The following is a 55,878-nucleotide window of genomic DNA, read 5'->3' on the forward strand; positions in this document are numbered from 1 at the left end:
AACTCGGGTGGGTAAGCCTTGGGCACAACAACATCCTTCCAGCACCGACCTCAGGCCGGTACAGATCAGATGTCAACCGTTCCTGGGGCAGTCCCGGTGATGGCCAGGGAGTGGTGGGGGATCATCGCGCGCATGAACGCGGTGTCATCCACCGTGACCTGACTGCGGTCCAGGAACGCTCCGCCACCCAGAAGCAGAACACTCACCCCTACCACCGCGACGTTGGCCTTGGCGCTCTTGTACATGTTGAGCATCCACGCGAGCATCACCAGGCCCATCGCGCCGCCCATGGTGAGAGCCATGAACACGCGGCTCTGGCTGAAGCGCACGTGGCTCCATTCCCACGAGCTGACGAACATGGTCCAGTACATGACTACCATCGCGGTGAGGATCATCGCTGCGAACCGCAGGTACATCCTCGAACCATGAGACTGGTGCTGCTCGGCGTGCTTGTCAGGTTCTTTCGTCGACACAGGTCGGACTCCTCACTGGGTTCACGGAAACTTCGCTTCCTCGATCGGCCTCGAACCAACCCCATTCCTGTCAGGAGACGGCACTCAGCAACTTGATGCAGGCGGCTTCATCGATCACACCCGAGAAGCGTCCGGTCAGGATTGATGCTGGCCGGATAGGCTTTGAGCATGGCTGTAGTCGCATGGCTCTCCTCTGGAGCGGCGTGTCACTGGCCAGGCGAACCACGCTATAGAGCGCCATGAACGCTCGCACTCGGACGGTCCGGCCAGTCGCCAACGAACGGGATTTGAGATCCCGCTCTTTCGACCCTGGATTGCCCCGCCGAGGACCGCTCCAGGGTCCCTGCCTCGATCGCAGCCCGCCACTCCTGGACATGGGAGTCGTACAACCGCTCCCGCCGCAACACCGCACCTTCGCCTCGACCGGTGCCGCGCCGTACTCCTGGACGATCTGCCGCTTGTACTCCGCGGGGAACGTCCGACGCTTGGCCCGCTCAGCCCGCGGCCCCGCCGCCTCGGCCGTGCCCGCCGATACCACATCCGCCACCGTGATCTTGCCGGCCTTGCTCGTGTTGCTCGTGAATCCGCTCTCCAGGTCTCGCCCCGAGCCTGAACGCTCACCAAACCCGAGGTCTCACAGGAGCTTGGCGGATAGGACCAGGTCAGTTGGTCCGAACCGGTTCGTGTCTGGCGAGATGATAGGCCATCGGGCCTCTGCTGGAGTGCCAGTGTGTGCTCTTCGGCCATGGATCGGTTCGAGGGCCGAACAGCTGGTGGGGGAGTCGTCGTTATGACGTGCCTGTGAGGCGTTCGGTGGTGTCGGCGCGTGTCACGGTCAGTGTTGCGGAGTCGGCCATGGTGCGGCGTGTCCAGCCGGCCTCGCGGATGTCGATGAAGGCGCGGATGCACCCGGCGCAGCCGTCCATGTGGGCTTCCAAGCGGCGTGCACGGCGCGGCTGGAGGCATCTGGCGAGGTAGTCGTGCATGGCCGCGCGGGTAGAGCGGCATCTGGGCTCATTGAAGCCGCGGACGCCGGCGGCAGGGGCTGCGGCGCCGGCCAACTCCAGGTCGGACAGTGCGGAGCCGACCATGGAGCTGTCGGCCGGGGCTTCGGCGTCAAGCACGCAGGTCGGTGATATCCAGATCGTCCGTGACGGTCACGCGAGTTGCCCCCTGTGCACACTGCGTCCGGTCTTGACCGGCTGGGCCCTAGTTTCGTCGTGGATGAGGATTCATCGAAATTTAGGTGTGATATCCCGTTTGTTCCGGGCGCTCACCGACATCGGTTCTCCCTCTGGCGGTGCTCGTCACTGAGGCTCGGCGGCCGTCGCGTTGGGCATGGCTTCCGGGCTTGCCTCGGCCGTGATCCTTTGCGCCAGCCGATGCGCGTCGTAGCGGACGTATCCTAGGAGTGCTGAGCCCCGGCTGCGCTGCCACGGACGGCCGAGCGCGTACAGGCCCGGCACGGGTGTGGCGACGTCGTCCACGAGGAGGGTCCCAGTGATGTCGAGCGCGCCGGGGGTGGTGATCCAGCGGTCGTCGTATCGGTAGCCGGTGGCCCAGACGACGGCAGCTGGTTGGGCGGTGGTGGCGTCGGCGAACGTGATCGTGTCACCGTGGGCAGATGTAGCCCGCGGGCGGAACGTGACCCCGGCTCGGCGCAGCTGGTGGCGGGTGGTGCCGATGACGGGTTCGTTGGCGCGCAGCCGCCGGCCGACGGGTGAGGTGGCGGGTGCGTGGATGGCGCCGGTGACGGTGAGCCACCAGAACAGGTCCCGCCCGGCTGGCCGCTGCGGCAGGGCGCGTAGGCGTGTGCCTTCGGCCAGGTGCACGTCGCGGCCTGTGTGTGCGAGCTCGAGCGCGATCTGGAAGCCGGAGTTGCCGCCCCCGACCACGACCACACGGCCGGGCGGGAGCTGGGCCGGGTTGCGGTAGGCGTCCGTGTGCACCTGCACCACCTCGCTGTCGAGGTCGGTGGCGAACGGTGGGATCCACGGCGTGCCGAATGCTCCGGTGGCCACCACGACCTGCTTGGCGCGGATCATCTCGCCATCGCTCACTCGGACCTCGAATGCGCCACGGGTTCCGTCCAGCGCGATGACGTCGGCGCCGGTGCGCACGGGTAAGCCGAACCGTTCGGCGTAGGCGGCCAGGTAGGTGGCGACGTCGTCCTTGCCCGGATAGGACCACGGCTGACCGGGAAACGTCGCGCCAGGCAGTGCGTCGTACCGGGCCGGGGTGAACAACCGCAGCGAGTCCCAACGCCGGGACCAGCTCGCGCCGACCTGCGCGGCACGGTCCAGGATCAGGACGTCCATACCGGCTCGGGTCAGGTAGTAGCCCAGGGCGAGCCCGGACTGCCCGGCACCGATCACCACCACGTCCCGCTGCTCCCGGTTGCTCATGACGCCAGACAGTACACGGGATCATGTACTGTCTGGGTCGTGGAGAAGACCGGGGAACCGATCAGGCTGCCGATGAGCGAGACGGTGACGCTGACGCACACCGCGGCGCTGGCACGGCTGGGGCACGCGTTGTCGGACGAGACACGGGCGCGGATCATGCTGACCTTGCGGGAGGCACCGGCGTTCCCGTCGGACCTGGCCACCGCGCTGGGCGTCTCGCGGCAGGTGATGTCCAACCAGCTCGCATGCCTGCGCGGTTGCGGGCTGGTGGAGGCGATCCCGGAAGGGCGCCGCACCTGGTACCGCCTCGCGGACCCGCACCTTGCCCCGGCGCTGGACGGCTTGCTCAAGCTCGTCGTGACCGTCGATCCGACCTGCTGCTCGCCCGGAGGATGCACCTGCTCATGACCGCCATCAGACTTGGCCCGCGTCCGCTGAGCTCTGCCCGCCGATCCTTGCTGGAGCGCCGGGTGCGGTGGATCGTTGCCGCAACGATCACCTACAACGTCATCGAGGCGCTCGTCGCCATCACCGCCGGGCGTATCGCGTCCTCGGCGGCGCTGGTCGGCTTCGGCCTGGACTCCATCGTCGAGGTCCTCTCGGCCGCAGCGGTTGCGTGGCAGTTCGCCGCGCCCGACCCGCACCGTCGTGAGCGTGTCGCGATGCGGGTGATCGCATGGTCGTTCTTCGGCCTGGCGCTGTTCGTCACCGTCGACGCCGCCCGCACCCTCCTGGGCGGGACCGAACCGGATCACTCCACGGTCGGGATCGTGCTGGCGGCCGTGAGCCTGGCGGTCATGCCGTTCCTGTCCTGGTTCGAACGCCGCACCGGGCGAGAGCTCGGCTCGGCCTCCGCGGTGGCGGACTCCAAGCAGACGATGCTGTGCACCTACCTCTCCGCGGTGCTCCTGGTCGGGCTGCTCCTCAACTCCGCCCTCGGCTGGACCTGGGCCGACCCCCTGGCAGCCCTCGTCATCGCGGGTGTCGCCGTCAAGGAAGGCATCGAGGCCTGGCGCGGCGATGCCTGCTGCAGCCCCGTCAGCGCCCTGGTCACAACCGACGCCAGCACGACCGAGGCCATCACGCCCGGGGCCGGCGCGTCGGGGGCCGGCGCATCCGAGGGTTGCGCCGATGGATGCTGCACACCGACGAACCGGGACTGACGACGTCGTCGACGGGTTCTCACGAACCGTCGCCAGTGGGCTCTTCCTCGGCCAGCACGTCCTCGACCAGGCTCTCCAGGGTGGATCGCTCGATCTGACCGATGACGCGTGCGGCCACCATCCCGTCCTTGTCGACCACGACGGTGGTCGGGACCGCCTGCAGCGGGACGACGCCGTTCAGCTCGGCCACGACCCGCCCGCTGCGGTCCCCGATGCTGGGGTAGGGGACGGTGAACGTCCGCTCGAAAGCCTGAGCGGTCGGCGCCTCGTCCTCGGTGTTGATCCCCAGGAACCGCACCCCGTCCGGCTCGAGCTGCTCGGCCACGGCCGCTAGGTCCGGTGCCTCCGCGCGGCACGGCGGGCACGCGGCATACCAGGTGTTCAGGACCAGAACCTCGGCATCCCAGTCGTCCGTGTCGATCTCCTGACCGTCGAACGCGGTCCCGGTCACACGTACCGGACCGTCGCGGTCACCCGGGTCCCAGGTTCGTACCGACCCGTCGCCGGACACGAAGCCCTGGTCGGCGACCTGGCCGGCACCCGACGGCGCCGCCGTCGCACACCCGGCAAGCAGCACGGCCAGACCCGCGCAGAACGCGACCATCGCCGGAGCGCGCCGAAGCACCCCCGGTGTCTTCACCCCACGCCACGGGGCTCTCACCATGCTCATAACTGCGCTCCTCCTGGAGGTTCCACCATTTCGGGTATTGCTTGTCACGATCGTCGGTCGCGTTCGGCCAGCTGCTGGAGGTAGGCGTTGTAGGCGTCCAGCTCCGGGTCTTCGTGCAGGGTGCGGTGGTCGGCGGCGGCAGTCTGCCGGGACTCATCCTTGCGCCAGCGCACGAAGATGATCAGCAGCACGATCAGCGCGGGCAGCTCGCCGTAGGACCAGGCCAAGCCTCCGGCGGTGACCTGGTCGGCCATCACGTCGATGCCCCAGGACTGTGGCGGGTGGGTGAAGGCGCTGACCATGGGGGTGGTGGACATCATGACGATGACGCCGAAGAACGCGTGGGTCGGCATCTCGATGAACATGTCGGCCGCCCGGCCCAGGTGCCCCTGAGGGCTGGGCAGCGGATCACGAGACAGCACCGGGACCGTGAACAGGATCCCCGCGATCAGGAACAGCAGCTCCAGGCCCAGATGGCCGGTCCAGGTGCTGAGCAGACGCCCGGCCAGCGAGCTGAAGTACAGCGCGTAGAAGCACAGCAGAAACACCGGGATCATCAGCGCCGGGTGCAGGAGCACCCGCCCGACCCCCGAGCGCAACCCCCACCGGGCAGCGACCAGCACCGCCCTGCCGAGACCGTGGTGGGGCATGGCGCGCAGCAGGAGCGTACCGGGCCGGCCGAGCACGAGCAGGGGCGGGATGGCCATCATCAGGGTGAGCTGCTGGAACATGAACACGGAGAACATCTCCAGCCCGTACCCCTCCACCCCTGCGCCCATGACGACCACCAGCACCGCGCACCCGGTCAGGAACGACAGCGTCGCCCACGGCGACCACCGCCTCCCCGTAGCCCAGACCCGGATCGTCCCGGCCAGGTAGAGAGCAGCCAGGACCAGCCCGATGACCGGGATCACGGGGACCGGCTGGATCGTGGGCGCCAGGTACGTCTCCCAGGACGGCGGAGCGGTCGGGATCCAGACCGGGCCGTCGACGTGGGACGCGATACCAGCCGCAGCCCCGGTCATTGCCCCGGCCGGGGCGCTGGCCGGAATCATTCCGCCGCGTCGGAGCTGCTAGCAGAGTCAGCCGGTTCGGAGTCGTGGTCTCGGCGTCGGGTCGCGTACGTGACCACGACCAGGATCGCGACCGCGATGGCTATACCGCCCGCCACCACCACGACCGGGTCGGAGGTTCCCCCGTCCTCATGCGAGTCCGTCGCGCCCGCCGGCCCCTGCGTCGCGGGGGATGTCGGCTCCTGTAGGTCCTGGGCTGTGGGGGTACTGGAGGACCCTGGGCTGGCGTTCGCCGCTTCCGGGGACGGCGACGCCTCGCTGTTCGACGTGCTGGCCGGTTCGAGGCTGAACTCGAAGGCGCCTTCGATGGGGTGACCGTCGGAGGAGACCACGTGCCAGGCCACCGTGTACGCGCCGGCCGGCCCTTGGCCGGTCACCGGGACCGTGACGGTGGAGGTCGCCTCGTCCACGCTGACCGCACCGGTAGCGACCATCTCGCCGTCGGTGGCGGTGATGACGACCTGTGCCCCGGTGGCCAGCGGCGCCTCGGACAGGGTCAGGACGATCTCTGACGGCAGTGTAGTGATAGTCGTGCCGTCGGCCGGGGTGGAGGACAGCAGCTGGTCGTGCGCTGCCGCGGGTGGCGCGGCGAGCAGGAGCAGTCCGACCGCAAAGAGTGCAGCACCGTAGGTACGGGCGTGATGCCGTGGCCGGGGCCGTGGCCTGGTGGACGCGGGCGGAATGGTCGTGTCGTGGGTGTGCATGGTGTCTTTCGCATGGACGGGGCATGACAGGTCCAGGCCCGATACAGGGCCACCTGTCCGGATCGTGACTGTGGACGCCGGGCCGTCGGTGAGGGGCGCTTGCTCCCTCACCGACGCCGGGTCACCCGACGCGCAGGAAGGTCGGGTTGGACTGCCAGATGCTGGTGTACCGGACGGACTGGCCAGGGACCGGGGCTTCGATCTGCATGCCGTCGCCGGCGTAGATCGCGATGTGCCCGGGCGACCAGATCAGGTCACCCGGCTGTGCTTCGGACCAGGACACCTCGGAACCGGCGTACCGCTGCTCGGACGAGGTGCGCGGCAGAATGATCCCGACCTGCGCGTAGACGTACGACGTAAACCCGGAGCAGTCGAACCCCGCGGGGGTCGAGCCTCCCCAGACGTACGGCACCCCGAGGTACCGCATGCCGATCGACACGACTGCCGAACCCACCTTGGCGGCTTCCTCGGCGGTGACCTGCTCCTGGTACTCCTCGTTCTCCTGGGCCGAGACGACCGAGACCACAGCTGTCTCGACCTTCAGCTGGGCATCCGGAGCGACCGTGACGACGGATGCCTCGGCGACGGCCTGGCGGGCCTGGGTGGTCAGGGCGTTCAGGTCCGTCGCGTTGAGCGTGGCCTGGGCGGGCTTACCAGCCAGTGACGTGTTGACCGACGTGGTGGCGGGCGCGGCCTGGGCCGGTGTGGCGACGAGGGACAGCAGCACGCCGGAACCGGCCGCGGCGACCACAGCCGTGCGGCCGGCGAACGCGGTCACGTGCTCGGTCGTGGCTCGGGCGACGCTAGCCAGGACGGGGCGGCGGACCGCCCGGTGACGACCACGACCAGTGGTGGTCGTGGTCGGGCTGAAGCTGGGCTCCATGAAAGCGGGGACCTTTCTGATCGGAGTAGGACCACACGCGCGACCCTGTGCCGGGTCGGCGCTGAACCGGACGACACCCCAAGCGGGTGGTGTCGACAGGGTGTGGCCGTCTACGTCCGGGAGATCCCCAGTGCGGTCAGTGACGGCGCCGCGACAGCCACGCCTGACCAGGCCGGGAGCGCGTGATATGCCGGGTCGGACGCCGCCCAGAGCACGGCAGGGTCCGGTGCCATGGCCGTCTCGGGCGTCGAGGGAAGGACCGGGTCACACTGCGCCGTTGCCGAGTGATGGTCCGAGCAGCCATGTGAACCATCGCCCAGAGGTGCACGAGCGGCCTCGGCGGCCAACGCTCCAGCAGGTGGCGCCACCTGCCCGGAGCCCTGCATGGCGGCCGCGTGCGAGTGCCCCGCACGCGGTGCCTGCTCGTCCAGGTGGGCGCTGCACAGGAAATGCACGCTGAGGACGGCGAGCACGAGGAGCAGGACCGTCAGGCCGCTCGCCGACTCTCGCCGAGGACCGGCGAGCAGTGAACGGAGGCTACGTGTCGAACTCATGGCGGACCCACAGTAACGGAACGGGCACGGCGACGGGCACCACCGCGCCGGGAGGCGATCTGCCCGCCTCCATCACCAGGGCTGGGTCGCCTGGTGCGAGGCAGCCGCGTCCGCGCCGGATCCCGGGCCTCGTTGGGAGCACAGAGGCTCTGCCCTCTAGGATGCTCTCACTATGGGTGTCCCGGTCCGACGGCGAGCAGATTCGAACGCTGTGCGCTCCAACACTGTGCAACGCGTCCTCGTCATCGCGCTGCTCGCCCTGACCGGCGTACTGGGCGTTGCCGCGTCAGGGCCAGCGACCCCGGCCGCGGCGGTGGCAGCTTTACCTGCTGTCGAACCGGTGACATGGCCCGACGCCGCGACCCACGTCACGACCGACGACGCCGGCTCGCACACCCACGACACGATCAGCCTGCTGTGCTTGTGCGCCATCGTCGCGGTCGCTGCCCTCCTGGTGACCGGGCGAGGTGTACCGCTGCGCCGGCAGAGTCGTCGCCTCAAGATGGCCACGCTGCCGTCCCGGGTGCCGCGTTACTGCTCCCCAGTATCCTTGGCGAGCCCGTTGTCGTGGGGCGTGTGCCAGCGGTAGAAGGTGCGAGCGTTTCGATGATGAAACGCTCCCTCGTCTCGCTGAGCCCGTAGCCGCCACTGCGCTCAGCCGCAGCCAGGCTGCTGACGGCCCGGGTCGGTGCCAGGCCCAGCTCGTGGCCGGCCCCGACGCACTCCCGACCTGCCCCCGACGCGACTCGCGTGCTCTTGGCGCGCCTACCACGCCGGAGCAGCACCAGGTCGGAGCACCACTGATGACTGTGTAACGCCCTGTCCCGCCTCGTGCCGGGCATGGCTGATCCTTTGAAGGGACCCTGGATGGAGATCTCCACCCTGAGCGTGCTCCTTGTCTGGTCGACGGCCACCGCGCTAGTGGTGGCACTCATCGCCTTCGCGATCGACCTCTCACGACAAGCCGAGCATCGCGCAGCACCCGCTCTCACCACCGCGACCGCGATGACGGCGCCCCGGCGCGCAGCAGGCGTCGGCGTGTCCACCACCTGGCTGGCCACGGCATTGCTCCTCGCGGCCATCGTGCTGCGCGGCGTGGCAGCCGGCCGTACCCCATGGTCGAACATGTACGAGTTCACGCTCGTGGGAGCCTGCGCGTCATTGCTCGCGTTCGTCCTGCTCAACCTCCGCCGAGACGTACGTTTCCTGGGCACCTTCGTCACGGGCACCGCGACGCTGTTCCTGGTCCTGGCCGTCAACGCGTTCTACCTACCGGCGACCGGTCTGTTCCCGGCCCTGCAGTCTTACTGGCTGGTTATCCATGTCGGCGTCGCGGTGGGCGCAGCAGGGATCTTCACCGTCAGCTTCCTCATCTCCTCGCTGCAGCTCCTGCGCGACTCCCGCGACGAAGGCGGCGCACTGACAGGGCGGAACGGGTGGCGCTGGCTCGAGAACCTGCCCTCCGCCAACACGCTGGAGGCACTGTCGTTCCGGCTCAACGCCGTCGGGTTCGTAGCCTGGACCTTCACGCTCATCGGCGGAGCGATCTGGGCTGAGAGCGCCTGGGGACGGTACTGGGGGTGGGACCCCAAGGAGGTGTGGACCTTCATCATCTGGGTCGTCTACGCGGCCTATCTCCACGCCCGCACCACCCGCGGCTGGAGCGGCCGCAGAGCCGCCTACTTCGTGCTGGTGGGCTACGCCTGCGTGCTGTTCAACTTCACCGTGGTGAACCTGATCATCAACGGCAAGCACTCATACTCCGGGCTGACCGCCGGATGAGCGTCCACCCCACCCGGTCACGCTCACCGGCGGTACCCACGCCGGCGAACGTGACCGCCGCCAGCATCCGCCACACCATCAGTCCCCCTTTCCCGCTACCCACAGAGGAACCCGTGCCCACCAAGCGTCCCGCAACCAAGAATCCTTCGAACAAGCGCCCGGCACCTAAGGGCCCGGCACCCAAGCGCCCGGCCAAGCAGCGCCTGACCACCCAGCGTCTGCTTCAGCTCGTCCTGCTCGTCGGGGTACTCGCCCTGATAGGGCTCCTGGTCGCGGCCATCCTGTCCTCCCGGCCCGACACGCCGGCCTCCGAGGCGCAGGTCGTACGGGAGAACAGCCACGTCCTGAACGAGGCACCCGACGAGAAGGCGGTCCTGGTGGAATTCCTCGACTTCGAGTGCGAGGTCTGCCGCGCCTACTACCCCACGGTCGAACAGCTGCGCGAGGAGAACGCCGACGAGCTCACGCTCGTGATGCGGTACTTCCCGATCCCCGGGCACACCAACTCCACCACCGCCGCCGTCGCCGTCGAGGCCGCCGCCGGTCAGGGGCAGCTGGAGCCCATGTACCAGCGGATGTACGAGACGCAGGCCGAGTGGGGCGAGTCCCAGGACTCCAAGACGGAGGTGTTCCGTGGCTTCGCGCAGGACCTCGGCCTGGACATGGACGCCTTCGACGCCGCCGTCGCCGACCCCGCCACCACCGAACGAGTCCAGGCCGACTTCGACGAAGGCCAAGCGCTCGGCGTGGAAGGCACCCCGACGTTCTTCCTGGACGGCGAACGGCTCCAGGTCGAGACCCCGGACGACCTCATCGCAGCCGTGCAGGCTGCGATCGAGGAATGAGCCGACGATGAGCATCCCGGAGGTCGTCTTCTCCGGCGGCCTGCTGCTCGCCATTCCGCTAGCGATGCTCGCGGGGCTGGTGTCGTTCGCCTCGCCCTGCATCCTGCCCCTGGTGCCCGGGTACCTCGGGTACGTCGGCGGCATGGGCCAGGACAGCTCCAGGCGACGCCTCCTGGCGGGGGTGGGGCTGTTCATCGCGGGCTTCACGATCGTGTTCGTCGCCTACGGGGCCCTGTTCGGGGCGCTGGGGTCCTGGCTCGTACAGCGCCAGGGGTTCCTCCTGCAGATCCTCGGCGTCGTCGTGTTCCTGATGGGGCTGGTGTTCATCGGCCAGGTCGGACCGCTACAACGCACCGTCCGCCCGTCCTGGAAGCCCCGGGTCGGGCTGGCCGGTGCGCCCGTGCTGGGCATCGTGTTCGGCCTGGGCTGGACGCCCTGCCTGGGCCCGACCCTCGTAGCGATCTCGGCCCTGAGCGTCGATACCGGGACCGCGGCCCGCGGTGCGCTGCTCGCCCTGGCCTACTGCCTCGGCCTGGGTGTGCCCTTCTTGGCACTGGCCTGGGGCTTCGGCTGGGCACGCCGCTCGACCACGTTCCTGCGCACCCACGTCCGCGCGATCAACCTGACCGGCGGGGCCGTGCTGATGCTCATCGGGCTCGCGATGGTCACCGGCCTATGGAGTGGCCTGATGGGCGCGATGCAGGGCTGGGTCGGCGGCTTCGTCACCCCCATCTGAGACCCACCGCGACCAGAGGGACCACGTCCGTCAGGCGTGGCTGGGTGCTTCGTGGTCGCGGTGGGTAGTGGGTTCGATCTGGAAGGTTGAGTGCTCGACGGGGACATCGAAGTGCGTGGCGACGCACTCCTGGAGGCCGTCCAGGATCCGTGGAGCGTGGCCGTCGTTGAAACACGCTTCGTCGACCACCACGTGGGCGCTGAGGACGGGCAGGCCGGTAGCGATGAGCGAGGCGTGCATGTCGTGCACCTCGCGGACGTGGTCGGCCTGGAGCAGGTGGGCCCTGACCTGGTCGAGGTCGAGACCGGGCGGTGTGGTCTCCAGCAGCACGGACGCGGTCTCTCGCAGCAGCTTGACCGCCCGAGGCAGGATCAGGGCGCCGATGAGCAGGCCTGCGATGGCGTCGGCCTGCTGCCAGCCGGTGGTGGCGATCACGACCGCCGCGATGATCACGCCGACCGATCCGAGTGCGTCGTTCAGGACTTCGAGGAACGCGGCCCGCAGGTTGAAGTTGGCCGAGCGCCGGCTGGCCAAGACCAGCATCGAGGCGATGTTGCCGGTCAGGCCGATGACGCCGAAGATGATCAGCTCGGTGGACGGTATCTCTGGCGGGCTGAAGAGCCGTTGCACGCCTTCGACCAGGACGTAGACGCCCACGGCGAGGAGGACTGCGGCCTGGCCGAGCGCGGCGAGGACTTCTGCGCGACGGTAACCCCAGGTGCGGCGTGAGGAGGCCGGGCGCGCAGGGTCAGCGAGGCGGTGAGCAGGGCCAGGAGCAGGCCGGAGGCGTCGGTGAGCATGTGTGCGGTGTCGACCAGCAGGGCCAAGCTGCCCGTCAACAGCGCTCCGACCGCCTGTGCGATCAGGATGGCGGCGGTGATCCCGAACGCGATCGCCAGCCGTCCGCGATGGTCCTCGGCGCCCATGCCACCGTGATCGTGGTTGTGACTCATACGGCACGCTCCTGCGGGCCGAGGTGCGTGCACAACGTCACGGCCGACCCGGTGGCTGCCAGCAGTCCCTCGGTGACGGCGAACAGCGACACCAGCCGCTCGGGATCGACGAGCGAGAACACCGAGGCCCGGCCTTCGGCGCGGGACTCGACCAGTCCGCACTCACGCAGGCACGCGAGGTGGGCGCTGACTGTGCTTTGCGCCAGGCCCAGGTGCTCGGTCAGTTCCCTGACCCGGTGCTCACCGGAGAACAGGTGCTGCACGATGAGCAGCCGGGTCGGCTCGCTCAGCGCCCGGTAGAGCGCGGCGGCCGGCGACACCGCCGCCGCCTCGTCGAGCGGTACTTCGATCTCGGCAGAGGTCTGCACCGCACGTTGCATCGTCATGTGACGATGATAGCGCCCAGGGGCGTGGTGTCCATCGTGGGTGGCGGTGGTCCTTTGTCGCCAGGTGTGGTCCTGTGCCCACAGCGCGCCTGGAAGCGGTGGCTCGGCAGTGCGGGTGCTGTGCGGCAAGCGTCATGAAAGACTTTCGTGGATGTTCGTCCTGATGATGAAGTCGGTGATCGTGAAGGCGGCTGCGCCGTTCGTAGAAGCAGCCGCCGTCCGTCCCGCTGACCGGACACCTCGGGACGCCCCATGACGGCGGCACGGGTACGGCGTATGCCGTTGCTCGGCCGGATGGCCCGGGACCTCGATCAGCACGGGCAGCTGCGGCCGAGTACGGCAACCTCTCTGTGGATCGCCTATCTCACGCATGCCGGACTGACGGTCCGTGCGCTACGTAGCCCTGACCATCGGCTGCCACTGCCGACGTGGCCGGCGCGGGTGGCGGGTGCGGCATCGGTCGGAGTCGGCGTGGCGGCGTGCGTGAGCGCGATGCGTCAGTTCTCCGGACCGTCGCAAGCGACCGGCACTCGCATTCAGCCACTGATCACCTCGGGGATCTACCGGCACTCACGCCATCCGCAGTACCTCGGCTACCTGACCGCTCTGGCCGGTGCCGCCGTGATGCGTCGCAGCGCCACGGCGCTGGCCTGGTCCGCAACTCTCGCCGTGGCATACGCGACATGGGTGCCTGTCGAGGAGCGGCATCTCACGCGCCTGTTCGGACGGCCGTATCTCGACTACGCCGACCGGACCCATCGGTGGTGGGGCCGCGGCACTGCCTGACCTGTCCACAGCGATGCCCCGGGAGCCTGGCTCATGCTCGACGGATTCCTGCTCGTGGTCGCGCTGGCCGCGCTGCCCGCTGCCGGCAACTTCGTCGGCGGCCTGGCCGCCGAGCTGTTCGACGTCTCGGAGCGTGTGCTCAGCCTCGCCCTGCACCTGGCGGCGGGCATCGTGCTGGCGGTCGTGGGGTTGGAGCTCATGCCCGAAGCGCTCACGGGCACGCCCGCGTGGGTACCGGTCGCCGCGTTCGTCGTAGGTAGCGTCGCGTTCATCGGGCTCGAGCAAGCCATCGGCTACGTGAAGACACGTATCAGCCCTGACGATGAGGCCAGCGGGCCGCTGGCGATCTTCGCCGGCGTGTCCATCGACCTGTTCAGCGACGGGGTGATGATCGGGACCGGCACCGTGCTGAACCCCGCTCTCGGTCTGCTGCTGGCGATCGGGCAGGTTCCCGCCGACGTCCCGGAAGGGTTCGCAGCCGTCGCTACCCTGCGCCGCGCGGGCGTCTCCCGCCGCCAACGGATCCTGATGGCGCTGTCCTTCGCGATCCCGGTCCTCGCCGGCGCGGTCATCGGCTACTTCGCTCTGCGCGGGGCGCCTGACATCGTGACGCTCTCCGTGCTGGCTCTGACCGGTGGCGCACTGACCAGCGTCGTGGTGGAGGAGATGATCACCGAGGCGCACAAGGGGGACACCAGCCGGCTTGGCCCGGTCTTTCTGACGGCGGGATTCGCACTCTTCGCGCTCATCTCGGTCTACCTCGGCTAACCACGAGGGTCGGCGATCGCCACGCTCGCGGAGTCAGCCCCGGGGGGCGGGGGGGGCTGGCGTCGGGCAAGCCGCTCCCGTCCATCGGCCGGCTGCCGCACGTGGCCCTGTCGAACAGGCGCGTGACGGATACTCAAAATGCCCTGTACCGAGAAGGGCGCGGCGGCGGTCAGGATTGCTGCCGACGAAGGGCCGAAGGGGTTGGGCATGCCGGTCGGAGGTGCACCGCTGGCCGCGCCGCCCCGGCCGGGGCTGCTCGAGTGGTCAGCATGCACTGTATGGTCAGTGCATGCTGACCATTGCTTCGCGTGTGGACGTGATGAACCGGCTGGGTCGTGCGATGGCCGACCCGACCAGATCCAGGATCCTGCTGACCTTGCTGGGCGGGCCGTCCTACCCAGCGGTCCTGGCCCGGGAGCTGGGGCTGACGCGGTCGAACGTGTCCAACCACCTGACGTGTCTGCGTGACTGCGGGATCGTGGTGGCCGAACCGGAAGGGCGTCAGAACCGGTACGAGATCAGCGAGCCGCGCCTGGCGGCGGTGCTGACCATGCTGATCGACGTGACCCTCGCGGTGGACGAGGACGCCCCCTGCGTAGATGGCGCCTGCCCGAGCCCGGGTTGCGCCGGGGCGTGCGTCCGATGAGTGCGACCATCACCGCCGAGCGCCGCCAGGTCCTGCACCGGCGGGTGCGGTTCATCGTCGGGTTCACCATCACCTACAACGTCATCGAAGCGGCCGTGGCCATCACGGCCGGTGCGCAGGCATCGTCGGCCGCGCTGATCGGCTTCGGCCTCGACTCCATCATCGAGGTCGCCTCCGCTGCCGCTGTCGCGTGGCAATTCACTCGCAAGAACCCCGCGAAGTGGGAGAAGGCGACTGTCCGGGCGATTGCGATCGCGTTCTTCGCCCTGGCCGCTTACGTCACCGTGGACGCGGCCGTGTCCCTGACCGGTGTCGGTCCCGACGTCGACCACAGCCCTCTGGGTATCGGGATCGCGACCCTGAGCCTGCTGGTGATGCCGGCCCTGGCCTGGTACGAGATCCGCACCGGGCGCGAGCTGGGCTCGGCAAGCGTGCAGGCCGACGCCAAGCAGCTGCTGCTGTGCATCTACCTGTCCGGCACCGTCCTGATCGGCCTGCTGGCCAACTCGCTGTTCGGGTGGGCATGGGCCGACTCGGTCGCCGCCCTGGTGGTGGCCTATCTCGCCGTGCGGGAAGGCCTGGAGGCCTGGAGCGGCGAAGTGGAGTCACCGTTCGAGGTCCTCGAAGACCTCGACCAGGACGACAGCGTGCACGAGACACACGAGGACACAGGGCGGAATTGATGGGCCACGGCCACCCCCACAGGTCAGACCAGCACAGCCGTCCCCGCGACCGGCGTTGACCGCGACGCACTGCATCATCCACAGCTGACGGCACGAGAGCCGGGCACCGCTCGCCGGCCAGGGATCTCGGCCAGTGAGGGTCGTGGCCGCTTGACCGCGGTCCTCACTGACCGTTCATCGCACACCGGCACCAGCGCCGGCCCTTCACTGAAAGGCAGTCATGGATCTGATCACCCCGATCCTGCAAGGAATCGGCCTGTTCCTGGCCACCAACATCGACGACATCATCATCCTGTCGCTGTTCTTCGCCCGCGGCGCCGGTATGCGTGGCACCACACGAAAGATCATCGCGGGCCAGTACCTCGGCTTCGGCGCGATCCTCGTTGTCTCTGTCCTCGTCTCCCTGGGCGCAGCCACGTTCCTGCCGCAGGACCTGATCGCCTACTTCGGCCTCATTCCCCTGGCGCTTGGTCTGATCGCAGCCTGGAAGGCCTGGCGTGGGGGCGATGACGATGATGACGAGGAGAAGGTCGCCGGCAAGGCGATCAGTGCGTGGACCGTCGCCGGCGTCACCTTCGCCAACGGCGGGGACAACATCGGCGTCTACGTCCCGGTCTTCGTCACTGTCGGAACCGGGGCGATCATCGCCTACTCGATCGTGTTCCTCCTCCTCATTGCCGTCCTGGTGCTGGCGGCGAAGTTCGTCGCCACCCGCAAGCCGATCGCCCGGATCCTGGAACGCTGGGAACACGTCCTGTTCCCGCTGGTCCTGATCGGCTTGGGCGCGGTCATCCTCATCGAGGGCGGCGCCTTCGGCATCGGATAGCACCTACCTGTCAGCGTTCAACACCGACCGCATCCGCACGCCATCCGCACCGTGACGAAAGGTTGTCAACGGCCGCCGAATTCTGAGGGAGCGGGGTGCGGGAGGACTCGCCGTCCAGGGTGATGGCTTCGGCGTGGTGGACGAGACGATCGATCGTGGCGGCGGCGATGACGTCGTCGCCGAAGATCTCGCCCCCAGCGGCCGAAGTTGAGGTTCGAGGTCACGATCGGCACGGCCGCCCTTGTGCCCTTCGGAACGCCCTATCGGCCGACGTTCGGCGCGCAGGTGGTATTGGTTCAAGTGTGATTTGGGAATGTGGGAGCGGCCGTAGGCTTCACGCGGCATCAACACCCGAGAGCCGCTAACATCACGGTATGATTACGGCCTTTTCACCCGGTGCATCCAGTGAGCGCTCGCTGTTGTTCGACATCGTGTCCACGCACGGAGTGCACGCCAAGGGCATCAAGGCACACTTGGCTCGCAGTTCAGCGGCTCCCGTGGTCGCGCCATTCAACGAACCAGGGCCCGTCCCGTCTAGTCATGACGGGGACGATGATCAGCATCAAGGCTCGGACTGTTCCCGGGTCCGGTCTTTTCGGCGACGCCCGCTCTGACGACCGGGTGATACACCAGTCTCTGCGCGATGAGAGTGGGACCCCACCCCGCCGATTCGGATTCTGCTCCGAAACAGTGGCGCTCACCTACCCCACTCATGCCCGCTGTTCCTCCGCACGATCGGCGGCCATGGCCGAAATTGGTGGGTGCACGGAGAGCTTGTGCTGACATGCGCTGACGCGTCCGCGTCCGTTCAGCGGTCCCTGATCCCTTCACGATGGCGGCGCCGACTCGCTTCTTTGTTCTCCGGAAGCCTGTTGGTGGTGATCGGCATGTGCGCCCTTGTGTACGGGTCTGCTGAAGAGGCGGACCGGTTGACGACTGCCGCCCCGCTACCAGCCGTGTCGGCCGTAGCGCCCCACGGGCACCACTCGCCCCACGCGCTCCACGGGGGCGACGAGTGTGGTGCGGACGTAGTGGTGCGTACGACGGCCCAGGTTGTCGAGCGTCCACCCGCCGAAGCAGGAGCGACGCTCGTGGCTTTCTTCGCGGTCGTGGGCGCGCCGCCTGCGTGCCGTCGGCCGTACCGACGTAGCAGAGTGCGTGCGGGCTGGGCTGTGCTCGTCCGCACATCACGGTGGCGCCTCTAGACCTTTCGATCGCAGTCGTATGTCATGTACGGCTGCCCCGCGACGGTTCCACGAGCCCGGACTGACCTCCGGTCATGTGGCCGTGGCGCGAGATGAACACGTACCACGCATTCATCGATCGAGAGCGAAAGAGATGCATTCACTGATGAACACTGCCGTCACTCGGGACCGTTCCACTTTGTCGGGATTAGTGGGCAATACCCCGCTGCTGCGGGTGTCCCAGCCGCTGACACCCGCAGACCGTGGCTTCTGGGCGAAGCTGGAAGGGTTCAACCCCGGGGGGATCAAGGACAGGCCCGGCCTGCACATGGTGGAGCGGGCCCGCGCGCGCGGCGACCTGTCGCCCGGCGCACGCATCATCGAGTCCACCAGCGGCACCCTCGGCCTGGGCCTTGCCCTGGCCGGAATGGTCTACGGCCATCCGGTCACCCTCGTCACCGACCCGGGCCTGGAGCTACCCATGACCCGGCTGCTGACCGCGTACGGTGCCCAGGTCGACATGGTCTCCGAGCCGCACCCCGCCGGCGGCTGGCAGCAGGCCCGCCGCGAACGCGTCCAGGAGCTTATGGCGCAGCACCCGGGCTCCTGGTGCCCGGACCAGTACAACAACCCGGACAACACCACCGCCTACATCCCGCTCGCTCTGGAGCTCGCCACAGAGCTGCGCCACATCGACGTCCTGGTGTGCAGTGTGGGCACCGGAGGCCACTCCGCCGGCATCTCGAGGGTGCTCAAGCAGCTCTACCCCGACCTCCGGGTTGTCGGGGTCGACACCATTGGCTCCACGATCTTCGGTCAGCCTGCCCGGCCTCGGCTGATGCGGGGTCTGGGGTCGAGCATCTACCCCCGTAACGTGGCGTACGAAAACTTCTCCGAGGTGCACTGGGTCGCCCCGGCGGAGGCGGTGTGGACCTGCCGGCAGCTGGCCAGCTCGCACTACGCCACCGGCGGGTGGAGCGTGGGAGCGGTCGCCCTGGTGGCCGGGTGGCTGGCCCGGACGATGCCGTCCGACACACGGATCGCGGCGATCTTCCCGGACGGCCCGCAGCGCTACCTCGGAACCGTGTTCGACGACGACTACTGCGCCGCCCACGGCCTGCTCGACTCCCCGTCCGCACCCGAGCCTGAGGTGATCAGCCGTGTGGACGAGAAGGAGGCCACCCGCTGGACCCGGTGCGCCACCGTGGTCGACCCACTCACGCTCGCCAAGCCGCCGGGGGAAGCCCGAGCTGTCAGTGACACCGAGCGCGAGGAGCGGACAGGCGAGAACGCTGAACTCGGGCACCTCGAGGCGGCGCAGGTGAGCCGGTGACGAGCACTCTCGCGCAGGTGCGCACGTACGACCGCAGCGTCCAGCTGTTGATGGTGAACCAGTTCACCATCAACCTCGGCTTCTACATGCTGATGCCATATCTGGCCGCCCACCTGTCCGGAACGCTCGCCCTGGCCGGCTGGGTCGTCGGACTCGTCCTGGGCATTCGCAACTTCAGCCAGCAGGGCATGTTCCTCGTCGGCGGCACGCTCGCCGACCGGTTCGGCTACAAACCGATGATCGTGGCGGGTTGCGTGCTGCGCACGGTCGGCTTCGCGACGCTCGGCTTCGCCGACTCGCTGGCCGCGCTCATCGCCGCCTCCGCCGCTACCGGGCTCGCCGGAGCGCTGTTCAACCCGGCCGTCCGGGCATATCTCGCCGCGGATGCGGGAGAGCGCAGGGTCGAGGCGTTCGCGCTGTTCAACGTCTTCTACCAGGCCGGGATCCTGCTCGGTCCGCTAGTGGGCATGGTGTTGACCGGCGTGAGCTTCCGCATCACGTGCCTGGTGTCGGCCGGGATCTTCGCACTGCTCAGCGTCGTACAGATCCGCGCACTGCCCGGGCGGCGAGCTGCGAACACGAAGGAGAAGGAGGAGGAGCGGGGCCAGGAAGGTGTGCTCGTCCAATGGCGCGGCATCCTTGCCAACCGGCCCTTCCTGCTCTTCTCCGGCGCCATGATCGGCTCGTACGTGCTCACCTTCCAGTTCTACCTGTCCCTTCCCCTGGAGGTGCGCCGACTCGGTGGGGACGGACAGTTCAGCACGGCGGCGGTCGCGTTGCTGTTCGTCGTGTCCGGACTGGCCACCATTCTCGGTCAGTCACGGGTGACCGCCTGGTGCAAGGCGCGCTACGAGCCCGGCCAGGTACTGATCCGGGGCCTGATGGCCATGGGCCTGGCGTTCGTGCCGCTGCTGCTGGCCACTGCGGTGCCCGTCCCGACATCCGGCGCAGCGCTGTGGCTGCTTGCAGCAGTGCCGCCCGCGCTCGCCGCGCTGCTGCTGGCCATCGGCACCATGATCGCCTACCCCTTCGAGATGGACACCATCGTCCGGCTCTCCGGTGGCCGGCTAGTGGCTACGCACTACGGCCTGTACAACACCATCTGCGGCATAGGTATCACCCTCGGGAACCTGCTTACAGGAGTGTCCCTGGACGTGGCTCGTGCGGCCGGAGTACCGGCGTTGCCATGGGTAGCGCTGATCGTCCTCGGTCTCGGCTGTGCGGCAGCCATGTGCGGTCTGCACCGCACCGGTCGCCTCGCGACGCCCGTGCGCTCGGCCGATCCGCAGCCAGCGACGGTCTGATCGCGAGCTCGGAGGCACTCGGGGCGGGCGGCACCCAGCCGCCCGCCCACGCCGGCAGCTCCGTTGGAACGAACGGACGACAACCCTGCGGCCCCATCGGTGCCGGTGAGCCTGCGCAGCGAGGCCGGAGTCGGCCTGCTGCTGCGGCAACCCATGGTGTCGACGTCAACATTCGCCCTCGAGCCCCGCCGTGTCCGCGTCATGGTCGCCAAAAACATTCCGCCCGTCATCGCGACCCTGGCGGTGAATGTCATTATGATCGTCATCGGTTACGCGATCGTGCAGATCAGTAGGTTCTCATCAGACCTGCCGGTTTCTCAACGATTTGTCGAGTAGTTGTCATTTCCGACATTACGTTGAGAATCTGCGGCGTGGTGGCTGCCAGCGGGAGTAGTCGGCGGGGCCGGTTCGTCACCATCGGGTGCACCGCCGTGACCGCACAGAGCGACGGGGGACGCAGTTGACCATGTGTATCGCCGCGCGAGGTTGGTACCGCTGATCCGAGACGTTCACACAAGCACCGAGCCGAGCGCCACCCACGACCTTGGCGGGCTGATGATCCTGTCGATGAAACGGCTGACCACGTTGCCGCCGCCGCTGCTACGCACAGTGCTCCACGGAATCGACCGTGACCTGTCGGTCACCGAACGGCTGCGCTATTGCACCCGCATCTTCGCGCCGCGTCCGCCCGACCAGGACCCGACCGCTGTGGCCGACCGGGCCCGAGACGTCCCGCAACGTCTCTGGCCGGACTGGCTCTCGTCCCGTTCCTGCCGACCCACCCGACCCGCGCTCCCGACGTCGCGATCGCGATGCCAAGCGCCCTGCTCATCCCAGGTGTGCTTCAACGGCACATGCAGCACGGTGACTGGGGCCGTGTCCGGGACAGCGTGGCGACCGGACGCAACCCGCGGCGGTAGTGATCACGGGGGGTGTGCTCCGTGATTATTGTGCGACGGCGATCACGGGGAGTCGGGCGGCGCCCGTCGAACGCGGACAGCGAGGAGCGTGAGGCTCAGCAAGGTTCCCCACAACAACAGCTGTTGAATCCATGGGCCGAGCACGGCCCCGGCGGTGAGTCCGTCGCGCAGCTCGATCTCGGCGACCATGAGTCCCGCCTCTTCGCTCGCGAGAGTCTGGACCGTGCTGCCGTCGGGCGTGAAGATCTGGCTGGTGCCCGTGGTGGAGACGTTGACGACGCTGCGCCCGGTCTCGATCGCGCGCATGCGGGCGATGGCGACCTGCTGCAAGTTCTCGTCGGTGCCGCGGAAGTCGGCGTTGTTCGTCTGGAACATGAACACCTGCGCGCCGTCGCGCACGCCTTCCTGGATGACGTCGTCGAAGGCCACGTCGAAGCAGATCGCCAGCCCGACCCTCGCACGGTCCAGGTCGAAGACCGGCGAGTCGGTCCCGGGCGCGTACTCGCGCTGCAGGAGGCCGACGAGACCGGGGGCGATCGCTTCGTACAGGTCTCGGTCGGGCACGTACTCACCGAACGGGACGGGGTGGCGTTTCGCATGCGTGGTCTCGACGCCGTCCTCGGTCCAGAGGAACGAGGTGTTGTAGAAGCGGCCCTCCTTGGCCGACGCCGCGTTGAGGAGCAGCGGGGCACCGTAGGCGACGGCTGCCGCGCTGAGGGCCCGCGCGGTGACGGGTTCGGTGACGGGGTCGCTGTCGACTCCGCCTTCCGGCCACACCACGACGTCCACCTGCTCGTCCTTCAGGGGCGCCGAGGCAGCCAACTGGGAGTCCAGCACCTGGCTCGGTGCGCGCTCGTCCGCGTAGGCGGCGGGCCCGTTGCCCTGCACGGCGCCGACCCGGATCGTGCCGGCGTCGTCGGTCGGGAACTGGGGAACGACGAGCAGGAGCACGGTCAGCAGACCGACGGGGACTGCGCTCGACAGAAGGGCCCGGTGCCGTAAGTGAGTGCTGTAGTCCTCACCCAGCGGCGCCCGCCTGACGTGACTGGTCCACCGGACGGCTTCGACGGCCCCGGCGCACAGGACGACCATCAGGAACCCGAGCCCGGAGACGCCTACCCATGACGCGACGGGGGCGATCGGGCTCTCCGACTGGCTCATCCCTAACCGCCCCCAGGGAAACCCGCCATACGGCCAGGAGCCGAGGATGAGCTCCCGCGCCACCCACGCCCCGGCGACCAGTGCGGGGAGCACCAGCAGCCGCACGGTCCGGGTGTCGCGCCAGCGAGGTAGCCACCGGTAGGCCAGCACGATGAGGGGCGAGAGCGCAGCGACCAGGAGGGTCTCCACGGTCGCCAGCGCCACCCACGGCACCCAGCCGAGGGAGTTGTCGCCGAGGAACTGCGCGGCCCAGGACAGGTGCGGAAAGTAGAACGCCGCGCCGAAAGCCGCACCGACGAGCGCTCCGCCCCACAGGGTCCGTCCGATGAGAGAGACCAGCGCGAGCGGGACGGCGACGAACGCGAGGGGCCACCAGCCGAGCGCGGGGAACGACGCGTCGAGCGCGAACCCGCCGGCCACCGCCAGGGCGAGCGCCGCAGGCAACGGCACGAGACGTTCCGTGTCCCCCGCCCTGCGTGCAGTCCTGCTCGGCCATCGTCGCCGGAAGCCGGAGACACGGGTGAAGTCGGCCGCTGGCTCATGTGCGGTGTCACTCAGGGCGGTGCCGTCGTGGAGGTCGATGAGTGCTCCTGAAGAGTCGGACGTCGTGATGTGTGCGATCCCGTCTCCGGGCAGGCGCCTCACCGGGGGCCGAGCGAGGCTGTCTCCTGTCGCGCTCAACGCGGGCGCTGCACCAGAGGTCCCGATCGCCGCCAGTGTTGCGCGCGATGAGCCTAATGCCGTCGGCAACCGGCAGAGCCCCTCTGCCGCCGGTCCTTTTTTGTGAGATCAACGAAGGACCATGGCACATGGTCGCCAATGGTCGAAAGTCGGGTCGAGGCCAGGACCGGGTCAATTCCTTCGTGCGCGGCTCGCATCTCAGGATCGGCGCGAGGAGACGTTGTGGATCCGGAAGCCGTCGGCGGGCAGGGCAGGGCGGGGAGCCGCTTGTAGTCGATGGGAGCTGGTGGCTGGACCGGTGTGTAGGTCATGTGCCTGACCAGTTGATCGAGTGCCACGCCCATGAGTCGGGTGGCGATCGGCTCGCCGGGCACCGATGATGCGCGGCCAGGTCGCCACCACCCTGCGGCACGAACGCGAACGGGTCGGGATCCTGGCCGAGGAATCGTTCGGGGTCGAAACGCGCCGGGTGTTCCCATGCTCGGGGGTCGTGGTTGGGCAGACTCCCGCTGGGAGCCGGGTTGACGGACGAGGCGTGCTGGCTCTTCGACGCCACCCAACCAGCCTCTTCGGCTCGTCACCGCGACGCAACCGGTCGTCGCGAAGTCAGAGCAAGCGGGGGCTCGATGGCTCCTGAGCGATGCACGAGACCTGCGTAGGCAGGTCGCCGCTAGGTGCGTACGTTCGATCCACCTCCCTTCTCGATAGTTACTGGAGCGAACTCTGGGCAGAAAAGGCGGGGTTTTCCTATGCAAACTCGCCTTTCGTAGCGATAAACGCGCAGGTCAGGTAGCGTCTTTCCGTACCCATCTGTGGGATCGACAGTGACGGAGCCAACTTTGAGACCTGACGTGGGTAGCTGGTGCGGCGCGCAGACGTACGCTCAACTTCCCCGGGATGAACGGGGCTCCGGAGCGGGAAGACATCTTTCGCTTCAAAGACGGGCGGCACACGCTTGAGGTGATGAACGTGAACGCCACAAAGGTGGAGACCGCTACCGGTGTGGACCTCGTCTACTACAGCCACGACTTCCAGTGCTTCGTCCTGGTCCAGTACAACCGCATGAAGAAGCCCTCCATGCCCGGCGAAGGGCGCATCGCGCAGGTGGACACACGATTGCCCGACCAGCTGGAACGGATGGTGCGGTTCGACAGCCTCGGCCAGGGAGCGACCAGCCAACACGATCCTGCCTTGTTCCGGCTCGGACCGGCAGCCACCTTCACGAAGTTTGCTTACCCCGTCGAGTCACCCATGAAAGAGAGCGAGCTGACGCGGGGGATGTACATCCCCTCCGAGCTGCTCAAGCGACTGCACGACGCCGGCCGGCTGAAGGGCACGAACGGTGGACCTGCAGTCACTCACGACAACCTGGGCCGGTGGCTGAGCAACGAGCAGTTCGCTGAACTCGTCAGGAAAGGCTGGGTCGGCAGCAGCGGTATCGCGGTCAAGGATGTCAAGGCGTTCATCGACCACAGCGTTCGCGAAGGCCGGATCCCCGTGGTCGCTGCACACCAGACCGATCGAGGTCGGCAGCCCGTCGACCTCCGCCACCGGCGCTGATCGGTGCTGCGTCCAGCAGGCCACGAAGCGGACCCGCAGGAACGGCCCCGCGAAGAGGCCGCGGTTCGCTCCCTACGCCTCCTCCAAGCCGTGGTCGGCCGTGCCGAGCTCGCGCGGCTGCTCCACGGCTATGTACTCGTCGTCTGCCGGTTCGCAATCGGGCTCAGCAAGAGGCACATCCTGGTCGGTTTCCCAACGCTTGTAGAAATCCTGGGCGCCCTGCTTCGTGATCCGCAGAGCCCGGCCGATCTGCTCCCAGGTGGCACCGTCCTCACGCGCGGCCCGCATGGCTTCCCAGCGGCCGTCGATCAGATCCTGGACGACGGCGGCGTTGGCCCCGAGCGCGTAGAGAGCAGGCACCATGGGCATCTCGTCGAGGCGACGGCGTAGGGCGGCGTCGGCCTCCGGATCCGGAAACCTCGGTCGTTCGAGGGCCCGAGCGTGCATGGCCCGCACTTCGTAGGTCTCCCACACCTCGAGGTACTGGCTGGTGAAGGGCCCGGCGGCACGTAGATACTCCGGCTCTCCGGGAATCTCTCGTGGGTCGACCACGCGAGTGAGCTCTTCGAGCCGGAGTACGTCGAACTGGAGGGGGTCAGGTGCCGTCACGTCATCGTCCGCCATGCGTCAAGTTCACTTGACGTGCGGCGGTTCGTCAAGCCAGCTTGACGAACCGCAGGCAAACAGTGGAGTCAGAGTTTGTCCGCTGTGTGGTCGCTTTGACGCCCGCCTCCCGAAAACCCGGCAGTCTTCGGGCCAGGGTTGGTAATGCCGTCCTTTGGAGAGCGGACTTAATGGCTGAGCTGCAATGCTTCGCCGACGTAGTGCGCGAAACGGTGGCGGGCTATGCGCATCCGCGCCGAGCGCGGTCTTCTCCTCGAGTCGCCGACACGGCGTGGCCACTCAGAATGATCTGGCCGCCAGTGATAGACCTTTAATCATCTTTGCACAGCTTTACCAGTGGCAGAATAGAGGAGAGCGAGTCCCGCGACCCGACCCATGTGTACGTTGCGCGGCGCGGTGTGCCCGAGCTGACCAGCACGGTCCTGACCACCGAGCAGGTGCGCGACCTGGTGGAGCGGATGCTCAAGACCTCCGGCCGCAGGCTCGACCTCTCGAGTCCGTTCGTCGACGCCCGGCTGCCCGGCGGGGAGCGGCTCCACGTCGTCATCCCCGACATAACCAGGGCTCATTTTGCGGTGAACATCCGCAAGCACGTGGTCCGCGCCCACTCGCTGGCCGACATGGTGCGGCTCGGTTCGCTCACCGCCCAGGCAGCGACGTTCCTCGACGCCGCCGTGCGGGCCGGGCTGAACGTCCTGGTGTCGGGGCAGACCCAGGCGGGCAAGACGACGATGCTGAACGCGCTGGCGGGGTCGATCCCCGGGTCCGAGCGGGTCATCTCGGCCGAGGAGGTCTGGGAGCTGCGCCTCCCCGTCCGTGACCACGTGGCACTGCAGACGCGTCCGGCGAGCCTCGAGGGCACGGGGGAGGTACCGCTGCGGCGCCTGGTCAAGGAGGCGCTCCGGATGCGCCCGGACCGGATAGTGATCGGCGAGGTCCGCGAGGCAGAGGCGTTCGACCTGCTCATCGCGCTGAACAGCGGGATCCCCGGGATGTGCACGCTGCACGCCAACACGGCACGGGAGGCGGTGGCCAAGATGACCACGCTCCCGCTGCTGGCGGGGGAGAACGTGTCCGACCGGTTCGTGGTCCCTACCGTCGCGTCGGCCGTGGACCTCGTGGTGCACCTCGGCCTGAGCCGGACCGCGGACGGCGTGGTGCGGCGCCAGGTGCGCGAGGTCGTCGCGGTGACCGGCCGCGTCGAGGAGGGCCGCATCGAGACGGCCGGGATCTTCGAGCGGGACGCCGACGGCGACCTGCGGCGGGGCGACGGGATGCCACCCGGTGAGGACCGGTTCGAGCGCGCGGGGTTCGACGTGCGGGCGCTGCTCGCGGACCCACGGATCGTCCCGGTCGGTGCGCGTCCGGTCGCCCGCGCCGCCGTCGGCCCGTGGGCGGGGGCGGGGACCCGGACGGGCGCCGGCCCCTGGACGGCCCGCTGATGGGCGTGGTGGTCGGCCTGCTCCTGGGCGTCGGCGCGTTCTGCGTCTGGTGGTCGTTCTGGGCCCCGACGCCGCGCCCGGCGGGACGCGTGACCTGGCAGATGCGCACCCGCGACCTGCTGACACAGGCCGGTGCGCCCTCCGTCACGCCCGGGATGCTTGTCGGTGCCTGCGCAGCGCTCGGCGTGGTGACCCTGCTGCTCGGGCTCGCGCTGACCCGCTCGCCGGCCATCGCGGCCTGCTTCGCCCTGCTGGCCGTCCCCGGCCCAGTCGTGCTGGTGCGAGCGCGGGCCCGGCGCCGCCGTCGGGCGCTGCGGGACGTGTGGCCGGAGGTGGTGGACCACCTCGCCTCCGGCGTGCGCGCCGGGTTGTCCCTGCCGGAGGCCGTCGCACAGCTCGGCTACCGCGGCCCCGCGGAGCTGCGTGAGCCGTTCAGCCGCTTCGCCCACGACTACCGGGCCGGTGGCCGGTTCGGGCTCGCGCTCGACGCGCTCAAGGAACGCCTGGCCGACCCCGTCGCCGACCGCATCGTCGAGGCCCTGCGGCTCACCCGCGAGGTCGGCGGACAGGACCTGGGCCGCCTGCTGCGCACCCTCAGCGGGTTCCTGCGGGAGGACGCCGCCACGCGCGGCGAGCTGGAGGCACGCCAGAGCTGGACCGTAAACGGCGCCCGCGTAGCCGTGGCCGGGCCCTGGGTGGTGCTCGCGCTGCTCTCCACCCGTCCGGAGACGGCGAGCGCCTACGACTCGCCAGCCGGGATCGCGGTGCTGGTCACCGGTGGGCTCTGTGCGCTGGTCGCCTACCGGATGATGCTCCGGATCGGCCGGCTGCCCGCCGAGCGCAGGGTGCTGCGGTGACGGGTTGGGCGGCGGGGGCGCTCGCCGGCCTCGGCGTCGCGCTGGGCCTCCTGATCGTGCTGGCGCGGCTGCGGGCGCGCGCCGTCACCCTCGACGAGCGGCTCACGCCGTACCTGCGCCCGCGCGACGCGACGTCGACCCTGCTGCGGGAGGCCAGCCGTACGTCGGCGGTGGTCCGACTGCTCGGTCTGCACGACGCCGGCGCGCGCCTCGAGCGGTTCGGTTCTCCCCGCGAGGAGGTGCGGCGCAGGCTCGACCGCGCCGGGTCCGCCGAGTCGGTGGATCATTTCCGGGCCCGGCAGGTCGTATGGACGGTGGCCGGGCTCGCCACGGGCCTCGGCCTCGCGCTGCTGCTCTCGGCGACGCGCGGCGCGGCGGTGATCCCGCTGGTGGTGCTGGTCGCCGTCGCGGGTGGTTGTGGGTACGTGGCCTGTGACCAGGTCCTCACGACGCAGGTGCGGCGGCGCGAGGAGCGGCTGCTCGCCGAGCTGCCGACCATCGCAGAGCTGCTCGCCCTGGCCGTGGCCGCGGGGGAGAGCCCACCGGCGGCCCTCGAACGGGTGGCCTCGACGGCGCGCGGGGAGCTGGCCGGAGAGATCAGACGGATGGTCGCCGAGGTCCGGGCCGGGGCTCCGGTGACCGCTGCCCTCACCGCGCTCGCGGACCGGTCCGGTCTGCCGCCCTTGTCGCGGTTCGCCGAGGGCGTCGTGGTCGCGCTCGAACGAGGCACCCCGTTGGCCGAAGTACTCCGTGCGCAGGCCGACGACGTCCGGGAGGCCGGGCGTCGGTCCCTCCTGGAGGCGGGCGGTCGCAAGGAGATCCTGATGATGGTCCCGGTGGTGTTCCTGGTGCTTCCGGTCACCGTCGTCTTCGCTGTTTTCCCCAGCCTGGCCACCCTGCGGATCGGGCTCTGACATGACTCTGCGAACGGGTCTGCCGACGAAAGGAAGCGCCATGCGCGACAACCACGAGCTCGAGAGCGCCGAGGACGGCGAACGGGGCGACGTGCCCGGCTGGGTCCTGGTGACCTTGATGACGGCGGGCCTCGTGGTCGCGCTCTGGGCCGTGGCGGGACCCTTGCTCGAGAGCGCCTTCCGGCAGGCGATCAGCAGCGTCACGGGCCAGGGGTGAGGTCCGGCGGGCCGGAGCACGGCTCCGCCGCTGCCGAGTTCGTCCTGGTGTCCGTGCTGGTCCTGGCGTTGCTGCTCGGTGTGGTCCAGGTGGCGCTCGCGGTGCACGTACGTTCGCTCGCCACCGACGCGGCGGCCGAGGGCGCACGCGTGGCGGCCCGCGCCGACCGGGGTCCGGCCGACGGCGTCGCGCGCACCCGTGCGCTCCTGACCGACGCCCTGACCGGGGACTACGCCCGGGACATCACGGCGGGCCGCACCACGTTCGACGGCGCCGTGGTGACGGAGGTGACGGTGCGTGCGCCGCTGCCCGTGGTCGGGCTGCTCGGGCCCGGTGGCATGCTGACGGTCCGGGGGCACGCGCTGGAGGAGGAGCCGTGACGGCGGGGGAGTCCGAGCGCGGCTCCGCGATGGTCGAGTTCCTCGGCGTCGCCCTGATCCTGCTCATTCCCCTGGTCTACCTCGTGGTGACGCTGGGCCGGGTCCAGGCGGGCGCGTTCGCCGCCGAGGGCGCTGCCCGGGAGGCCGTCCGCGCGATGGTCACCGCCGAGTCGTCGTCGGCAGGGGCGGTGCGCGCGGAGGCTGCCGTCGGGATCGCCCTGGCCGACCAGGGCTTCGCCCGCGACCGCGGCGTGCTGTCCCTGGAGTGCTCCGCCTCACCGTGCCTGACGCCGGGCGCAACGGTGGGCGCCGTCGTGCTGGTGGAGGTGCCGCTGCCCCTGCTGCCGGACGCCGTGCGCGGCTGGGCGCCGTTGTCCGTGCCGGTCGAGGCGGCTCGCGCCGGGACGGTCGACCGGTACTCCGAGGTGCGGCCCTGAGCACGGCGACGGTCCGCATCTCCTTGGCGGAGGACGCGGACCGCCGTCGTGCCGGGCAGGTCGGTCCGACCGCCTGCCGGTTCAGCCCGTCAGGGGACCGAACAGGTCGCCGTCGGCAGGTTGGTGTTGCCGTTCTTGTAGACCGTGATGCCGAAGTTGTTGCCCGCCCCGTTCGGTGTCGCCGTCAGGGTGCCGCTGGTGCCGGAGACCGTGGCGTTCCATGAGTTCTGCAGGCTCTGCCCGCCCTGCAGCCCGATCGAGACCCGCCACGTCGAGCTCCCGGAGACCGCGAGCGAGACGTTGAACCGGTCGCCCCACTCGTTCGCCCTGCTGACGGTCACGGTGCAGCCGTCACCCGGCTCGGGGTCCGGGTCCGGGTTGCCGCCGCCGCCGGCGTTCAAGGCGTCCAGCGTGTAGTTGTACGCGGCCTTCTTGTTGCCGTTGCCGTCGAAGAGCAGCGGCGTGTCGCCGGCTCGCCACGAGTCGGAGTCCCGCACGCCCCACACGCTGATGCCGGTGCAGCGCTCGACGGCGAGGCAGGCCTGGACGATCCCGCGGTACTGCTCCGCCTGCGACGTGCCCGAGCCCGCGATGTCGAGCTCGGTGATCTGGACGTCGACCCCCAGGGCCGCGAAGTTGCCCAGCGTGGTGTGGTAGTTGCTCGGCACCGGGTTACCGCTGTTGAAGTGTCCCTGGAAGCCCACGCAGTCGATCGGCACCCCGCGGGCCTTGAAGTCGCGGACCATGTTGTACACGGCCTGGGTCTTGGCGTGGTTCCAGTTGTCGGTGTTGTAGTCGTTGTAGCAGAGCTTGGCGTTCGGGTCGGCGGCCCGGGCGGCGCGGAACGCCGCCTCGATCCAGTCGTTGCCGGTGCGCTGCAGGTTCGAGTCACGGCGGGCGCCGGAGGAGCCGTCCGCGAATGCCTCGTTCACCACGTCCCACGAGTGGATCTGGCCGCGGTAGTGGGTGGCGACCTGGGTGACGTGGTTGAGCATCGCGTTGCGCAGGGCGGAGCCGCTCATGTTCTGCATCCAGCCCGGCTGCTGGGAGTGCCAGGCCAGCGTGTGACCGCGGACCTGCTTGCCGTTGCTCTGTGCCCAGTTCACGATCTGGTCGCCGGCGCTGAAGTTGAACTGGTTCTGGTTCGGCTCGGTCGCGTCGAGCTTCATCTCGTTCTCGGCGGTGACCATGTTGAACTCGCGGTTCGCGATGGTCGTGTACTGCGAGTCGGAGAGCCTGTGGCCGGCGATCGCGGTGCCGAAGTACCGGCCCGACTCCGCGGCGGCTGCCTGCAGCGTGCTCCCGGCGGCCTGCGCCGAGGTGGCCGCCACGCCTGCGGTGAGCACCACAGCTGCGACGGTGGCGAGCGAGATGGCTCGCAGCCTGCGCCGGGGGCGCGGTGGGGTGAGCGTTCGGGTCATCGTTGATCCCTTCGTGTGGGACGTGCCGTCCTTGGCCCGTCGAACATGGAAAAGGATTTCGATGTGGCGAACCGCCTGTCAAGAGGTTCTGCTAAACGTTTTCGAAGGTGAAACGTTTAGGTTTTGCCGGGACGTCCGACGGGCCGTCCGGACCGGTCGTGCGCGAAGCCGTCACTGACCACATAATGAGGGCATGATGTGCCCTCCTAGGCCAAACGGCCGCAACGCACGAGCAGGCGGTGTGCTCGCGGCCGGGGACGCTGAGGCCGGCCGCATCATGCTGCTCACCTCAGCCTTCGTCGCGTTCGCCCTGATGCTTGTCGCGGTGGTCGCCTCGACGACCGCGGTGCACCTCGACCGCAAGGCTCTGTACGACGTCGCGGACCTCGCAGCGGCCGACGCAGCGAGCGCGATGTCTCCCGACGCGTTCTACGCCGGTGCCGGTGTGCCCGCCGACGGCGCCCCCCTCACCCTGTCCGACGCCGACGTGCGCGCCGCCGTCGAGCAGTACCTCGCCGAGCATCCGCCGGGGATTCCCGTGGTGGTGGCCGAGGCATCGTCGCCGGACGGGCGGTCGGCCCGGGTGGCACTGGCGGGAGTGTCCCGGCCGCCGCTGCTGCGCTGGTTCACCGACGCGTTCGGCGGTGGGGTCACGGTGTCCGCGTCGTCGACGGCGCGGGCGTGGTGAGACGCTAGATTGAGGCCATGAACGAGCAGGGCGACGAGCAGGGCACGAGCGACCCGGAGGCCGGCACGCGGCTCGAGGCGCACCAGGTCTTCGACCTCGCGCGGCAGGGCGCCGACGTCCTGCTGGATCTCGTCGACGCGGGCCTGCCGGTGGACCTGGCCGACGAGTCCGACAACACGCTCCTGATGCTCGCCGCCTACCACGGGCACGCGGAGCTCACGGCGGGCCTCGCCGAGCGGGGTGCCGACGTGAACCGGCTGAACGGCAAGAACCAGGCGCCGCTCGCCGGGGCCGTCTTCAAGAACGAGACCGACGTGATCCGGGTGCTCGTCGAGCACGGCGCGGACGTCGACGCCGGTACCCCGAGCGCCCGCGCGACGGCGCAGATGTTCGGCCGTGAGCTGCCCGAGCCAGGGGCTCGCTGAGCCACGACCGCGCCACCGGCGGATTTTCCGGCGTCGGACACCACGATGCGCGGGTAACCTTGAACACCGTGGCATCCAACGACTTTCCCGCAGAGATCAAGGCGCTCCGCGCCACCCTCGAGTCCATCGAGGCCGTGAGCGACCCCACCGCGCTCCAGGCGAAGATCGCCGAGCTGTCGGAGCAGGCGTCGGCGCCGAACCTGTGGGACGACCCGGAGGAAGGCCAGCGGGTGTCCTCCGCGCTGTCGGCGGCACAGGCCGAGCTCAGCCGTGTGGAGAAGCTGGCCGCTCGCATCGACGACACCGAGACGCTCGTCGAGCTCGGCGTGGAGATGGACGACGCGGACTCGCTCGCCGAGGCCGAGGAGGAGGTCGTGAAGATCCGCAAGGATCTGGCGGCGCTCGAGGTGCGCACGCTGCTGAACGGTGAGTACGACTCCCGGGAGGCCGTCGTGACGATCCGCGCGGGTGCGGGTGGCGTCGACGCCGCCGACTTCGCGGAGATGCTGATGCGGATGTACCTGCGCTGGGCCGAGCGGCACGGCTATCCCACCAAGGTGGGCGACACCTCGTACGCGGAGGAGGCCGGCCTCAAGTCCGCGACCTTCGAGGTCAACGTGCCGTACGCCTTCGGGAACCTGTCCGTCGAGGCCGGCACCCACCGCCTGGTGCGCATCTCGCCGTTCGACAACCAGGGCCGCAGGCAGACGTCGTTCGCGGCGGTCGAGGTGATCCCGCTCATCGAGCAGACCGACCACATCGACATCCCGGACTCCGAGCTGAAGATCGACGTGTACCGCTCGTCGGGCCCTGGTGGTCAGTCCGTGAACACCACCGACTCCGCGGTGCGCATGACGCACATCCCCACCGGCGTCGTCGTCGCCATGCAGAACGAGAAGTCGCAGATCCAGAACCGCGCAGCCGCCTACCGGGTGCTCCAGTCGCGCCTGCTGCTCCTGCGCAAGGCGGAGGAGGCGGCCACGCGGAAGGAGATGGCCGGCGACATCAAGGCCAGCTGGGGCGACCAGATGCGCTCCTACGTGCTGCAGCCGTACCAGATGGTCAAGGACCTGCGTACTGAGCACGAGTCGGGCAACCCGCAGGCGGTGTTCGACGGCGCCATCGACGACTTCATCGAGGCCGGCATCCGCTGGCGCCGGGGCACCTCGCCGAACTGAGCGATCCGGCCGGCGGCCTCAACCTGGGTGGAATGCCATTTCCGGCCCGGTTTGCCCGGTATTTTGCGCAGGCCATGGGCAACCGGGTGAGTGCCGTCGGCGTGTCTCCCCGACACGCCACCACTTCACCCCCCTAGTCTCGGGCTCGTGATCAGGTTCGAGAACGTGTCGAAGGTCTACGCGCGCGGTGCCCGACCTGCCCTCGACCAGGTCTCCGTGGACGTCGAGCGTGGTGAGTTCGTGTTCCTCGTGGGGGCCTCGGGCTCAGGCAAGTCGACGTTCCTGTCGCTGGTGCTGCGTGAGCAGCGGCCCACGCGCGGCCGCGTCTACGTGGCTGGCAGGGACGTGGCGAACCTCTCCGGGTGGCGGGTGCCGACGCTGCGCCGTCAGCTCGGCGTGGTGTTCCAGGACTTCCGGCTGCTCCAGAACAAGACGGTCCACGAGAACGTGGCGTTCGCCCTGCAGGTGATCGGCAAGCCCCGCCACGTCATCCGGGACACCGTGCCGGAGGTGCTGGACATGGTGGGCCTCGCGGGCAAGGGCAAGCGGATGCCGACGGAGCTGTCGGGCGGTGAGCAGCAGCGCGCCGCGATCGCCCGCGCCATCGTGAACCGGCCGCAGATCCTCCTGGCCGACGAACCGACGGGCAACCTCGACCCCACCACCTCGCTGGGGATCATGCGCCTGCTGGACCGCATCAACCGGACGGGCACCACGGTGGTCATGGCCACGCACGACGACGAGATAGTCAACGAGATGCGGCGCCGTGTGGTCGAGCTGTCCGACGGCGTCGTCATCCGTGACGAGGCCCGCGGCGGCTACGGCGAGCGCGAGGCGATCCTGCCCGACGTCGGCGCGTCGCCGGTGCTCGACGCACCGGGCAGCGGCACCCGCGCGCCGGTCCAGACGGTGCGGGGGGGCTGACCGTGCGCTTCCAGTTCGTGCTGGGCGAGGTCCTCTCAGGCCTGCGCCGGAACACCACGATGGTCGTGGCCGTGGTGCTCGTGACCTTCGTCTCGCTGACGTTCGTCGGTGCCGCCGCGCTCCTCCAGGCCCAGATCGGCAAGCTCAAGGACGACTGGTACGACCTCGTCGAGGTCTCCGTGTTCCTCTGCCCGCGGGGTTCGATGTCGCCGACGTGCGCCACCGGCGAGGCCACCCAGCAGCAGATCGACGCCATCCGGCAGGTCATCGACACCGAGCTGTCCAGCGAGGTCAGCAAGGTCTACGTCGAGACGAAGGCCCAGGCGTTCGACGCCTTCAACGAGCGCTACCCCGACGGCTACCAGGGCACCCAGCTGACGGAGGAGGACATGCAGGCCTCCCTGCGCCTCAAGCTGACCGACGCCGAGCAGTTCGCCGTGGTCAGCGACGTGCTCTCCGGACGCGACGGCGTGGAGGTCGTGGAGGACCAGCGCGCCGTCTTCGAACCCTTGTTCCGCACGCTCAACGTCGCCACCCTCCTCGCGGCAGGGCTGGCAGGCGTCATGCTCCTGGCCGCGGTGCTCCTGATCACCACCACCATCCGGCTGAGTGCTGTCTCTCGGCGCAAGGAGACCGAGATCATGCGCCTGGTGGGCGCGTCCAACCTGTTCATCCAGCTCCCGTTCCTGCTGGAGGGGGCGCTGGCCGCCGTGCTGGGCTCGCTCCTCGCCGGCGGTGGGCTGTGGCTGGCGGTGCGGTTCATGGTCAGCGACTGGCTCGAACGGTCGGTCGACTGGGTGGCCTACGTCTCCGAGGTCGACGTGCTCCGCGTCGCGCCCCTGCTCGTGGTCATGGCCGTCGCACTGGCCGCGCTCTCGTCCTTCTTCACCCTGAACCGGTACACGAGGATCTGATGTTCACTCCCCGAAACCTGCCCTCAAGGGTCCGTGGTCGCGGGCCGCTCGCCGCCGCGCTCACGATCGTCCTCCTGCTGGGCGGCGCGACCGCCGTCCACGCCGACGACCTGGACGATCGCCGCGCCGCCGCGGAGCGCGAGCAGCAGGCCAAGGAGGACGAACGCGAGAGCCTGGAGGCCGAGCTCGAGCACACGGACTCCCAGCTGGCCGATGCGGTGCTCGAGCTGAACCAGGTCGAGGGTCGGCTGCCCGTGGCCGAGGCCGAGCTGGCCGTCGCGGAGGCCGAGCTGGAGCGGGCGGAGCGGGAGGCGGCGATCCTCGCGCAGCGCCTGGCCGACGCCGAGCGCGAAGAGGAAAAGGTCAGCCAGCAGCTCGAGGACGGCTCCGGCAAGGTCGACGATGCGCGCGCCGACATCGCGCAGATGGCGCGCGAGGAGTTCCGGGGCTCGGGCGACAACTCCACGATCGGGCTCTTGACCGGTGCGCAGAGCACCGAGGAGTTCATCGACGGGTACTCGGTGTCGTCGTCGGCCGCGAGGATCCGTGCGCGGACGCTCGCCGAGCTGCAGGACGCCGAGGCGACTGCCCGCAACCTGGAGGCGCGGCTGTCGGCCATCCGCGAGATCGTCACGGAGCTCAAGCGCCTGGCTGACGAGAACGTGCAGTCCAAGGAGCAGGCCAAGCAGGCCGCGGTGGAGCGCAAGGCGGAGATCGAGCGCCTGATCGCGGAGCAGGAGCGGCTCAAGGACCGCATCGAGCAGCGCAAGCACGTAGCGGTGCAGAACATGCAGGACAACGAGCAGGAGCTCAGCTCCATCGAGTCCGATCTGAAGAGCATCATCCGCAAGCAGAAGGAGCGCGACCAGCAGCTGGCCCAGGAGCAGGCGGAGCGCGAGGCACAGGAGAACGCCGCGGGCGGCGGATCGTCCGGCGGCGGCTCGTCGGGCGGAGGCAGTGCCGGTGGTGGCAGCGGGGGTGGTGGCAGCGCGGGGACCGTGTCGTTCCTCGGCTACCCGACGGCGAGCCCGCACATCACCTCCTCGTACGGCATGCGGTTCCACCCCGTGCTGCAGTACTCCCGCCTGCACGCGGGCACCGACTTCCGCGCGTACTGCGGCACGCCGATCCTGGCCGCCGCTGACGGCACCGTCCTCTACGCGCGGACCCTGGCGGGCCTTGGCAACCAGGTGCTGATCAACCACGGCTACTCGTCGGGCGGCAGCAGCGTGATGACGAGTGCGAACCACCTCACCTCGTTCGCCGTCTCGTCGGGCCAGCGGGTCTCACGCGGACAGGTGATCGGATACTCGGGGACCACCGGCACGTCCACGGCCTGCCACCTGCACTTCGAGGTGTACATCAACGGTTCGACCGTTGACCCGATGAGCTGGCTGTAAAAGCCTGGTCCACCGAGGCCGGGTGCGTAAACTGGGACGTCGCGCTGCCCGCACGGGGCACGGCGCACCAGCAGATCCCGGAGGGAGACCATGGCCAAGAAGGACGATCCGCGCAAGATCGTGGCGAACAACAAGAAGGCCCGTCATGACTACGTGATCGAGGACGTCTTCGAGGCCGGGCTCGTGCTCTCGGGCACCGAGGTCAAGGCGCTGCGGATGGGGCGGGCGTCGCTCACCGACGGCTACGCCAACATCGACCGTGGCGAGGCGTGGCTCGAGAACGTACACATTCCCGCGTACTTCCAGGGTACGTGGAACAACCACGCCCCCCGCCGTCGGCGCAAGCTGCTGCTGCACCGCGAGGAGATCCTCCGGCTGGAGTCGAAGTCTCGGGAGAAGGGGCACACCCTGATCCCGCTGTCGCTGTACTTCCTGGACGGTCGGGCCAAGGTCGAGATCGCCCTGGCGCGCGGCAAGAAGGAGTACGACAAGCGGCAGACCCTCCGCGAGCAGCAGGACATGCGCGAAGCGCAGCGCGCGATGCGGCAGAAGGAGATGCGCTGACCGGTCCGGGCCGACGGCGCCCGGCCGGGCCGGTGGAGCCCGGCCGACTGTAACGGAAATAACGTTCCCGTCTGCGGCGTTGTCGCGTAGGCTGGAGATGTTCCGCACGGGCGTAGCCCGGATGGGACGGTTGACAACAACATAGGGGCTGATCGGTTTCGACGGTGGTCGTGCTTCGAGGAGAAGCGGGCCGAGGATGCAGACTTATCTCGTAAACGATGTCTGCAAACACATAGTTGCCGATAACTCGCGCAACGAGTTCGCCCTCGCCGCCTGAGCGAGCCCGAACTCCGTCGGCCTGGGAAATGCTTCCGTCCCAGTAGCCGGCGTCATCTAGGAAGCCACTGCTCGTAGCTCTCGTCATCGGGGCTGCGGGAACACTCAGATGACTGGGCCTGTCCGCGAACGTGTCTGCGCGAGTGCGGGGGCCGAGAAAATCCATAGCAGACTGCGCCCGGAGAAGTACTCGAAAAGCGTCACCGGACCCGGGTTCGATTCCCGGCAGCTCCACCCCTGTGTGCAGGCCCGCCTCTTCGGAGGCGGGCCTGTTGTCGTGTGCGGGCGCCCTGACTTCTCGCGCCTTCCTGGAGCCCCTGTCGCGGCTCTCCGCGGCTTACTTCTTCGACAGGTCCGAGACCGGCACGGCCACCTCTCGTGACCGCAGGACACCCGCGACCACCAGCACGGCCTCCTTGCCCGCCCACCCGGGTCGCACGGTCTTCACGATGCCCTCCGTGCCGCGCTCCGTGCTCGATACCCCGGTGACTCTCACCATGACGCCTGTCGCGATGCCGTCGCCCACAGCCTTCTTCTTTCTGTCGTCAGTTCGGGCCGGGCCGATCAGCTCGCATTTGTCTGATGATCGCTCAACTCGTTGGGGGAGAGAGCCTGTCAGTGGTTTGTTGGCGCGTCAAGATAAATGGCGTGGGTAAAAGTTGGCATTCATCGCTCGTTTACGCCTGTGCATTTTCTTGCCCGCCAGGTGGCATTGATGCAATTCTCTGACTCGCCTGCAATCTGTCGCTATTGTCTTGATTGTCGCGACAGTTGGAACCGCGGGGCTACTCGACGTCGCGCAGCGCCGACTGGACGGCGACCCTGTCGGCGCCGTACCTGTCGTCGGCGTAGCTCTGGATGCTGCCGTCGTCGTAGACGACCGTCACCCAGACGTAGCCGTTCTCGGACCAGCCGCCGAGCCCGCCGAGGTCGGTGAACACCTCGTCCTGAAGCTCCTGTGTCTCGGACTCCGACAGGTCTCGGCCGACCGCCCCGGCGTTGTCCGGATCGAGCCGGGGGTCGTCGGAAGGTGCGGTCGGATCCGTCGGCGCGGAGGTCGCCTCCGTGAGCCGGAAGGTCTCGCCGTCCCAGGTGCCCTCAACCGTGTACTCGCCCCAGATGGTGCCCTGCGCCGAGTCGGCCTCGACCGCGTTCCAGTCCCATCCGGTGATCTCCGGGCCGCCGCACTGGGGCGGGAATGATTCGGCGACCCCGCCCAGGCAGAGCTCGGGCGGGCCGTCGTTCTCCTGGAGGACCGTCGCGACGGCGGTCACCAGGCCCGGAGCCGCCGGGGCGGGCGGCGCGGTCGCCATCGATCCGTCCTTGGGTTCGTGATCGGCCGACGCCGAGCCGGCCGCCTCGGCGCATGCGCAGAGGCCGAGCAGCAGGGCACCGGCCAGCCCGGTGCCGAGGAGCCGGCCTGGTGCTCGTAGCGGTTTCATGCCTGGCATCTGTCATCACGACGACGACGCTTGCATGGTCGCTGAGCTTGCTGTGCGGCGGGCTTGCCTCGGTCGCTGGGGTTGCCGGGGTCGCTGGGGGCGCCGGGGTCGAAGCGCGGCTGACGCCTCGTGGCGGCCGCATGGTGGCGTCCTGCGGTCGGTTCTGCTGTCGGCAGATCGGGTTCGTTCGACGCGCGGTGCGAACAGGTGTGCCATATGGTGGTGGCATGACTTCAGCGATGGGTGCACCTCGGGTGGGCGACCGGCCTCCCGGGTCCGTGCTGCCCACCGCCGACGGGGCGGTCGTGCGTGCGGCGGACGTCCGGGCGCTGCGCGAGCTGCTGGCGGGCATGGTCCTGCCAGGCGGTACCGACACGGACGTGTCGAAGCGGGTGCAGGCGCAGTGGGTGGACCTGCTCGGTGAGCTGGAGGCGGTGAAGAACACCGTGGCCGCGGTCCAGGGCCGACTGGCGGTGGCGTTGGACGAGGCCACCCGGTCCGAGGAGGCCGCGCAGGGCCTCCGGGCCGAGCGGCGAGGCCGTGGGGTGCCGAACCAGGTCGGTGCGGCGATGCAGGTCAGCCCCCACGCGGGCGGGGCGTTCCTGGGTACGGCTCGGGCGTGGGTCACGCAGATGCCGCACACCTTCGACGCCCTACGCACGGGTGTCCTGTCGCAGTGGCGGGCGACGCTCCTGGTGCGCGAGACGTCACATCTGACGGCGGAGCATCGGGCTCGGATCGATGAGGAGCTCTGCGGGCCCGCGAACCTGGCGGTCCTGGCCGGGATGGGTACCAAGCGGCTGGTCGCGCGGATCAAGGAGCTCGCCGGACAGTTCGACGTGCACGCGTGCGTGAAGCGGAACGCGAAGGCCGTCACGGAGCGGCGCGTGTCAGTGCGTCCGGCACCTGATCTGATGGTCTACCTGACCGCGCTGGTCCCGATGGCGCAAGGGGTGCAGGCCTACGCCCAGCTCACCGCGCACGCCAAGGCGACCAAGGCCACGGGGGATGAGCGGGGTGCGGGGCAGATCATGGCCGACACCCTGATCGAGCGGGTCACCGGCCGGGAACCCGGCACGGCCGACGAGGCGCCGGTGACGATCAACCTGTTGGTCTCGGACCAGACGCTGCTCGCCGGTGGTGACGAGCCTGCCGTGGTGCCGGAGGGCATGCCAGGGGGTGCGGGCACGGTCCCGGCCCCGGTGGCACGCAATCTCGTGGCGCACGGGATCGACGCGGACGCCGCCTGGCTCCGTGCGATCTACGTCGACCCGCACGGGCGTTTGCTGGCGACGACGTCAGTGTCACGGTTCCACCCGCAGGGCCTGGCCGTGCTGCTGCGTGCCCGGGAGCAGGGCATCTGTGCGTCGTCGTGGTGTGATGCGCCGGTGCGGCACCTCGACCACATCACGCCGCACGCGCAGGGCGGCGAGACCAGCCTGGCCAATGGTCAGGGCCTGTGTGCGCGGTGCAATCACGCGAAGCAGGCACCCGGCTGGCGGCAGAAGACCACTGAGGTCGACGGCCGGCACGGTGTGGAGACGATCACCCCCACCGGGCACAGCCACGTCTCCGTAGCGCCCGCACCACCCGAACCGGCCCGCGAGACCCCACCGGGGTGGACCCCGGCGGTCGGTATGGGCTCACCCGGCAACGGTCGCCTCCCGCGTAGTCGGTACTCGATCGGGTGCCATACCGGACCCCGCAACACCGCCATCGCCTACCGGCCGCCTGGGCGATGTGGGCCGGCCCGAACCAGGCACCGGCAGCGGTCCCGGGCCGATCTCGCCTGGGCGCATATACCTGAGCCGGCTACCGCCGCGAGCTGACCCTCGCGGCGGCCATCGGCCTGCTCGGACGCCCCCACAGCCACGCCGCTCGACGTCGACGCACGTGCGAGGCACACTGACAACGGCGCGGACACCGGAGTCCGTGAGCCAGAGCGGAAGGGCACCACATGGCCGACTACGCGGACGTCTACCGGCGCAGCCTCGACGACCCCGAGGGGTTCTGGGGTGAGCAAGCCGCTCTCGTCTCCTGGTTCCGCAAGCCCACCCGCGTGCTCGACGGCGACAGTCCGCCCTTCTACCGCTGGTTCCCCGACGGCAGGCTCAACACCTGCTACAACGCGCTGGACCGGCACGTCATCGCCGGTCGCGGGGACCAGGCGGCGCTGATCTACGACAGCCCGGTCACCGGCACCTCCTCGACCATCACGTACGCGACGCTGCTGCAGGACGTCGCCGCGTTCGCCGGCGGCCTGCGCGACCTCGGCGTCGGGCCGGGCGACCGCGTGGTGCTCTACCTGCCGATGGTGCCGGAGGCGGTCGTCGCGATGCTGGCCTGCGCGCGGCTGGGCGCCGTGCACTCGGTGGTGTTCGGCGGGTTCGCCGCGAACGAGGTCGCCCTGCGCATCGACGACGCCCAGCCGAAGGTGGTCGTGTCGGCGTCGTGCGGCGTCGAGCCCACGCGGGTCGTCGAGTACAAGCCGCTGCTCGACAAGGCGCTCGAGCTGGCCGACCACGAGCCGGCGTCGTGCGTGGTGCTGCAGCGGCCGCAGGCCATCGCGACGCTGGTCGAGGGGCGGGACCTGGACTGGGACACCGTCCTGCAGGCCGGGCGGACCAATCCGGCGCCGTGCGCCGAGGTCGCGGCGACCGACCCGCTCTACATCCTGTACACGTCGGGGACCACGGGAAAGCCCAAGGGGATCCTGCGCGACAACGGCGGCCACGCCGTCGCCCTGGCCTGGTCCATGCGCAACGTCTACGACATCGGGCCCGGTCAGGTCTGGTGGACGGCGTCCGACGTCGGCTGGGTGGTCGGCCACTCGTACATCGTCTACGGACCGCTGATCGCCGGCGCCACCTCCGTGCTGTACGAGGGCAAACCGGTGGGTACGCCGGACGCCGGGGCGTTCTGGCGGGTGGTCGCCGAGCACGGCGTCGAGGCCCTGTTCACCGCACCGACCGCGATCCGTGCGATCAAGAAGGAGGACCCGGAGGGGATCCTCCTGGCCGAGCACGACACGTCGTCCCTGCGGCACCTGTTCCTGGCGGGGGAGCGCCTCGACCCCGGCACCTACGAGTGGGCGGGACGAGCGCTCGGGGTGCCCGTGATCGACCACTGGTGGCAGACCGAGACGGGGTGGGCCGTCGTCGCCAACCTGCGTGGGCTGGACCCGATGCCGACCCGGCCGGGCTCGCCGTCGGTTCCCGTGCCCGGCTTCGACGTGCAGGTGCTGCTCCCGGACGGCACGGTCGCCGGTCCGGGACAGGAGGGCAGCCTCGCGATCCGGCTGCCGCTGCCGCCCGGCACCCTGCAGACGCTGTGGCGCGACGACGAGCGGTACGTGTCCTCGTACCTCGCGGCCTACGACGGGTACTACCTCTCCGGCGACGGCGGCTACATCGACGACGACGGGTACGTCTACGTCATGGGTCGCACCGACGACGTCATCAACGTCGCCGGGCACCGCCTGTCCACCGGGGCGATCGAGGGTGTGCTCGCGGCCCACCCCGCCGTGGCGGAGTGCGCGGTGATCGGGGCCGCCGACCCGCTCAAGGGCCAGGTACCGCGCGGGCTCGTGGTGCTCAAGGCCGGCGTCGACCCGAGTGGTGTCGCCGCGGAGCTCGTCGCGGCGGTGCGCGAGAAGATCGGCCCGGTTGCGGCGTTCAAGGACGTCCAGGTCGTCGCCGGCCTGCCGAAGACCCGCTCGGGCAAGATCCTGCGTCGCACCATGCGTCAGCTGGCCGACGGCGAGCACCCGCAGGTGCCGTCCACGATCGAGGACCCGGCGGTGCTGGAGGCCCTGGAGCCCGTGCTGCGACGGGAGTGACATCTGTCATGCGCCGACCGTGTGTTCCTCCGCCGGACCGATGACTCGGTGACACTTACCGGCGCGCGTGCGCCGGCCGAGGGTGGGTCCATGAAGCGAATCCACTTCAGGTCCCCACATCCGATCCCGACCCGCGCGCCGCGGCACGGCGCACCCGACGGCGAGCGGCGCCGCCGTCGGCCACGAGTGCGCGGTCGGGGCGCGGCCCTGCTGGCGGTGCTGGGCCTGGTGGGTGCGCTCGCGGCACCCGCGGCGGCCGACGTCCGGCCGGACGACGCCGGTAGCGAGCCCACCACGCGGGTGGAGTGGGGTCCGTGCCCCGCTGACGTCGCGACGGAGGCCGCACCCTACGTCCTGACCTGTGCCAAGGTGCCCGTGCCGCTGGACTACTCCGACCCCGGCGGCGAGCAGATCGAGCTCCAGATCTCCCGCATGGCCAGCGACAACCCCGCCGAGCGGCGCGGCGTGCTCCTGCTCAACCCGGGCGGCCCGGGCGGTTCCGGGCTCACGCAGTCCTCGCTCCTGATGTCGAGAGGGCTGCCCGACAGCGTGCTGGACGCCTACGACCTGATCGGCATGGACACCCGCGGGGTCGGCCACTCGACCCGGATCGACTGCGGGTTCACCATCGGCGGCGAATACTTCGGCAACGTCCCGCCGTACGCGGTCGACGACGCGGCGGTCGTCCAGCGGGCGAAGGTCGTCGAGGCCGCGGCCGAGCAGTGTGCCGCCAACGACGAGAACGGTCTGCTCCGCCACGTGTCGACGGCGAACATGGCCCGTGACCTGGACAGCGTCCGGGCGGCGCTGGGCGAGGAGAAAGCCAGCTTCCTTGGCTACTCCTACGGTTCCGCGCTGGGCGCCGCGTACGCGTCGATGTTTCCCGAGACGGTCGACCGGGTGGTGCTCGACAGCAACGTGGGCGACACGCACCTCAACCAGGAAGGGCTGCGCAGGTTCGCTCAGGGGGTGGAGCAGACGTTTCCCGACTTCGCGAAGTGGGCGGCCAAGCGGCACACCGCCTACGGGCTGGGCCGGACGCCGGCACAGGTGCGTGCCAACTACTTCGAGACCGCCGAGCGGCTGGACCGCGACCCCGTGCAGGGGGTCGACGGCGGTCTGTTCCGCCAGGTCGTCTTCGGAGGGCTCTACAGCGAGCTGACCTACGGCCGGACGGCGCAGCTCTGGCAGTCGCTGCTGGGCGGCGACGCCGCCGGCGTCCAGCGCCTGCTGGACGACAACCTCCTCGACGGCGTCCTGTCGGACGGTGCCGCGCCGACCGCCGCCGCGCAGGACGGCGCGACGGCCGACGAGGTGTCGCCGCTCTCCAACGCCCTGTCGGTGTTCCTCGCCACGACCTGCAACGACGTCGAGTGGCCCGAGGACGTCGACGCCTACCGCAAGGCCGTGGCGGAGGACCGCAAGAAGTTCCCGATGTTCGGCGCGGCGTCGGCCAACATCCTGCCCTGCGCCTACTGGTCCGAGCCGATCGAGCCGCCCGTGCAGATCACCGACGAGGGGCCGACCAACGTCCTGATCCTGCAGAACCGGCGTGACCCGGTCACCCCGCTGGCCGGTGGCGAGCTGCTGCGGGAGAAGTTCGGTGACCGGTCCCGGCTCGTGACCGTCGACGCCAGCGGCCACGGCGTGTACGCGCTCGGCAACAACGCGTGCGCCCTGAACGTCGGCACGACCTACCTGGTCGAGGGCGAGATGCCGAAGCGCGACGTCTCCTGCCGAGCGGGCTGACGGCACAGGGGCAGCGGGAGCGCGTGGTCCTCGGGGACCGCGCGCTCCCGCCGCGCTAGGGTGTCGCCGTGCAACACCCCGGAGACCTTGGCCTCGTCCCCGAGCCTGCGTCGACGCAGCTGCCGGGCGGCTCGGTGCTGATCGAGGACGGCGCGCGGGTCGGGACCGACCCCGCGCTGCGGCCCGCCGCACGCTGGTGGCGCCGCGTCACGGAGGATGCCTTCGGCCTCGACCTGGTTCCCTCGGCGATCGACCGCGGGTCCGGCCCTTCGACTGGCTCAGGACAGCGTGTCGTCTTCGGCCTCGCCGCCGACCTGCCGGCCGGCGGCTACCGCATCGCGGTGTGCCCGGCGGTGCGAGGGCCTGAGCCCGCCGGTCCGGTGGCCGGCCTGGTGCGGGTCGAGGCAGCGGACCTCGCCGGCGCACATGCCGCCGCCCAGACCCTGCGTCAGCTCGCCGGTCCGGCGGCCTACCGCCGCAGCGGCACCGGCCCGCTCGCGCTGCCGGCAGTGCGCATCGAGGATCACCCCCGCTTCGAGTGGCGGGGCGTGCTGCTCGACGTCGCACGCCATTTCCTGCCGAAGCACGACGTGCTCCGGTTCATCGACCTCGCCGCCGCCCACCGGCTGAACGTGCTGCAGCTGCACCTCACCGACGACCAGGGCTGGCGCATGCAGATCGACCGCTACCCGGAGCTGACCCGGACCGGCGCGTGGCGCCGCGAGTCGACGGTCGGGACCTGGCGTACCGGTTCGCGGGACGGGCGTCCGCACGGCGGTTTCTACACGCAGGACGACCTCCGCGAGATCGTCGCCTTCGCCCGCGACCGGGGCGTCACCGTGGTCCCGGAGATCGACGTCCCCGGCCACGTCGAGGCGGCCGTCGCCGCCTACCCGGAGCTCGGCACGCGCAAGGACCGCAGCGGAGTCCGCACGACGTGGGGCATCAGCCAGGACGTGCTCGACCCGTCGGAGGGGTCGCTCGCGTTCTTCCGGCACGTGCTGGACGAGGTCTTCGACGTCTTCGACACGCCATGGATCGGCCTCGGCGGCGACGAGGTGCCCCCCACCCTGTGGCGCGATGCGCCTCACATCGTCGAGCGCGCCCGGTCGCTGGGCCTGTTCGGCGCCGACCGGTCCACCCCGGACGTCGGCCAGCTGCACGGCTGGTTCGTCGCTCGCCTCGCGGAGCACGTGTCCGACGCCGGCCGCCGTGCCGTGGTCTGGGACGAGGCGATGTCGCCGATGCTGCCGCGCGACGCGATAGTGACGTCCTGGCGCGGCTACGCCCAGGGTGCGGCCGCGCTCGAGTCCGGGTACGACGTTGTCATGGCACCAGAGCAGGTCGTGTACCTCGACCACCGCGCCGGTGAGCATCCGGCGGAACCGATCCCGGTCGGTTTCCTCCGCACGGTAGAGGACGTGTACGGCTTCGAGCCGCTCCCCGCTCCGTTGGCCGAGCGCGTCGGGAACCGGGTCTCCACCGTGCCCGGGCGGCTGCTCGGGGCCCAGGCGCAGGTCTGGACCGAGCACCTCGACAGCGCGCGGCGCGTCGACTACGCGACCTTTCCCCGGCTGGCGGCGTTCGCCGAGGTCGCGTGGTCGCAGCAGGCCGACCGGACGCCGGGGTCCGCCGCGTCGAAGCAGTTCCTGGACCGCCTGGCGCGGCAGCACCTGCCCCGCCTCGACGCGTACGGCGTCGAGTACCGGCCGCTCGCCGGGCCGCACCCGTGGCAGACCCGCCCCGGTATCCAGGGCTACCCCCGCGACCTGGCGGCGGAGACCGCCGTCGGTGGCTGGGCAGGGATCGGCGGCTGGCGCGAGGACGGCGGCGTCGAGAACCGGCCCACCGAGACAGACACCGCCACCGAGACCTCGGAGAGTGACGCATGACCGGGACGATCCTGATCCGCGGCGCCCGGGTGCCGCAGCCCGACGGCACCCTGTCCGAGCCGGTGGACCTGCACGTCGCGCGCGGCAGGGTCGCCGCGATCACCCGGTCGGGTGACCGCCCCGCCGTCGGGCAGGACGTCCTCGAGCCCGACGTCCGGACGCTCGACGCGCAGGGCCGGGTGGCGATGCCAGGGTTCGTGGACGCGCACACGCACGCCGAAGCCGCCGTCTTCGAGCCGGACGTGCAGCTCGCCATGCTGCGCCAGGGCATCACGACCGTCGTGACGGGACAGGACGGCGTCTCCTTCGCCCCCACCGACCGCGCGAGCTACGACTGGGCGAGCACGTACTTCGCCGCGATCGACGGTACGCACCCCACGTTCACGGGCGGCTCCGTCGGCGAGCTGCTCAGCACCTACCACCGCACGGTCCCCGTGAACGTCGCGTACCTCGCCCCGCACGGCACCCTGCGGTACCGCGTCCTCGGGGGCGCGCAGCGTCCGGCGTCGGACGAGGAGCTGGCGGCGATGGTGGGCCTGCTGGAACAGGCCCTGGACGACGGCGCCTGTGGGCTCTCGACCGGTCTCGAGTACGTGCCCGCCGCCTACGCCGACGAGCGGGAGCTCGTGGCGCTCGCGAAGGCCGTGGCTGTGCGCGGCCTGCCCCACGTGAGCCACATGCGTGGCTACGAGGACCGCGGCGTCGAGGCGCTCGACGAGCTGATGCGGGTCGCGCGGGCGTCCGGCGTCGCGACGCACGTCTCCCACCTGCACGGCCCCGCGGACGAGCTGCTGGCCAGCGTCGGAGCGGCGCGCGCCGGGGGGCACGACGTCACCTACGACTCCTACCCGTACCTGCGCGGATGTTCCATCCTGTCGATGGTCACCCTGCCGACGTGGCTGCCGCTGGCCGACGCCGCCGCGACCATCGACGCCCTGCGCGACCCCGCGACGGCCGCCCGCCTGGGCGAGCACTTCGCCGGCCTGACCGAGCTCTGGCCGCGCATCACGTTCGCGTCCGTCCCCGGGATGGAGTGGGCGGAGGGCATGACCCTGCCCGACGTCGCCGCGCGGCTCGGGCGCTCGGCCCCCGACACGGTGGCCGAGGTGCTCACGACGACGGCGCTGCGCGCGAGCTGCGTGTTCGCGCAGCCGCCGACCAACTCACCCGAGTCCGTCCGCGCGCTGGCCGGGTACGAGGCGCACCTGACGGGCTCGGACGCCATCTACGGGGGCGGACGGCCGCACCCGCGCGGCTGGGGCGCCTTCGCCCGGCTGCTCGACGAGCACGTGCGCCACGGTTCATGGACCTGGTGGGACGCGGCCGAGCACCTGTCGGCCCGCGCCGCGCGCCGGTTCGCGCTGGCGGACCGCGGGGAGATCGTGCCGGGTGGCGTCGCGGACATCGCGCTCGTCGACCCCGACCAGGTCCGCGACGATGCGACCTACGAGGAGCCACGCACGCCGGCGTCGGGCATCGAGGACGTGCTCGTCGGCGGGGTGCCGGTGCTGGCGGCCGGAAGGCTCACCGGTGCGACGCCGGGGCGCGGCCTGCGCCCGGCAGCGGCCGGATCCGCCGCCCGGACCGCGGGCTGACGGCGGCACGTGCGCGCAGGGCCGGGGACACGGCAGGATGTGGGTGTGCTGCGCATCGACGACCCCACGTTCACCTGGCCCCTGCTGACCCTCGACGAAGCGGCGCTGGACCACAACATCGCGACAGTGGCGCGCGTGCTCGCCGAGGGCGGGGTGGAGCACGCGCCGCACGTGAAGACCCACATGTCCCGCGAGATCTGGGAGCGGCAGGTCGCCGCGGGGGCGTGGGGCGCCACCGTCGCGACGCCCGCGCAGCTCCGGACGGCGCTCGGCTGGGGCGTCCCGGGTGCCGGACGGCGCGTCTTCCTCGCCAACGAGCTGGTCGACCCGCGCGACGTCGCCTGGCTGCGCGCGGCTCTGACCGACGGCACCGCGGACCGCGCTGCCGACGAGGTCTGGGTCTACGTGGACTCCGCCACGGGCATCGACCTGCTCGCAGCGGGTTTCGCCGGCGCGGCGCCCGAGGACGCCGCGCGCCTCGGCGTGCTCGTGGAGCTCGGCGTGCCCGGGGGCCGGACCGGGGTGCGCACGGTGTCCGACGCGGTGGCCCTCGCCGGCCGGGTGCACGACGCCGGCCTGCGGCTGGTCGGCGTCGCCGGTTACGAAGGGCCGGTGGCGGGTGGCACCAGCGCCGACGAGCTGGCCGCCGTCGGCCGGTGGTGCGACCAGCTGCGCGAGGTGGGGGCCGGGATCGCCGGGCTCGTGGCCGGGCCGGTCGTGCTGAGCGCGGGCGGCAGCGCGTTCGCCGACGTCGTCACCCGGCGTCTGGCCGTGCCGGTCCAGGACGCGGCGGGCGAGACCGTGCCGACCCGGGCGGTCGTGCGGTCCGGCGCGTACGTGACGCACGACCACGGGCACTACCTGCGTACCGACCCGTGGACGCGGCTGGGTGCGCCGGCGCTGCGCCCCGCGATCATGGTCTGGGCCGCCGTGCTGTCCGCGCCGGAGCCCGGCCTCGTCATCTGCGGCATGGGGCGCAGGGACGTGTCGTTCGACATCGACCTGCCGACGCCGCTCGTCGTGCGCTCCGTCGACGCGGCGGGCCGCCTGGGCGCGGCCCGCGAGCTGACCGGCGTGCGCGTGACCGCGCTCAACGACCAGCACGCCTACCTCGCCGTCGAGCCCGTGAGCGACGGTCTGCTGCAGCCGGGTGACGTGATCGGGTTCGGCATCTCGCACCCTTGCACCACCTTCGACAAGTACCGCACCGCCCTGGTGACGCGCGGCGACGAGATCGCCGAGCAGGTCACGCTCGACTTCTGAGCCGGGCCGACCCACCTGACGTACCTGACCCACCGCACGACCCGAGCAAGGAGAACCGCATGACCGCGAAGACCGCCATCTCCACCCCGGACGCCCCGGCACCCGCATTCACGTTCCACCAGGGTGTTCGCAAGGGGCCGTTCGTCCAGGTCTCGGGGCAGGGGCCCACGGACCCGGCGACGGGGGAGTACGTCCACGTCGGCGACGTGGCCGCGCAGACCACGCGCACGCTGGAGAACGTGCGGGCGATCGTCGAGGCCGGCGGCGCGACGTTCGACGACGTCATGATGCTGCGCGTCTACCTCCTCAAGCGCGAGGACTTCGCGCCGATGAACGAGGCCTACGGCGAGTTCGTGACGAAGCACTGCCCGAGCGGCGTGCTGCCGAGCCGGACCACCGTGTTCGTGGGCCTGCCGCGCGAGGAGATGCTGGTCGAGATCGACGCGCTGGCGATCACCGACTGAGCGCGGCCGTACGGCCCGCGGCCCTGACTCGACGTACCAGGTACGCCGAGTCAGGGCCGCAGGCCGTCTCGGCGACCTACTCCGTGGCTGCCGGCTCGGGGGTGACCGCCGCCGGGCCGTCGGACCCGCTCTTGGCGATCTGCCTGCGCACGCCGACCACCACGAGCAGCACCAGCCCGCCCAGCGCGAGCCACGGGATGATCGCCCCGAGCACCAGGACGACCACGTTGAACGTGCTCACCAGGGCGCTCCAGCCCGCGGACAGGCCACCGAGGAAGCCGCCCGGCCGGGCCTGGGCCGCCGGGTTGCCTTCCGCGACGATCTCGACGTGCAGGGTGGACATCGCCACCTCGTCCGAGAGCCGGCTGCGCTCGGAGACCCGGGAGTCCAGCTCGGCCTGGCGCTCGGCGAGCTCAGCCTCGATCTCGATGAGGTCGGCGGTGCGGTCGGCGTCGGCCATGAGCTCGCGCAGCCGGTCGGTCGAGGTGCGCAGGGCCTCGATGCGGGCGTCGAGGTCCTGTGCTGTGCCGGTGACGTCCACCGTCTCGACGTGACGGTCGCGCACCTCGCCGAGCTTGTCGAGCGCGTCCAGCGTGGCCGAGACCCGGTCGGCGGGGATACGGAGGGTCATCGACGCGCTGCCGGGCTCGTCGTCGGTCCCGGCCCGCTCGTCGCGCGCCTCCACCCGGCCACCGGCCTTCTCGACGAGGTCCGCGATCTGCGCCGCCGCCTCGAACGGGTCCTCGACGGCGAGCGTCGCGTCGCCCGTGGTGATGAGCTCCCGGTTGATCGCTTCCTCAGGGGCCTCGGCGAGGCCGACGGCGCCCGCCGCGCCACTGACCGCGTCGGTCGAGCCCGGTGCTACCGCCTCGCTGCGCGCACCGTCGCTGTCGGTGGCCGACTCCGCTCCGCTGCCTGACTCGCTCGCGCCACCCCCGGAACAGGCCGCGAGAGTGACCGCGAGGGTCGCCCCGACGGCCGCTGCCAGGAGATGTCGGGCGAGTCGGCGAGCGGGCATGCCCACGTCCCCCCTGGCTGACCGGTTGCGCTTCATGGGACGAGCGTATGAGGCCGACAGGGCAGGAACCGACCCCACCTGAGAACTGTGATCCCTTTGTGAACTTGTGGGCCCGGTGACCCATTTTTTCATCGGTTTTGCGCTGTTTTTGATCACGCTGCGGTCACGCTGTGCCGATGACGCCGAGGTGCGGCAGTCTCGGATTCGTCAGGTACGTGAAGTAATCCGAAGACGGCGGCAGAGTGCGTTCGAAGCCCGGGAGCAACGTGACCCACGTAACAGTCTTGTTACGGGTCAATCCGGGCGATGGACAAGGACTCTGTTAAGGAGGTCTACTAACAAACATGGCGACGACGACAGAGCGGAACGGCACCGGGCGAGGGCTCGGCGCACGCTTGCGCGCGACGTCCAAGGTGCTCCCCGAGCACGCCAGGGCACACAACCGGTCCCTCGTGCTGCAGCATCTCTTCCACGAGGGACCCACCTCACGGGCCGACCTCGCCCGAGCGACCTCGCTCACCCGCGTCACCATCTCCGACCTGGTCTCGGTGCTCATCACCGAGGGCCTGGTGGAGGAGCTCGGTACGCGGCCCGGCCAGCGCGTCGGCAAGCCGGCGATCCTGGTGGGCCTGCGGACCGACGCCTACCAGATCGTGGCCGTCGACCTCACCGACCACGGCCGCATGCGCGGTGCCGTCCTCAGCCTGACCGGCGAGATCGTGGTGCGCCGTCAGCTCGACATCGACGGACGCACGGGCGACGAGCTGGTCGACCTGCTCACCCGCTTCATCCGTCGGCTCGTGGCCGCGGCGAACCACCCGGTGATCGGCGTCGGCGTCGGCTCGCCCGGCATCGTCGGCCTGGACGGGCGCGTGGTCGAGGCGCCCAACCGCGGGTGGTACGACGTGCCCCTCGCCGAGATCCTGGGCGATCGCATGGGCCTGCCCGTCCACGTGGCGAACGACGCCAACACGGCGGCGCTCGGCGAGTTCACCTACGGCGGCGGCAGCTCCGGCATGCTCGTGGTCACGGTCGGCGCGGGCGTCGGCGCGGGCGTCGTCGTCGACGGCGTGCGGGTGCACGGCCAGGGCGACGCCGCGGGCGAGATCGGCCACGTCACGGTGGTCGATCAGGGCGAGTGCGCCTGCGGCCGGACCGGCTGCCTCGAGACCGTCCTGTCCGTGCCGGCGCTGCGGCGCGCGGTCGCGGACAAGAGCCAAGAAGATTCCGACGCCGCACTGGCGTCGGCAGGCCGGGTGCTGGGTGTGACCCTCGCCCCGGTCGTCAGCGCGCTCAACCTCACGGAGGTGCTGCTGAGCGGTCCGCGTGACCTGCTCGACGGCCCCCTGCGCGAGGCTGCGCTGGACACCATCCGTCAGCGCACGATGCCGGCCATCAACTCGGGCCTGCAGCTGCGGATGGCCGCACTCGACGAGGACGTGGTGCTGGCGGGCGCCGCCGTCCTCGTGCTTTCCGCCCAGCTGGGGGTCTCGTGAGCATCGTTGCGCACGTGTCGGCGGCAGGCGTCACATCGAGCTTCCACTCGAGTCATCAGCACGTACCGCTTTTCATCAGGCACTGCGACGCACAGTCGTATCCCGGGAGGAACACACGTGAACAAGAACCGTCTCGTCGGCGCTGCGGCGTCGGCGATCACCCTGACTCTCGCGCTCAGCGCGTGCGGTAACGCGGGCGGCGCCGCGACCGCCGAGGAGACCGGCCCCGGCGAGGTCCGGGTCTGGCTCGTCGGCACCGACACGCCGCTCGAGGCACGCGACTACCTCAAGAAGACCTTCGAGGAGGAGAACCCCGGCAGCACCCTCGTCATCGAGGAGCAGGCCTGGGACGGCCTGGTCGACAAGTACACGACGGCGCTGGCCGGCTCGGACGCTCCCGACGTGGTCGAGATCGGCAACACCCAGGCCGCCGCGTTCACCTCGGCGGGCTACTTCCGCGAGATCACCGCGGACGAGTTCGAGTCCCTGGGCGGCGACGACCTGCTGCCCGGCTTCGTCGAGGCCGGTGACTGGGAGGGCAAGCACTACGCCCTGCCGTACTACTCGGGCTCGCGCGTCGTCTTCTACTCCGAGCAGGTCCTCGGCGACACCGAGGTGCCGGCCACGCTCGACGAGTACGTCGAGACCGCCGTCGACCTGAAGACCGACAAGCTGTCCGGCGTCTACTGGCCCGGCCAGGACTGGTACAACGCGCTGCCCTTCATCTGGGAGAACGGCGGCTACGTCGCCGAGCAGGCGGAGGACGGCACGTGGGACGCCGGATTCTCCTCCGAGGGTGGCCTCGCCGGCCTCGAGCAGATCCAGACGATCATGACCGAGGGCAACAACGCCCCGGCCGACGCCAACGAGACCGACCTGCAGGTGCCCTTCTGCGAGGGCAAGGTCGCCTTCCTCTCGGCGCCGAGCTGGATCCAGTGGTCCATCAACGCTCCGGAGGAGCCGGAGGACCCGGAGGGCGTGCCTGGCTGCGCCTCGACCTATGGCAAGGACCTCCAGGGCTACGCCCTGCCGGGCAAGGACGGCGGCACCGCGCAGGTGTTCGCCGGCGGCTCGAACATCGCCATCGCGCAGAAGGCGGCCCGTCCGGACCTCGCGATGAGCGCCTACGAGATCCTGCTCAGCGACGAGTACCAGACGATCCTCGCGGGTGCCGGCCTGTTCCCGGCCAAGACCTCGCTCTTCGAGGAGGTCGACCAGTCCACGTCGATCGGCAAGGCAGCCGCTGAGGCAGCCGCCAACGCCAAGCTCACGCCCGCTTCGCCGAAGTGGGCCGACGTCGAGTCGAAGATGATCCTGCAGACGGCCTTCACCAAGATCGCCTCCGGTGAGGACGTCAAGACGATCGCCGAGCAGCTCGACGCCGACATCGAGGAGATCCTCAACAGCTGAGCCTGACGAGGTCAGCAGAACTTCCCGTCCCGCCCGGCGCAGCCCCTTCAAAGCCCGGGCGGGACGGGACACCACTGCGCCCTGACGCCAGCGGCCGCCCTTCCGGCGGAGAGCTGCCGGACGCCCCTGAGGAAGACAGGACATGAGCTCGACACTTCTCGACCCAGTGGCGCCGCCGCGCCAAGAGATCCGGCAGAAGCGCCGGCCGCCCTACCTGCCCTGGCTCCTGCTCTCGGCGACGATGATCATCCTCGGTGTGATGACGGGGTACCCCGTCATCCGGCTGCTCGTCATGTCGTTCCAGGAGTACGAGCGCGCCCAGCTCATGGGCCTGCCCGCCGAGTGGGTCGGCTTCAGCAACTACGCGGCGGTACTGACCGACATCGAGGGCTTCTGGACCGTCCTGGCGCGCAGCTTCGCGCTCATGGTCGTCCTCGTCGTCACCACGATGGTGCTCGGCATGCTGGTGGCGCTGCTCATGATCCGCGTCGGCAAGGGGCTGCGGCTGCTGGTGTCCGTCGGCCTGCTGCTGGCCTGGGCCATGCCGCAGCTCGCGGCCACCACGGTGTGGGGCTGGGTCTTCGACACCCAGTACGGCGTGGTGAACAACCTGCTCACCGCGATCACCGGGGACCGGTGGTTCGGCCACTCCTGGCTGATCAACCCGTGGTCGTTCTACCTGATCCTGACCTTCATCATCGTGTGGGGTGCCGTGCCGTTCGTCGCGTTCACGCTGTACGCGGGCCTCACGCAGATCCCCGGAGAGGTGCTGGAGGCCGCGCAGCTCGACGGCGCCAGCGCGTACCAGCGCTTCCGCCTCATCCAGGTGCCCTACGTGCGCAGCATCATCACGGTGCTCGTGGTGCTGTCGATGATCTGGGACCTGAAGGTCTTCACGCAGGTGTTCGTGCTGCAGGACATCGGTGGCGACCGTGAGCTCACCAACACCATCGGTGTCTACATCTATCAGATGGGGATGGCCCAGGGGCACTACGGGATGGCGAGCGCGATCGGCGTCATCTTCGTGATCATCATGCTGGCCATCTCCTTCCCCTATGTGCGGCGCACGCTGCGGGAGGACGAATCGTGATCAAGATCCGCAAGCGCCTGGCCGACACCGGGTTCGGTGCCCTGGCCGTCGCCGTCTTCGTGTTCGCCGCCTTCCCCGTGTACTGGATGGTCAGCACGTCGTTCCTGCCGAACAACCGGATCCGTGGCGAGAACCTGGCGTTCTTCCCGACTCCGGACCTGTTCACCCTGGACAACTACCGCGCGGCGATGTTCGGCGAGACGCGGGCGCCGTTCCCGCCGGCCGTCCTGAACTCGATCAGCGTCACGTTCCTGACGCTCCTCATCGCGCTCGTCGTGGGTTTCGTGGCGGCGCTGGCCCTCACCAGGTTCCAGTTCAAGGGGCGCCGTACGTTCATCATCCTGATCCTGGTGATCCAGATGATCCCGGCAGAGGCGATGATCATCTCGATGTTCCGGATCATCGACGGCTGGCAGCTGCTCAACTCGATCATCGGCCTGACGCTCGTGTACACGGCCGGCGTGCTGCCGTTCACGGTCTGGATGCTGCGCGGATTCGTCAACGGTGTACCCAAGGAGCTGGAGGAGGCGGCCATGATCGACGGGTGCTCGCGGGCCGGCGCGTTCTGGCGCGTCACGTTCCCGCTGCTGGCCCCCGGCCTGGTGGCCACCGGTGTGTTCGCCTTCATCCAGGCGTGGAACGAGTTCGTCACGGCGCTGGTGATCATGCAGCGGCCCGAGTCGATGACCCTGCCGCTCTGGCTGCGTACGTTCCTCCAGGCGACGCAGGCCACGAACTGGGGCGCGGTGATGGCGGCGTCGGTGCTCATCGCGATCCCCGCGGTGGTCTTCTTCCTGATCGTGCAGGGTCGGATGACCGGTGGTCTGGTGTCCGGCGCGGTGAAGGGCTGATGGACAGCAAGTCCGGTACGGGCACGTCCGACCAGGGCGAACCCAGCAAGCGAGAGGTCGGGATGGGAAAGGTCGGCAAGCGGAAGGGGAGCGCCCGGTCGGAGGCGGGGCGGGAGCCCGCGTACACGGTCGGCCTCGACATCGGCGGGACGAAGATTCTCGGAGCGCTCCTGGACCCGGAGGGCGACGTGGTCGGCACGGTGCGCCGGAGCACGGTCCACGGCGCCGACGGGCTGGTGGCCGGTGCGGTGCAGGCGGTGCGCGACGTCGTCGCGTCGGGCGGGGTGGAGCTCGCGGACCTGGCCGGAGTAGGGCTGGGGATCCCCGGCATCGTCGACCACCGCTCCGGCACGGTGAAGCACGCGGTCAACCTCGGGGTGCACGACGACGAGCTGCCGCTCGCGGAGCTGCTGTCCGCCGAGCTGGGCGGGGTGCCGGTGGTAGTCGAGAACGACCTCAACGTGGCTGCCGTCGGTGCGGCGCACGTGCTGGAGCGCGCGGGCGGGGAACAGGACCACGAGGACCTGGCGTTCCTGGCGCTCGGCACCGGGCTCGCGTCCGGCCTGGTGCTCGACGGGCAGCTGCGCCGTGGCGTGAGCGGTGCCGCGGGCGAGATCGGGCACATCCCCG

The 55,878-nt window shown here is 69.9% G+C and carries 55 protein-coding genes, 1 other RNA gene and 2 pseudogenes (1 of these 58 only partly in view); 41 read left to right on the plus strand and 17 right to left on the minus strand.

All coding sequences use genetic code 11. The features are described from left to right. Positions 1-65 precede the first annotated feature (65 nt). From AB0F40_RS07995 to AB0F40_RS08005, 3 genes are all read right to left on the minus strand, one after another. Positions 66-416: a DUF305 domain-containing protein gene (locus AB0F40_RS07995; protein WP_357465595.1), complete on the minus strand. Its 351-nt coding sequence runs from the start codon at positions 414-416 to the stop codon at positions 66-68. Between the two features lie 845 nt (positions 417-1,261). After that, a complete protein-coding gene (locus AB0F40_RS08000) occupies positions 1,262-1,597 on the minus strand; it encodes a zf-HC2 domain-containing protein (RefSeq protein WP_357465596.1) in 336 nt (111 codons plus the stop codon). A 183-nt stretch (positions 1,598-1,780) separates the two neighbouring features. Continuing rightward, complete coding sequence (locus AB0F40_RS08005; protein WP_357465597.1) at positions 1,781-2,878, minus strand: NAD(P)/FAD-dependent oxidoreductase; 1,098 nt, start codon at positions 2,876-2,878, stop codon at positions 1,781-1,783. Between the two features lie 72 nt (positions 2,879-2,950). On the opposite strand from AB0F40_RS08005, the gene AB0F40_RS08010 reads away from it, so the two are divergent. Together AB0F40_RS08010 and AB0F40_RS08015 are read left to right on the plus strand one after the other, a co-directional pair. Beyond that, positions 2,951-3,286: a metalloregulator ArsR/SmtB family transcription factor gene (locus AB0F40_RS08010; RefSeq protein WP_357465693.1), complete on the plus strand. Its 336-nt coding sequence runs from the start codon at positions 2,951-2,953 to the stop codon at positions 3,284-3,286. Next, a complete protein-coding gene (locus tag AB0F40_RS08015) occupies positions 3,283-4,041 on the plus strand; it encodes a cation transporter (protein ID WP_357465598.1) in 759 nt (252 codons plus the stop codon). The genes AB0F40_RS08010 and AB0F40_RS08015 overlap by 4 nt, the downstream gene beginning before the upstream one ends. Positions 4,042-4,060: 19 nt before the next feature. Here the strand turns inward: AB0F40_RS08015 and AB0F40_RS08020 are convergent, their stop codons facing one another. The 5 genes from AB0F40_RS08020 to AB0F40_RS08040 form a co-directional block, all read right to left on the minus strand. Continuing rightward, the gene (locus AB0F40_RS08020; protein ID WP_357465599.1) at positions 4,061-4,711 is read right to left on the minus strand and encodes a TlpA disulfide reductase family protein; all 651 of its coding nucleotides are present in this window, start codon (positions 4,709-4,711) and stop codon (positions 4,061-4,063) included. Positions 4,712-4,755: 44 nt separating this feature from the next. Then, entirely contained in the window at positions 4,756-5,736 is a 981-nt protein-coding gene (locus tag AB0F40_RS08025) for a cytochrome c oxidase assembly protein (protein ID WP_357465694.1), read from the minus strand. Positions 5,737-5,762: 26 nt separating this feature from the next. After that, positions 5,763-6,488, minus strand: a complete 726-nt coding sequence (locus AB0F40_RS08030; RefSeq protein WP_357465600.1) for a copper resistance protein CopC — start codon at positions 6,486-6,488, stop codon at positions 5,763-5,765. Positions 6,489-6,609: 121 nt separating this feature from the next. Beyond that, positions 6,610-7,371: a C40 family peptidase gene (locus AB0F40_RS08035; protein ID WP_357465601.1), complete on the minus strand. Its 762-nt coding sequence runs from the start codon at positions 7,369-7,371 to the stop codon at positions 6,610-6,612. A gap of 110 nt (positions 7,372-7,481) precedes the next feature. Next, positions 7,482-7,925, minus strand: coding sequence for a hypothetical protein (locus AB0F40_RS08040; RefSeq protein ID WP_357465602.1), 444 nt, complete (start codon positions 7,923-7,925; stop codon positions 7,482-7,484). A 211-nt stretch (positions 7,926-8,136) separates the two neighbouring features. On the opposite strand from AB0F40_RS08040, the gene AB0F40_RS08045 reads away from it, so the two are divergent. The 4 genes from AB0F40_RS08045 (at position 8,137) to AB0F40_RS08060 (ending at position 11,288) form a co-directional block, all read left to right on the plus strand. Continuing rightward, complete coding sequence (locus AB0F40_RS08045; RefSeq protein ID WP_357465603.1) at positions 8,137-8,514, plus strand: hypothetical protein; 378 nt, start codon at positions 8,137-8,139, stop codon at positions 8,512-8,514. A gap of 278 nt (positions 8,515-8,792) precedes the next feature. Beyond that, positions 8,793-9,707 carry a c-type cytochrome biogenesis protein CcsB gene (gene ccsB / locus AB0F40_RS08050; protein WP_357465604.1) on the plus strand — a complete coding sequence of 305 codons (915 nt, stop codon included), beginning with the start codon at positions 8,793-8,795 and terminating at the stop codon, positions 9,705-9,707. 266 nt (positions 9,708-9,973) lie between these two features. Continuing rightward, on the plus strand, positions 9,974-10,552 hold the full coding sequence (locus AB0F40_RS08055) for a thioredoxin domain-containing protein (protein WP_357465695.1): 579 nt from the start codon (positions 9,974-9,976) through the stop codon (positions 10,550-10,552). 7 nt (positions 10,553-10,559) lie between these two features. After that, positions 10,560-11,288 (plus strand): cytochrome c biogenesis protein CcdA, encoded by a 729-nt coding sequence (locus AB0F40_RS08060; protein ID WP_357465605.1) that lies wholly within the window; start codon positions 10,560-10,562, stop codon positions 11,286-11,288. Positions 11,289-11,318: 30 nt separating this feature from the next. Here AB0F40_RS08060 and AB0F40_RS08065 read toward each other — a convergent pair. Both AB0F40_RS08065 and AB0F40_RS08070 read right to left on the minus strand, forming a co-directional pair. Then, positions 11,319-12,241, minus strand: a pseudogene (locus AB0F40_RS08065) (cation diffusion facilitator family transporter). Further along, positions 12,238-12,621, minus strand: a complete 384-nt coding sequence (locus tag AB0F40_RS08070; RefSeq protein ID WP_357465696.1) for a metalloregulator ArsR/SmtB family transcription factor — start codon at positions 12,619-12,621, stop codon at positions 12,238-12,240. Before AB0F40_RS08070 ends, AB0F40_RS08065 begins: the two are co-directional and overlap by 4 nt. Positions 12,622-12,903: 282 nt before the next feature. Here AB0F40_RS08070 and AB0F40_RS08075 point away from each other — a divergent pair, with 282 nt between their 5' ends. From AB0F40_RS08075 to AB0F40_RS08095, 5 genes are all read left to right on the plus strand, one after another. Further along, positions 12,904-13,413 carry an isoprenylcysteine carboxylmethyltransferase family protein gene (locus AB0F40_RS08075; protein WP_357465606.1) on the plus strand — a complete coding sequence of 170 codons (510 nt, stop codon included), beginning with the start codon at positions 12,904-12,906 and terminating at the stop codon, positions 13,411-13,413. Positions 13,414-13,446: 33 nt separating this feature from the next. Then, positions 13,447-14,181 carry a ZIP family metal transporter gene (locus AB0F40_RS08080; RefSeq protein ID WP_357465607.1) on the plus strand — a complete coding sequence of 245 codons (735 nt, stop codon included), beginning with the start codon at positions 13,447-13,449 and terminating at the stop codon, positions 14,179-14,181. A gap of 289 nt (positions 14,182-14,470) precedes the next feature. Further along, positions 14,471-14,827 (plus strand): metalloregulator ArsR/SmtB family transcription factor, encoded by a 357-nt coding sequence (locus AB0F40_RS08085; RefSeq protein ID WP_357465608.1) that lies wholly within the window; start codon positions 14,471-14,473, stop codon positions 14,825-14,827. Continuing rightward, the gene (locus AB0F40_RS08090) at positions 14,824-15,510 is read left to right on the plus strand and encodes a cation transporter (RefSeq protein WP_357465609.1); all 687 of its coding nucleotides are present in this window, start codon (positions 14,824-14,826) and stop codon (positions 15,508-15,510) included. Before AB0F40_RS08085 ends, AB0F40_RS08090 begins: the two co-directional genes overlap by 4 nt. A gap of 220 nt (positions 15,511-15,730) precedes the next feature. After that, positions 15,731-16,336 carry a cadmium resistance transporter gene (locus tag AB0F40_RS08095; RefSeq protein ID WP_357465610.1) on the plus strand — a complete coding sequence of 202 codons (606 nt, stop codon included), beginning with the start codon at positions 15,731-15,733 and terminating at the stop codon, positions 16,334-16,336. Positions 16,337-16,346: 10 nt separating this feature from the next. Here the strand turns inward: AB0F40_RS08095 and AB0F40_RS08100 are convergent, their stop codons facing one another. Then, positions 16,347-16,523, minus strand: coding sequence for an ATP-binding protein (locus AB0F40_RS08100; protein WP_357465697.1), 177 nt, complete (start codon positions 16,521-16,523; stop codon positions 16,347-16,349). A 1,208-nt stretch (positions 16,524-17,731) separates the two neighbouring features. On the opposite strand from AB0F40_RS08100, the gene AB0F40_RS08105 reads away from it, so the two are divergent. The 3 genes from AB0F40_RS08105 to AB0F40_RS08115 all read left to right on the plus strand — a co-directional run bounded on the left by AB0F40_RS08105 (position 17,732) and on the right by AB0F40_RS08115 (position 20,493). Next, complete coding sequence (locus AB0F40_RS08105; protein ID WP_357465611.1) at positions 17,732-18,853, plus strand: PLP-dependent cysteine synthase family protein; 1,122 nt, start codon at positions 17,732-17,734, stop codon at positions 18,851-18,853. Further along, the gene (locus AB0F40_RS08110) at positions 18,850-20,157 is read left to right on the plus strand and encodes an MFS transporter (protein ID WP_357465612.1); all 1,308 of its coding nucleotides are present in this window, start codon (positions 18,850-18,852) and stop codon (positions 20,155-20,157) included. The genes AB0F40_RS08105 and AB0F40_RS08110 overlap by 4 nt, the downstream gene beginning before the upstream one ends. A 105-nt stretch (positions 20,158-20,262) precedes the next feature. Continuing rightward, positions 20,263-20,493, plus strand: coding sequence for a hypothetical protein (locus AB0F40_RS08115; RefSeq protein WP_357465613.1), 231 nt, complete (start codon positions 20,263-20,265; stop codon positions 20,491-20,493). A gap of 626 nt (positions 20,494-21,119) precedes the next feature. Here AB0F40_RS08115 and lnt read toward each other — a convergent pair. Then, positions 21,120-22,688 carry an apolipoprotein N-acyltransferase gene (lnt, locus tag AB0F40_RS08120; RefSeq protein ID WP_357465614.1) on the minus strand — a complete coding sequence of 523 codons (1,569 nt, stop codon included), beginning with the start codon at positions 22,686-22,688 and terminating at the stop codon, positions 21,120-21,122. A 1,128-nt stretch (positions 22,689-23,816) separates the two neighbouring features. Here lnt and AB0F40_RS08125 point away from each other — a divergent pair. Continuing rightward, complete coding sequence (locus AB0F40_RS08125) at positions 23,817-24,479, plus strand: hypothetical protein (protein WP_357465615.1); 663 nt, start codon at positions 23,817-23,819, stop codon at positions 24,477-24,479. A gap of 72 nt (positions 24,480-24,551) precedes the next feature. Here the strand turns inward: AB0F40_RS08125 and AB0F40_RS08130 are convergent, their stop codons facing one another. Then, positions 24,552-25,103, minus strand: coding sequence for a hypothetical protein (locus AB0F40_RS08130; protein ID WP_357465616.1), 552 nt, complete (start codon positions 25,101-25,103; stop codon positions 24,552-24,554). A gap of 368 nt (positions 25,104-25,471) precedes the next feature. Between AB0F40_RS08130 and AB0F40_RS08135 the strand changes: the two are divergent. From AB0F40_RS08135 to AB0F40_RS08160, 6 genes and pseudogenes are all read left to right on the plus strand, one after another. Further along, positions 25,472-26,545 (plus strand): annotated as a pseudogene (locus AB0F40_RS08135) (ATPase, T2SS/T4P/T4SS family); the annotation flags it as partial. Beyond that, positions 26,545-27,402 carry a type II secretion system F family protein gene (locus AB0F40_RS08140; protein WP_357465698.1) on the plus strand — a complete coding sequence of 286 codons (858 nt, stop codon included), beginning with the start codon at positions 26,545-26,547 and terminating at the stop codon, positions 27,400-27,402. The pseudogene AB0F40_RS08135 and the gene AB0F40_RS08140, both read left to right, overlap by 1 nt. Beyond that, on the plus strand, positions 27,399-28,316 hold the full coding sequence (locus AB0F40_RS08145; protein WP_357465617.1) for a type II secretion system F family protein: 918 nt from the start codon (positions 27,399-27,401) through the stop codon (positions 28,314-28,316). Before AB0F40_RS08140 ends, AB0F40_RS08145 begins: the two co-directional genes overlap by 4 nt. Positions 28,317-28,356: 40 nt before the next feature. Further along, the gene (locus AB0F40_RS08150) at positions 28,357-28,533 is read left to right on the plus strand and encodes a hypothetical protein (protein ID WP_357465618.1); all 177 of its coding nucleotides are present in this window, start codon (positions 28,357-28,359) and stop codon (positions 28,531-28,533) included. Next, a complete protein-coding gene (locus AB0F40_RS08155) occupies positions 28,530-28,913 on the plus strand; it encodes a TadE/TadG family type IV pilus assembly protein (RefSeq protein ID WP_357465619.1) in 384 nt (127 codons plus the stop codon). The genes AB0F40_RS08150 and AB0F40_RS08155 overlap by 4 nt, the downstream gene beginning before the upstream one ends. Continuing rightward, the gene (locus tag AB0F40_RS08160) at positions 28,910-29,350 is read left to right on the plus strand and encodes a pilus assembly protein (protein ID WP_357465620.1); all 441 of its coding nucleotides are present in this window, start codon (positions 28,910-28,912) and stop codon (positions 29,348-29,350) included. Before AB0F40_RS08155 ends, AB0F40_RS08160 begins: the two co-directional genes overlap by 4 nt. An 89-nt stretch (positions 29,351-29,439) precedes the next feature. Here AB0F40_RS08160 and AB0F40_RS08165 read toward each other — a convergent pair whose 3' ends face one another. Beyond that, on the minus strand, positions 29,440-30,771 hold the full coding sequence (locus AB0F40_RS08165; protein WP_357465621.1) for an endo-1,4-beta-xylanase: 1,332 nt from the start codon (positions 30,769-30,771) through the stop codon (positions 29,440-29,442). A gap of 193 nt (positions 30,772-30,964) precedes the next feature. On the opposite strand from AB0F40_RS08165, the gene AB0F40_RS08170 reads away from it, so the two are divergent. The 8 genes from AB0F40_RS08170 (at position 30,965) to ssrA (ending at position 37,377) form a co-directional block, all read left to right on the plus strand. After that, positions 30,965-31,459, plus strand: a complete 495-nt coding sequence (locus AB0F40_RS08170; RefSeq protein WP_357465622.1) for a hypothetical protein — start codon at positions 30,965-30,967, stop codon at positions 31,457-31,459. A gap of 17 nt (positions 31,460-31,476) precedes the next feature. Beyond that, on the plus strand, positions 31,477-31,884 hold the full coding sequence (locus tag AB0F40_RS08175; RefSeq protein WP_357465623.1) for an ankyrin repeat domain-containing protein: 408 nt from the start codon (positions 31,477-31,479) through the stop codon (positions 31,882-31,884). Positions 31,885-31,952: 68 nt separating this feature from the next. Further along, complete coding sequence (gene prfB / locus AB0F40_RS08180; RefSeq protein ID WP_357465624.1) at positions 31,953-33,062, plus strand: peptide chain release factor 2; 1,110 nt, start codon at positions 31,953-31,955, stop codon at positions 33,060-33,062. A 147-nt stretch (positions 33,063-33,209) separates the two neighbouring features. Next, on the plus strand, positions 33,210-33,986 hold the full coding sequence (gene ftsE, locus AB0F40_RS08185) for a cell division ATP-binding protein FtsE (RefSeq protein ID WP_357465625.1): 777 nt from the start codon (positions 33,210-33,212) through the stop codon (positions 33,984-33,986). A 2-nt stretch (positions 33,987-33,988) separates the two neighbouring features. Continuing rightward, positions 33,989-34,900 (plus strand): permease-like cell division protein FtsX, encoded by a 912-nt coding sequence (ftsX, locus tag AB0F40_RS08190; protein WP_357465626.1) that lies wholly within the window; start codon positions 33,989-33,991, stop codon positions 34,898-34,900. Further along, positions 34,900-36,300 carry a peptidoglycan DD-metalloendopeptidase family protein gene (locus tag AB0F40_RS08195; RefSeq protein ID WP_357465627.1) on the plus strand — a complete coding sequence of 467 codons (1,401 nt, stop codon included), beginning with the start codon at positions 34,900-34,902 and terminating at the stop codon, positions 36,298-36,300. The genes ftsX and AB0F40_RS08195 overlap by 1 nt, the downstream gene beginning before the upstream one ends. Before the next feature lie 90 nt (positions 36,301-36,390). Then, positions 36,391-36,864: an SsrA-binding protein SmpB gene (gene smpB / locus AB0F40_RS08200; RefSeq protein ID WP_357465628.1), complete on the plus strand. Its 474-nt coding sequence runs from the start codon at positions 36,391-36,393 to the stop codon at positions 36,862-36,864. A 144-nt stretch (positions 36,865-37,008) separates the two neighbouring features. Continuing rightward, positions 37,009-37,377: a transfer-messenger RNA gene (ssrA, locus tag AB0F40_RS08205) on the plus strand. Positions 37,378-37,477: 100 nt separating this feature from the next. Here ssrA and AB0F40_RS08210 read toward each other — a convergent pair. Then, positions 37,478-37,666 (minus strand): hypothetical protein, encoded by a 189-nt coding sequence (locus AB0F40_RS08210; protein ID WP_357465629.1) that lies wholly within the window; start codon positions 37,664-37,666, stop codon positions 37,478-37,480. Between the two features lie 259 nt (positions 37,667-37,925). Then, positions 37,926-38,582, minus strand: coding sequence for a hypothetical protein (locus tag AB0F40_RS08215; RefSeq protein WP_357465630.1), 657 nt, complete (start codon positions 38,580-38,582; stop codon positions 37,926-37,928). Between the two features lie 350 nt (positions 38,583-38,932). Here AB0F40_RS08215 and AB0F40_RS08220 point away from each other — a divergent pair, with 350 nt between their 5' ends. From AB0F40_RS08220 to AB0F40_RS08250, 7 genes are all read left to right on the plus strand, one after another. After that, positions 38,933-40,411, plus strand: a complete 1,479-nt coding sequence (locus AB0F40_RS08220) for a DUF222 domain-containing protein (protein WP_357465699.1) — start codon at positions 38,933-38,935, stop codon at positions 40,409-40,411. 128 nt (positions 40,412-40,539) lie between these two features. Next, positions 40,540-42,420 carry a propionyl-CoA synthetase gene (locus AB0F40_RS08225; RefSeq protein ID WP_357465631.1) on the plus strand — a complete coding sequence of 627 codons (1,881 nt, stop codon included), beginning with the start codon at positions 40,540-40,542 and terminating at the stop codon, positions 42,418-42,420. 90 nt (positions 42,421-42,510) lie between these two features. Continuing rightward, positions 42,511-44,169 (plus strand): alpha/beta hydrolase, encoded by a 1,659-nt coding sequence (locus tag AB0F40_RS08230; protein ID WP_357465632.1) that lies wholly within the window; start codon positions 42,511-42,513, stop codon positions 44,167-44,169. A gap of 68 nt (positions 44,170-44,237) precedes the next feature. Then, positions 44,238-46,061 carry a beta-N-acetylhexosaminidase gene (locus AB0F40_RS08235; protein WP_357465633.1) on the plus strand — a complete coding sequence of 608 codons (1,824 nt, stop codon included), beginning with the start codon at positions 44,238-44,240 and terminating at the stop codon, positions 46,059-46,061. After that, the gene (locus AB0F40_RS08240) at positions 46,058-47,656 is read left to right on the plus strand and encodes an amidohydrolase family protein (protein WP_357465634.1); all 1,599 of its coding nucleotides are present in this window, start codon (positions 46,058-46,060) and stop codon (positions 47,654-47,656) included. Before AB0F40_RS08235 ends, AB0F40_RS08240 begins: the two co-directional genes overlap by 4 nt. Before the next feature lie 45 nt (positions 47,657-47,701). Continuing rightward, complete coding sequence (locus AB0F40_RS08245) at positions 47,702-48,919, plus strand: alanine racemase (RefSeq protein ID WP_357465635.1); 1,218 nt, start codon at positions 47,702-47,704, stop codon at positions 48,917-48,919. Between the two features lie 59 nt (positions 48,920-48,978). Beyond that, positions 48,979-49,383: a RidA family protein gene (locus AB0F40_RS08250; protein ID WP_357465636.1), complete on the plus strand. Its 405-nt coding sequence runs from the start codon at positions 48,979-48,981 to the stop codon at positions 49,381-49,383. Between the two features lie 76 nt (positions 49,384-49,459). On the opposite strand, the gene AB0F40_RS08255 is transcribed toward AB0F40_RS08250, so the two are convergent. After that, positions 49,460-50,437: a DUF4349 domain-containing protein gene (locus tag AB0F40_RS08255; RefSeq protein WP_357465637.1), complete on the minus strand. Its 978-nt coding sequence runs from the start codon at positions 50,435-50,437 to the stop codon at positions 49,460-49,462. Between the two features lie 308 nt (positions 50,438-50,745). Here AB0F40_RS08255 and AB0F40_RS08260 point away from each other — a divergent pair, with 308 nt between their 5' ends. The 5 genes from AB0F40_RS08260 to AB0F40_RS08280 all read left to right on the plus strand — a co-directional run. Next, on the plus strand, positions 50,746-51,897 hold the full coding sequence (locus AB0F40_RS08260) for an ROK family transcriptional regulator (protein WP_357465638.1): 1,152 nt from the start codon (positions 50,746-50,748) through the stop codon (positions 51,895-51,897). Between the two features lie 117 nt (positions 51,898-52,014). Further along, positions 52,015-53,307 carry an extracellular solute-binding protein gene (locus AB0F40_RS08265; protein ID WP_357465639.1) on the plus strand — a complete coding sequence of 431 codons (1,293 nt, stop codon included), beginning with the start codon at positions 52,015-52,017 and terminating at the stop codon, positions 53,305-53,307. Between the two features lie 142 nt (positions 53,308-53,449). Next, complete coding sequence (locus AB0F40_RS08270; RefSeq protein ID WP_357465640.1) at positions 53,450-54,397, plus strand: sugar ABC transporter permease; 948 nt, start codon at positions 53,450-53,452, stop codon at positions 54,395-54,397. Beyond that, positions 54,394-55,248 (plus strand): carbohydrate ABC transporter permease, encoded by an 855-nt coding sequence (locus tag AB0F40_RS08275; protein ID WP_357465641.1) that lies wholly within the window; start codon positions 54,394-54,396, stop codon positions 55,246-55,248. Before AB0F40_RS08270 ends, AB0F40_RS08275 begins: the two co-directional genes overlap by 4 nt. Then, positions 55,248-55,878 carry the 5' portion of an ROK family protein gene (locus AB0F40_RS08280; protein ID WP_357465642.1) on the plus strand. It continues 422 nt past the right edge of the window, so only the first 631 of its 1,053 coding nucleotides appear in the window; the start codon lies at positions 55,248-55,250; its stop codon lies off the right edge, out of view. Before AB0F40_RS08275 ends, AB0F40_RS08280 begins: the two co-directional genes overlap by 1 nt.

The organism is Promicromonospora sp. NPDC023987 (assembly GCF_040639055.1).
In the GTDB taxonomy this organism is placed as follows: Bacteria; Actinomycetota; Actinomycetes; order Actinomycetales; family Cellulomonadaceae; genus Promicromonospora.

What these genes read in the sequence shown, in the direction of transcription:
- AB0F40_RS07995 (WP_357465595.1), bottom strand. Translation starts at nt 416, where the DNA reads ATGTACCTGCGGTTCGCAGCGATGATCCTCACCGCGATGGTAGTCATG.
- AB0F40_RS08005 (WP_357465597.1), bottom strand. Translation starts at nt 2,878, where the DNA reads ATGAGCAACCGGGAGCAGCGGGACGTGGTGGTGATCGGTGCCGGGCAG.
- AB0F40_RS08010 (WP_357465693.1), top strand. Translation starts at nt 2,951, where the DNA reads ATGAGCGAGACGGTGACGCTGACGCACACCGCGGCGCTGGCACGGCTG.
- AB0F40_RS08015 (WP_357465598.1), top strand. Translation starts at nt 3,283, where the DNA reads ATGACCGCCATCAGACTTGGCCCGCGTCCGCTGAGCTCTGCCCGCCGA.
- AB0F40_RS08020 (WP_357465599.1), bottom strand. Translation starts at nt 4,711, where the DNA reads ATGAGCATGGTGAGAGCCCCGTGGCGTGGGGTGAAGACACCGGGGGTG.
- AB0F40_RS08025 (WP_357465694.1), bottom strand. Translation starts at nt 5,736, where the DNA reads ATGACCGGGGCTGCGGCTGGTATCGCGTCCCACGTCGACGGCCCGGTC.
- AB0F40_RS08030 (WP_357465600.1), bottom strand. Translation starts at nt 6,488, where the DNA reads ATGCACACCCACGACACGACCATTCCGCCCGCGTCCACCAGGCCACGG.
- AB0F40_RS08035 (WP_357465601.1), bottom strand. Translation starts at nt 7,371, where the DNA reads ATGGAGCCCAGCTTCAGCCCGACCACGACCACCACTGGTCGTGGTCGT.
- AB0F40_RS08040 (WP_357465602.1), bottom strand. Translation starts at nt 7,925, where the DNA reads ATGAGTTCGACACGTAGCCTCCGTTCACTGCTCGCCGGTCCTCGGCGA.
- ccsB (WP_357465604.1), top strand. Translation starts at nt 8,793, where the DNA reads ATGGAGATCTCCACCCTGAGCGTGCTCCTTGTCTGGTCGACGGCCACC.
- AB0F40_RS08060 (WP_357465605.1), top strand. Translation starts at nt 10,560, where the DNA reads ATGAGCATCCCGGAGGTCGTCTTCTCCGGCGGCCTGCTGCTCGCCATT.
- AB0F40_RS08070 (WP_357465696.1), bottom strand. Translation starts at nt 12,621, where the DNA reads ATGCAACGTGCGGTGCAGACCTCTGCCGAGATCGAAGTACCGCTCGAC.
- AB0F40_RS08075 (WP_357465606.1), top strand. Translation starts at nt 12,904, where the DNA reads ATGCCGTTGCTCGGCCGGATGGCCCGGGACCTCGATCAGCACGGGCAG.
- AB0F40_RS08080 (WP_357465607.1), top strand. Translation starts at nt 13,447, where the DNA reads ATGCTCGACGGATTCCTGCTCGTGGTCGCGCTGGCCGCGCTGCCCGCT.
- AB0F40_RS08085 (WP_357465608.1), top strand. Translation starts at nt 14,471, where the DNA reads ATGCTGACCATTGCTTCGCGTGTGGACGTGATGAACCGGCTGGGTCGT.
- AB0F40_RS08090 (WP_357465609.1), top strand. Translation starts at nt 14,824, where the DNA reads ATGAGTGCGACCATCACCGCCGAGCGCCGCCAGGTCCTGCACCGGCGG.
- AB0F40_RS08095 (WP_357465610.1), top strand. Translation starts at nt 15,731, where the DNA reads ATGGATCTGATCACCCCGATCCTGCAAGGAATCGGCCTGTTCCTGGCC.
- AB0F40_RS08125 (WP_357465615.1), top strand. Translation starts at nt 23,817, where the DNA reads ATGAACGGGGCTCCGGAGCGGGAAGACATCTTTCGCTTCAAAGACGGG.
- AB0F40_RS08130 (WP_357465616.1), bottom strand. Translation starts at nt 25,103, where the DNA reads ATGGCGGACGATGACGTGACGGCACCTGACCCCCTCCAGTTCGACGTA.
- AB0F40_RS08140 (WP_357465698.1), top strand. Translation starts at nt 26,545, where the DNA reads ATGGGCGTGGTGGTCGGCCTGCTCCTGGGCGTCGGCGCGTTCTGCGTC.
- AB0F40_RS08150 (WP_357465618.1), top strand. Translation starts at nt 28,357, where the DNA reads ATGCGCGACAACCACGAGCTCGAGAGCGCCGAGGACGGCGAACGGGGC.
- AB0F40_RS08165 (WP_357465621.1), bottom strand. Translation starts at nt 30,771, where the DNA reads ATGACCCGAACGCTCACCCCACCGCGCCCCCGGCGCAGGCTGCGAGCC.
- AB0F40_RS08170 (WP_357465622.1), top strand. Translation starts at nt 30,965, where the DNA reads ATGATGTGCCCTCCTAGGCCAAACGGCCGCAACGCACGAGCAGGCGGT.
- AB0F40_RS08175 (WP_357465623.1), top strand. Translation starts at nt 31,477, where the DNA reads ATGAACGAGCAGGGCGACGAGCAGGGCACGAGCGACCCGGAGGCCGGC.
- AB0F40_RS08195 (WP_357465627.1), top strand. Translation starts at nt 34,900, where the DNA reads ATGTTCACTCCCCGAAACCTGCCCTCAAGGGTCCGTGGTCGCGGGCCG.
- smpB (WP_357465628.1), top strand. Translation starts at nt 36,391, where the DNA reads ATGGCCAAGAAGGACGATCCGCGCAAGATCGTGGCGAACAACAAGAAG.
- AB0F40_RS08215 (WP_357465630.1), bottom strand. Translation starts at nt 38,582, where the DNA reads ATGAAACCGCTACGAGCACCAGGCCGGCTCCTCGGCACCGGGCTGGCC.
- AB0F40_RS08220 (WP_357465699.1), top strand. Translation starts at nt 38,933, where the DNA reads ATGGTCCTGCCAGGCGGTACCGACACGGACGTGTCGAAGCGGGTGCAG.
- AB0F40_RS08225 (WP_357465631.1), top strand. Translation starts at nt 40,540, where the DNA reads ATGGCCGACTACGCGGACGTCTACCGGCGCAGCCTCGACGACCCCGAG.
- AB0F40_RS08230 (WP_357465632.1), top strand. Translation starts at nt 42,511, where the DNA reads ATGAAGCGAATCCACTTCAGGTCCCCACATCCGATCCCGACCCGCGCG.
- AB0F40_RS08240 (WP_357465634.1), top strand. Translation starts at nt 46,058, where the DNA reads ATGACCGGGACGATCCTGATCCGCGGCGCCCGGGTGCCGCAGCCCGAC.
- AB0F40_RS08250 (WP_357465636.1), top strand. Translation starts at nt 48,979, where the DNA reads ATGACCGCGAAGACCGCCATCTCCACCCCGGACGCCCCGGCACCCGCA.
- AB0F40_RS08255 (WP_357465637.1), bottom strand. Translation starts at nt 50,437, where the DNA reads ATGAAGCGCAACCGGTCAGCCAGGGGGGACGTGGGCATGCCCGCTCGC.
- AB0F40_RS08260 (WP_357465638.1), top strand. Translation starts at nt 50,746, where the DNA reads ATGGCGACGACGACAGAGCGGAACGGCACCGGGCGAGGGCTCGGCGCA.
- AB0F40_RS08270 (WP_357465640.1), top strand. Translation starts at nt 53,450, where the DNA reads ATGAGCTCGACACTTCTCGACCCAGTGGCGCCGCCGCGCCAAGAGATC.